We start from the raw sequence: 55585 nt of genomic DNA, 5'->3' as shown, positions 1-55585 counted from the left end.
CCAGCACTTCCTTGAAGAACCTCAACCGCTGGGTTGATCCCTTCCTCGTTCGTTCCCCCACGATGACCACGAACACGTCCTTCGCCCGCTCAGGCAGCGCGGCGACGTGCGCGGCGTGGATGCTTCGCCACCGTTCGAGCAGCCGCTCCCGAGCGTCCTGCGACGGCGGGGTGCGGGACCAGATCGCGCAGGTGATGAGGACCTTCACCGGCGCAGCCAGCGCGCACAGGTTGTCCACCTCGTTCGACGCACCGGGCGCCATGTTTTCCGATTCGACGGCGATCAGCGGCACGATCCCGTCGTGCTTCGCACCCGGCAGCGGAATCGTCTTGCCGAGCACGAAGTCGATCCGGCAATGCTCCTTCTTCACCACCCATTCCGGGCCCAGCGCCGTGGCGACCTGGCCGAGCAGGTTGGCGTAGAGCGCGGTGCGACGCCTGGTACCGCCCACGTGCCAGACGTCGGCGAGGTCGGTGGGCGAGACCTTCGAAAGGGCGGACGAGAACGCGTCCAGGAAATCGTCGAGGAGCCGGTCGGGCATCGTGCGGAAGGAGGGTGGAAAGGCGCCATCATCGCATGGGGAACGCCAGGGTGAAAGGCACCCACACCGGTGACCCGTCCGGAGGTCATCGACCCACGGCGTAGATCGGATCGTTCGCCAAGTCCCGCTCACGAATGTAAGCGCGCTTGCGGTCCGCCGACGAGCGGGTGTCCGACGGGTCAACGTTGCGATCCCAGACGGGCAGGTCGCCGTCGCCGTCGCTGCTCGACGCCGGCGCCCTGCGCGATCGAACGGGTTGCTTGGCGGGCGGGACGGGCTTGGCCACCGCGGCGCGAGCAGGTGGAAGAGCGGGCGTGGTCGGCGCGGGCAGCGACGCCGGAACGGGCTCGGTACGTTTCACCGGCAGGATCCGGGAGTTCGTCGCTTTCACCACGAACAAGGCGTACTCCCCGTTTTGCTTCTTCTCGACGCGCGTTTCCGGGGCAAAGAGGGGCGGGGTGCAGGACTTCAGTTCATCGACGGCTTTCAGGACACGGACGCGGAACATGCGCAGTTCAACATCGGTGCTGGTTCCGCTCAAGTCACGCAGGGTGGAAAGGTTGTGCGGGTGCGGGGTACTGCTCGTGGAGAAGAAATCGTGCATCCACTTCGCGAGGCTCGATTTGAGGCGCACCTTCCGGCGTAAATGAAGCTCGGTGCAGTCATCCTTCAACATCCCGGCGACATGGCGACTGAGCGTGACGAACCCTTTGCCGGTCGTTTTGTCTCGGCCGGCGTCGTTGATGAGGTGGCAGAACCCTTCCACGCTCGGCGAATCCCAGGTCAGGGTGACGCTCGCCAGGCGTTCGAGCGATTTCATGATCCCGTCATTGACCGGACCACTGCTCTCCGACCGTTCCAGCACACGGCACCAATCGTTGAAGTTGAACTCGATCGTGGAGCCCGCTGGCTTTCCCGACGCGCGACACCAAGCAAGCGCGAGTTGCCAGACTTCGCTGTCGTTCTGGTCCAGATCCGGTCCGGTGTATTTGATGACGTAGGCGCCTTGCGCAGCAAGGATCCGTTCCGGATACCCCATTCCCACCATGATCTTTCGGCGCGAACATCCGAACATCGAGCTTCGAGAAAACGCGTTCGGCTCCATGTCGAGGTTGCCCCTTGGCCAGTCCGCGCTTTGCTCTTGGTGCAGCGTCGCCAGCGCCTGGAGCGCCATTGGACGAAGGTGCAGGTCCTCCACCGGCGTGATGTTGTCACGCGTCGGGGCTTTCATCCCGAGCTTGCTTGGACGCTCCGAGCCTCTGTCGTTGGGACGCGGGAACATCGATTTTCGGGGAGCTTTTGTCATACGCGCTCCGTCAGGTCGAAACCGCGGCGGGCGGCCTGGACGCGGATCTTCTCGATCTGGCGATCGGCGACCGCTTGGCTGCGTAAAGCTTCGGCGATCAGCAGGTTGGAGAAGCGGGCAAGACCGCGGGCGCATCCCACCGTGACGACCGCGCGAGCGACCTCGGTTGCCCGGGCGCCGGTGGACGCCATCAAGTCGGCGAAGACCATCGACGTCGTGTAGTCCATCCAGACGATGACGGTGGAGGTGTTACCGTTCAGACGGTTCCCGCGCTGCTTCCCGATCTCGGCGACGATCGCGTCCCGGGCGCCGGCATCGGCTAGGGTCGTTGCCACGATGACCCGGGCGACACGGTTGCGCGAAAGACGGAACGAATCCGCCATCACGTCCAACATTTGAACCAGTCCGTTGGGGATCTTCGGCTGCACGAAGTCCGGGGCGACGGTGGTGTACGGCATGGCGGTCTCCTGGTAGGTATCTACCCAGAAAACCAGATCTACGGGCGGTGTCAAACAACAGCGTCATATACAACACGATTTCCAACATCCCGTTGTCATGGGAAGAGCGGACCGGATAACGCGAAGTTCTGTACACGCTGGACCGCCCGACCGCGAAGTTCTGTACACGTTTGACCCCCGGACCGCGAAGTTCTGTACACGCACGCGTCTGGCAAAAGCCTTACGCGACGGGGGTTTGCGGGCGATTTCCCACCCCGTACAGTACTAAAGACTACAGGTGGGTGCGCCCCGGCAGGGGGCGCGCACCCCACCTGTACGTACATAAGCAAAACTCTAGAGGAAAATCGGAGGGGTTCCTGGGTGAACCCGCCTTTGGGGCGGTTCACCCGAACCCACCGAACGGAAAACCCTAAGCCTTGCTCCTACCTCCGGTGCAGGGCTCTACAGATGCCCTGCGGGCAAAACCTCCGCCGGAGGCGAGGGCACTCAACCCGGGAAGCACCTGCGGTGGTGAAGCCGGGCAAGACCGCAGGACCCCGACACTGCCGCCTCCGGCACGGCGCGGGGCACCACCAGGTGCGTTCCACCCTAGCCGCAGGCAACGGCGCGTAAGCGTTGGACCAGGAGCCTCCGGCTCCAAAAGGTTTGGTGTTCCCGAAGGGCTCCTCGACCTGCTCCGACACCGCCCGGCGTTAGACTGTTCCGGGCCGCGTGCGGGACCGCGCGACGCGGCAGCATGTTCAGTTTTTCCGGCAACCTGCCGTAAAACACGCAGGCAACGTGCAGGCCGCGCGATGCTCTGGAACCACAAGTACGAGGAAGACCACGAATGAGCGCAGCACCGAACGGGGAGAACCCCCAAGCCGCCGCAGCGATGCAAATGATCGTCCAAGCCGTGATCAGCGGTGACGCGTCCATCGTCCCACAAGCGGTCAACGCAGGCTTGAACATCAGCGGGATTCGCGGCCCGCACGGGATGAACCTGTTGCACATGGCGGCGGGAAGCGGTCACGGCGACGTCGTTGAAGCGCTCCTGTCGGCGGGGCTGGATCCGCAAGAACCCATGGACCATGGATTCCTCCCGATCGACCTGGCACGGGAGGAGGGCCACGCCGATGTCGTGCGCCTGCTCGAACGCCGTCCTGAGCAGGCCGAGCCCGCTCCGGCCAGCGGGCAAAAGACCGCCGAAAACGCAACACAAATGGCCGCGCAACGCGCGAGCAAGGCGGCGGAAGCATGCGAAAACGGGGATCTCGCCGCCTTGCGCAGCCTGGTGGCCGGTCCGGGCGATCCGGTCCTGACAATGACCACCCCGGAGGGGGCGTCCCTGCTGCACGCAGCGGTGGCCGGCGAAAGCGCGGACGTCGTGACGTTCCTGGTCGAACAGGGCATCGACCTGCAAGCCCGCATGAAGGACCACGTCCCCGGGATGGACACCGACGGTCCCTACACCGCTTTAGACTTTGCGCGCATCCTGCGCAACAAGGCGGCGGTGCCGATCCTTGAAGAGGCGTGCGACGCAGCGGACGGCGGAAAGGGCATCGACGGTGAGACCTTCATGGTCAAAGCGATGCGCAAACCGGACGGCGGGCTTTACGTCGGGGTGTTCAACAAATACACCGGCGACCGGGCGCACCGGACCTTGGCGGAGCGCGCGGAAAAACAGGTGAAGGAGCAGCAGGAGGAGCGGGAGCAGCAGGAGGAGCAGGGCGGCGCTTCGGCGAACAAAGGTGCATCAGCGAACACGGGTGCTTCGGCAACCCCGCCGGCGCCGGCCGAACCTCGCGCAACACCGACCGCACCGGTCGAGCAACGCGTCCTGCTGGGTTCGGAAAAGCACCTGTACGGAACGCCGGTCGATGACCTGGTCGACCACTGGAAACCCGGGCAGTCCCGCGTCATGGCACGGTTGCGCAAATCGTGGGCGGACGCGAAACGCCGGGTCGCGGACGAGCAGGCCGCGAAGGACGCGATGAACGGAAAACCACCGGCGCCGGTCCCCAGCAGCCCGCCCGAGGCTTCCCTCGCCCCTGAGGCACCCCAACCGGCCGATGCGACCGTTCAAGTCCTGGACGCCATCTCCAGCGGTGACCACACCACGCTCGAACGATTGCTGCGCGACGACCCTGCACTGGCGCAGTTCCACGAGGACGGCTTGACCCTGCTGCACCTCGCGGCGGACAAACGAAACCCGCAGGTCGTGCGCGTCCTGCTCGACGCAGGGCTGGACCCGCAGGCGGCATCGCACGACGGCATCACCGCGCTGGACCTCGCACACGCGGCGGGGCACCGCGACGTCATTGCGTTGCTCGACCCGACCATGAACGCTTCCGTTCCGGCAGCGCAGGAAGACCCGGTCGACGAACAACCCGCCAGCGCCAGCGAAGGGGAGCGCTTCGAGCGCCTGGCCGAAGCGTGCGCGGCCGGCGACCTGGCGACGGTTCAAACGCTCGTCAACGAGGACGACACCTCCCTGCTCGACGTGAAGGAAAGCTCCGGGGCGGTGGCGCTCCACTTCGCGGTGTTGAGCGACGATCCCCGCACCGTCGGCTACCTCATCGCATTGCGTCCGGACGGCGACGGGTTGAACAACCTGATGACCATGCCCTTGCGGCACCGCCCGGAGGACCAGGGCGGTCCGTACAGCCCGCTCGACCTCGCGCGGGTTCTGCAAAAGGACGCCGCGGGGGCGGTGCTGGAGATGGCGTGCGAGTCGTTGGGCATCGACGGCGAGACGAACCACGTGATCGCGATGTACGGCCCGGACGGCACACCGCACGTAAAGGTGCTGAACCGGTTCACGAAGACCCCGGTGCACCCTGGGATGGCCGAGCGGATCGCGAAGGCGGTCGTCCAGAAGATGATGGAAGAACGCGGGGGCTAACGGTCCTGTACGTGCTTTGACGACGAAGACCCGGGCGACCGGGTCTTTTCACATGGGCGACGCGGCGACCGCCAAGCGGAAAACCTCGCCGGAGGCGTGGGCACCCACCCGCGCGCGCACCTGCGGTGGAACAGGCGGGCTCCTTCCGCCCTGGGTGCATCCCACCCCAGCGGAGCAATGGGCGCGAAGCGGCGTGCCCAAGGACGCGCAAGCGTCCCAAGTTTTGGGGTTTCGACACGCCTCGGGGCATCACGTCGCGACAGCACCCGTAATCCCTCAAAAAAACTTGGGAATCGAGCGCTCGAACGCTTGTGTACCGCTGCGCGTTCGCTACGTTGAAAGCAGACCCTGAATCACGCGCAGGGACGTCAATCAACCTCAAGGGGGACCACCATGCTCTTCAAACTTTACGACCGATGGGCAGCGCAGGGCGAGCGACACCTGGACCGCAAGATCAATCGAATCGTGCAGGTGCTGACCGTTTTGACGCTGATCGCGTCTGCCGCCGTCATCGTGCACGCCGGGCTGGTGCTCAGCGACCCGCACGCCAGCGATACGATGCAGCACCTTTTTGCGGCGGTGATCCCGTCGCTGGCCATGCTCGCCGGCGTGATCGCAGCGGCGTTCGTGACAGCCGGCATCTTCGCGACCACGATGTACCGGTGGGAACGGGTCTCCCCCGTTGCGCGCACGATGAAGCGGATCGAAGACGACCCGCGTTTCGCAGTCTGACCCGTATCCCCACAGCACCACCGCCAAGGCCCGGGCAACCGGGCCTTTCCATGTCCGGATCCCCCAAAAGCAAAGCCCACCCTGCGACGGATGGGCCTTGGTCCGGATCGGACGGCGCTACTTTCGGAGCGCGACTTATGGGCACCTGTCCACGAACATAGTGGACGCATAACGGGGAGTCAACCCCCGAGGCAGGGTGGAACGCATCACCAGGTGCTTCGGCACCTCATGCGCCCCGCGCCGGTCTTACTGCAACGGATCCCCGGGCGAATCGAGCGACGCTTTCATCTCGTCGCGGACGAAGTCGTCCTTGTCCTCCCCATCCACCTGCTTTTCTACAAGAGCGCTTTCGATGCCGCACATGAAGTCGCGCAGGGCCAGGATCGCAGCCTTCGACGAAGCGTCGAACGTCGGATCGTCAAACGCCACAGTGTTCGGAAACTGCACCTCGTACCGGTAATCCGCCCCGCTCATGCCGAAGTCGAACTCCCCGAGGATCATCACCAGGCTCGACCACCCCGTCGAAGTCTCCGGCCGGTACGCCACAACGTAATCGAAAATCTCCGACGAAAAGTGGTGAAGCGGCTTGGGCCTCCAGTACGCCGACGTGGCGATCCGCCGGCCGTCCAGGAACAGCGACGCGCCGTAAAGCATCTGAACCTCCGACGTGTGCCACACGTAAAAGCCGTCGATCCTCAGGAAGTCGCTCCCGGTAGCGGACGCGCGGGAGACGTAATGCTTCGGGTTGTACCGCGAATCTTTGCGCACGAAGCCTTCCATCCCCTTGACCTGCTCTCGGTACGCGTTCACCGCTGCCCGTCGGACATGCGGTTCGGCGTCCGCCGGCACGTACTCCAGGAACGGGCACTCCCGGTCAGCGAACAACCCGTGAAGGATCTGCCCGCTTTTCCGGTCCAGGATCATGAAAGTGTGCCGGAACCGGTTCATCAGGACGACGGCATCCGGGTAGATGAACGAATACTTCTTGAACGCGTTCCGCCTGAACCCGTCCAGCATCGCCCGACGGTGCTCGTGGCACTCGCGATACTCCTCGAGCGTCGGGTCCCCACCACCGGCGCTGGCTTGTCCTTTGCCAAACAATCCCATCTTCATCCTCGCGGAAATCCGCTGATCGTTGTTGTCCAAAAAACTGTATCACACGGTTTCGTCGATCAAGCATCGGAGCAGCGGCATCGGCCCGGGTTCCATCACCGCAGGTGCCGTCCGGGTCGGGGGAAAGGGCGCCCCGCCCCCAAAAAAGGTGTGGGGGTGCAACGCACCCCATGACGCAAGTATTTTTGCATCTCAACGGTCGCGATACCCGATTTGCCGTTGACTTAAAAATCCCTGGAGTTACTGTTGTTGAGGCGATGCGTGATCCCAGTGCTGCGGACCGGCAAGCCTCTCATCCCCCAGGAGACCGCCATGCAAGCTCACGCATTCACCGCTCAGGACCGCGCCCTCGAAATCGCCCTGCAATCCGCGCACGTCGTCGCGATCGACGCGTCCGTCTCGACGGATCCGGCGGACTACATCGCCATCGAAGACCGCGGCATGGTCCGCATGATCGCGCGCAGGCCCCAGCCTGTCAGCGTGGAAATCGCCCTGACCGTCAACGGCCGGACCGTCCGCGTGCATTGCACGCAAGACGAGCAACGGGTCGGCCACCACGCCGGCGTCGAAGCCTCGGGCATCGCTCTCGTCTGGCTGGCAGCGCTGGACCTCTATGGGCTCCGCTTCGCCTACACCCGAGCACGGGACGCAGCGCAGGAGATCCACGCCTGGCTCGAAGGGGACGGCAAAAAGACCGACGTGGGCGTGTTCATCACCGTCATCGAAATGCACATCGTGGGGCTCGCAGCGAGCGCGGCGCACGACTTCGAAGAGCGGCGCAACCCGTTCCCGGATTACGCGCTCGCGGCCTGACCCTACCGCGTCGATCCTCCCGCAGTGCCAGTCCCAAAAGGGCTGGTTTTCCGGTACGAACGCCACCCCGGCGGTCGCAACCGGAGAACTGGCATGAACGATCAAGACCCGTCGTGGACCTCGCGGGACCAGCAAAGCGAGCAGCGTAAAGGCGGGCACGCCATCGCCGCTGGCTTGTCCGTGTTGCTGCTCCTGGTCGTAGCGCTGCTGGTGACCCTGGTGGTCACGGTGCTCTCGCACGAGTCCGAAGCGCAGCACATGAGCGTCGGGCAGGTGGCGTCGAACGAGCGAAACGCCGCGGCACCGGAGAACGACGCGACGTACGGGCTCGACCTGGACAAACAGACCATCGCGCGGGCGGTGGCGAAGAACGGTGCGGGGCAGCGATGACCGTGACCAACGAGCGGATGTTCGACCTCGACGACGTGCGCGCGCTCGGCGCTGCGTTCACCCCCGAGGAACTGCGATGGGTGACCCTCCCGCGGGCATGGAAAGACGCGGCACCGTTGGACGATCCCGAACACGCGGAGTTCTCCGGCTTGAGCTTCCGCGAGTTGACCCAGCATTCCTGGCGACCGGGCACCGAAACAACGGCAATGCAACTCGCGGAACAGGAAATGTATTTCAGCCGGACCTGGCACGCGACGCTGAAAGCGGCCGGCTTGCAAACGAAGGGCAGCGCGGCGTCGCGCAGCGTCCTGCAAGCGCTCGACCGTCGCTTCGACGCGCTGGTGGCGAAGCGGGCTCACAAAGGCTCAGGCAGACCGTTCACGGCGCTGGACGCGTGCTGGTTGAACGATCGCGACGAACACATCCTGCTGGTCATCCATACGATCGAACACCCTGGGGAAGAGATCGGGATCATTTGGTCGGAGCGCGTGAGCGAGGAGGAGATCATGCAGCGCAAGGCGATGTACGAGGAATCCCTTGCTCTCCGCGAGGCCACGGACCAGGCGATGGCAGAGCAGAAGGACCAACCCGTGCGCCGTGCGCGCGCTCGGCTTTGAAGGAGCGACGACGATGAACGAGCGCCTTTTCGACCTAGACGACGTGCGCGCGCTTGGCGCTGCGTTCACCCCCGAGGAACTTGCGTGGGTCACCCTGCCGGCAGGGTGGAAACACGCGCCGTCGGTGGACCGCGTCGACGGCGAGGGCTTCGCGGCGATGAGCTTCTTCGAGCAATCCCGGGCGCTCTGGCACCACGAAGAACGGCCCTGCGTGCTGCAAACGTACACGAACCGTGTGCTGCACCAGGTGCTCAACCCGGACCGGTGGGACCAGCGCTGCAACTTGAACAGCGACGCGTTGCGAGCGCTCGACCGGCGATTCGACGCCTTCGTGCAGGAACGCACCGGGAGCCGACCGGTGGATCCGGCGTTTCTCTTCACCGGGCTGGAAGCATCGTGGATCCACCGGTGCGGTGCCTTCGAAACGTTGAGCGACCCAACGTGGCGGGAGATCGTTGCGAACAACCGAGGGCGTGACGGGGAGGTCGTGGCACCGGACGGAAAGACGGTGGAGATGGACGATGACGCGGGCACGTCCGAACTCTTCGCGATCCGGCACATCAAGCGACCCGGTGAAGCGATCAAAAGCGAGGACATTGACCGCGACGCGATCGAGATCCTGGCCCGCGTCCTCGACGCGCAAGCGCAGGCGCTCCGCGAGGTGGCGGAGCAGGCGATGGCGCGGCAGGACGACCAACCGGTGCGCCGGCCGCGGGCACGGCTTTAGATATTGACGTGGGAGCAGGTTCGAGCGACAACGGTGTTTTGCATCCGAACCCGCGATCGCTGGGGCGATTGAGGCGGGCTCGGATGGTAGCAGGTGCGTTTCACCCTGCTCCGCAGGCAACAGCGCGTGAGCGTCGGACCCGGAGCCTCCGGCTCCAAAAATGGGTTTTGGCGTTCCGCGACAAGTATTTTTGCGGTCGCAAGGTCTCGATTACAGATTTACCCTTGACTTCAAAAGTCCTGGAGAGATGCTAAGGGCAGAGGCAGCACCCCATGATGTCCGGCCAGGAGACCACCCACCATGTTCATCAAACCTCGCCGGCTGTTCACCATCATCGCGCTGGGACTTGCGTTCGCAGCACCGAACGCTCATGCGGACACGTACGAAGACGACATGGTTGCCGTGAACGCGATGAACACGGGACTAGTGATCGGACTGGCTGCAGGAGAAGACACGGCCCCGAAGGCAGCGCCCGCAGGCCCAGCCTCGGACGCCAAGGCTTGCGTTCCCGCGGCGAAAGACGTGCAGGGAACGTCGAAGGATGACGGCAGCAAGGATCTGCTGCTCGTATGCTTACTGATCCTGGTCATGATCTGGTTCATTTCCTTCACGGCCGTCGCCCTCGTTTGACGTTTATCGATGGTTTTCATACGTTGGTCATAGCTCCACCACCGAGCATGTGACCATGACCACCCTCGACACCTCCCGAATCATCGACCTCACGCGGCCACGTGTCGTCACGGACGGGCACGTCAAGCTCGCGATCGACAACCGCACCGGCGATCCCATCCACGTTCGAGCGCTCGACCCGCGCACGCGCAACGGCATGGCCTGCGACTGCACGTGCATCGGGTGCGGAGAACCCCTTGTCGCCCGGCAGGGTGACGTGATGACCTGGCATTTCGCCCACCATGCTGTTACGGACTGCCCCGCGGCCGGCGAAAGCACGCTTCACCTGGCGGCGAAGACGGTCCTGCAACGCACCCGGCGGCTCGGGCTTCCCCACTACACCATCGGGCACCGCCACCAGGTGATGGTCGCGCCGCACGAGTTCATCTCGAGCAACATCCGCCAGACCCTCCCGGAGAAGCCGGCGTTCACCTTCGCCACCGTTGCGCTCGAGCAGGCGTTCGTCGCCGGCACGGCGGTTCTGGACGACCGGGGCACGTGGACGCCACGCCAAGAGTATCGGATCGTCGCGGATGCGGTCGGGACGACCAGCACCGGCAAGACCTGCCTCATCGAGTTCGCGGTCACCCACCGCATCGATCTCCGCAAAGAGCAAGTGCTTTTCGCGCTCGGGCACCCCACCGTCGAAGTGCACCTCGGCCACCTGCGCGACCAAGAGGAAAGCCCGGACCTCGTCGAACAGGTGCAGGGGCACCTGGAAGGGCTCACCCATCGGTATTGGGTCGTTCCGCCCATTGACCTGGTGAAGCGTGCGGAGATCGAAGCCCGGCTGTACGCGCAGAACGTGGAGGAGGTCGAGAGGCAGGTCGAAGCGTGGAGGAGGGAGCAGCGGGCGCGGTGAGGGGTTGTGCCGTCCGTACGGTTTGCTAAGTTGGTCCATCGCGATCGCACACCGACGATCGCTCACCCACCGGAGGAGACCATCATGACCACCACGCCCACGATCCACGTCCAGCCTATCACCGGCGAAGCGACCCACACCATCAACTGCCCGTGTTGCGGCAACCCGCGGCTGATCGTCCATGACGACCACATCGAAGACGCGATGAAGGTCACCGGCAAGGAGCACTTCATCGAAGACGGCGACACGGTGCAGGGCATCTGGAGCAGGCTGAGCAATGAACAGCAGAAACGCGAAATGTATTCGGCGTGCCTGGAAGTGGGCACCTGTCCCCGGTGCAAAGGGCGGCATTTCATCATCGAAATGGCGCTGGTCGATTCCTTCGCGCGCGATGGCACCACCGAATACGACGATTACTTTCAATGCCTGCTCGGCAACGTCGATCTCCGGCAAGGGGGCCATGCGGTATGCACCCTCGACCAACCGATCGACGGCGTTCCCGGGTCGTGGCTGATGTTCGAAAACTTCACCGACGACAACAAGCCGATCCAGCAGCATTGGTTCGGTCCGTTTCGCCTCGACCGCCCGGAAGACGTGGAGGGTAGCAACGGCGTGGCGTACCACGGTGGAGACGCCGAACCGTGGATCTTCGGGCGGGACCTCGTGGTGAAAGCGTGGGACGCGTTGTGGGCGCTGATCGTGGAGCGCACGCCGGAAGCCATGCGAGCCCAGCCGATGGAGCGCATGACCATCGAGACGATGTTGGGGCTGATCGGCGACGGGATCGAACGGGAAAGCGACGAAATGATCGTTGGGCTGCTCGACAAAGCGTTCCGCGACCTGCGGGAGGCGGACGACAAACGGGAAGAGCGGATGTTAACGCAGGCGCGGGGCGCGGCGATCACCGTGCTCGGCCCCCCGACGACCAGTCCGCAAGTGACGAACACCGGAGCGATCGACGCCGCGCGGGACACCGATTCCACGCCGATCTCCACGGGCCAAAATGAGATCACCCCCGACTTCGGCGACCTGTTCGATAGCCTCTGATCGGGGCCCCACCACCTAACCCAAGGGGCGCACGCGCGCCCCGTTCTTCGTCTGATCACTGCTCCCTCAGGTGCCTTTGTAACCGGCACAGGGTTATCCACCGGCACTTGTGGACAACACCCCTGGCAACGTCCCGTAAACGCTGTGGAATCGGTGTGCGCGTAAACGGGACAACCCGGCCCGGTGGAAAAACCGGGCAAAGTTGTTCGGACTTCCTGGACCCATTCCGACACGGCGTGCACGCGGTTGTTCGTTCTGGAACCCCTTGAGGCAAAACGGTAAACGGAGGTTGTCCACAGTTTTTCCAGGGGCTTGTTAACTGCTACTACGTGTATACATGCTCATCCACAAACCGTAAACCAGAGCCCAGGCTGGATCGCCCTCCGGCTGCTTTGCTCCTGCTCAAACGGTCCAGCAGCGACGCGACGCTCGCGTCCACGTTCGTTGGCAACACGTTGCCGAGCGTCCTCATCCACGTCGTTCCCCCGTTGCACCCGTCCCCGGTCCGTCTCTTCATCGACGCGTAGCGCTGCACGTCCATGCGGTTCAAGGGTCCGCTGCGCCACGCCCATGGCGTGCCCTTGACCGCCCGTCCCGTTGTGCATCGCTGAATCCGCGCCGAGACGGCTCCGCGGACAGACGCAACAACGACAGGAAAGGCAGATCATGCGCACGGCAACCACCAACGATCGCAACACCAACACCGCGGCGTTCCCCCGCACCCCCGAGAACGGGCAACCACGGACAGCGATGGACGGCGACCGACGCGAGGTGGTCCTCAACGGCTGCAGGATCTCGATGCTGTTCGTCGCAGCCGCAGGCGGCTGGGTCAACGTCAAGGTGACCAACGCTTAAAACCAGGACGGGGCGCAGAGCGCCCTTTGGTCACTTCGCCCGGAGACACCTCCGGCGGGGAAGGCGGGCACCGTCCACAAGTCCCCCAACACCGCACCCGTTCCGGTAGGCAGAGGGTCATTCCCGATCGGCGTGGTCGCACCGTTGCCGCTAGCGTGAAAGCGCGAAGCGCAGTGCCCGGAGCCGAAGGCTCCCAAAGGGGTTGGGGTGAGTTCAGAGGCTGGGGTGTCATGCACCCAGGCAACGCCTTGTAAGGCTTTAGTTAGTGGTGAAAGTATATAAGTCGCGGTCCCCGATTAGTTATTGCTTTCCTGAAAGTAGTACGCGAGATTGAAGGCACGGCGACGGATGACCCGGAGCCTTCAACCTCCAACCACGGGAAGCACCGCCATGTCTCTTGAAGCAACGCTCGACGACTTCGTCCTCACTCAACTGATCAAAGGCTGGCCCGACACCATCACGTTCGAAGTGATCTTGTACACGGACAACGTTGATCGTCTGTTCGCGTGCTACCTGGCCCTGCTCGACGAATACGAATCGGACGACATCCCCGAGGACCGCAACGACGAGGACGCGATGCACGCCCTGCGCGAGGCGCTGCGCGACCGGCTCGAGGAACTGGTGGAGGAAGGCAACGGCGCGGCGCACGATGCGCTGAGCGCGTGACCGGCGACAGGAGATCCCCATGACCATCGTCAACCTGATCGACATCGACATCAAAGAGACCGTCGGACTTGTCCGCCGATCCCTGAAAGAAGCCTTCCCGACGACACGATTCAGCGTCCGGCGCGGAACCGGCTCGTGCTGGAACTACATCGACGTTCGCTGGACCAACGGTCCGACCAGGGAGCAGGTCGGCGAGATCACCAGCAACTTCGTGGACCACGCGCGGATCGGCTACGACGAGTTGTACGTCCCGCCAAATGTCGTGTTCCGCATGGAGAACGGACGACCGGTCCCCCTGCGGTTTGCAGCAGCGTTGATCACCCACTCCGACACGTTCGAACCTCTAGGCGGGGCGGAAAGCGTTGACGTGGCACCGCAACCGAGCCCCACGGCCGACGCCATCCAATGGCTCAGCAACGATGCGTACAAGGCGCTGGTCCATCGGATCGTGATGCAAGAGCAGCAAGACACCCTGCGCGCCGTTGCGGATGCGGCAGTGCTGCACGCAGGCGTTGTCCCCGAAGCACCCGCACGCCGACGCCTGTGATCATCCCCGGAGACCAACCCATGCCCCTCTTCCCCAACGATCCACCTACTGGCTGGTGCCACGGCGACCTGGACGCGGTCCTGCATTTCGACAGTACCAAGACCGGGGTTCTGATCCGGCGCGCGCTCCGCGAAGCGTTTCCGGGTACTAGGTTCAGCGTCCGCAAATCGCAGTACCCGTACAAATGGGAAACCATCATGACGGTGCGATGGACCGACGGGCCGTCGCGGCAGCAGGTTGAACGGATCACAGAGCGATTCGTGAGCACGCGCAGGTGGCGAGCCAAAGTACCCAGTCCCAGCCCCTTCGATCCAGAGGGCATGATCGACGGGCCTGAATGCTGGTCACGGATCTATCGCACATTCGAAGGCTTCCCGATGCTGCTCGGCACGGACATCGTCGACGTGCATCCGGTGGTCTTCGGACCAGAGCAGATCAGAACAGAGCGGTCGTTCACCGCGGGGCTTCTCACAGCAATCGTGAGTGACCACCCAAGCTTCAAGAAACAGTGGTGGTACGTCGCGAAGGGAATCGAGGGCAGGACGGGGGATGAGGTGATCGACGATGCAGCGCTCCCGGTAGACGTGGACGAGCGGTACGGCGTGACGGTGGTGCGCAGTCCGACGGCGGAGGCGATCGCGGACATCGACCGGGAAACGTTTGAAGCGATGGTCGCGAAGATCCGGAAGGTGCGGGCAGGACGGCGGATGGGAGCAGGGCACGAGCGCGTGAACGTCAAAACCGGAACCGACGCCTAAAAGCAGATGGGTCACTTCGTTCCCCGGGCACTGAACCCGCAGACGCCAGAGGCGAGGAAGGCGGGCTCTGATCCGTAGGAAACGGCGCGTGAGCGTGTCGTCCGGAGCCGCAGGCGCCCAAGAGGTTTGAAGGGGTGATGTGTATCCAGGTGCATCGCACTCCATGATCCGAGATTTTTTTTCATTTTTACGGTCGAACTACCCGATCTGCCCTTGACTTAAAAAATCCTAGAGCGACTATAAAGACACGGGCAACGCGCGACACCACCACAACACTTCGGAGTTCATCATGACCACCACCGCTTACTTCATCATCAACGAAAGGATTTTCAACGATCTGCTCTTCACCGCCTGGCCGCGCATGATCGACAACGCCGAAGTCGCCATGAACTTTGACCGGTTTCTCGAAGCCTACATCGCCGCGTGCGACGAAGACGGCGCAGAACGTCCCGTGGACGACAGTTCGGCATGGGAGGACGTGAGCAGCAACATCAGGGAGCGCCTCCAGAACATGATCGAGGAAGGCGGCGGGTTTGCGCAGGACGCACCGCGGCACCGCTGATACGACCGATCGACGTTCTCCCCAGTGCCAGCGGGAACGCTGGTCGGGGCGGTACAGGAACCTGCGTCGTGCGGGTCCGCGAAACGGAGCATCACCATGCAACTCATCATCACGAAGGACTTCAACGACCTGAAATCTTGCGACGGAAAAGTGGTTGGCGTCACCGTCACCGATGAACCGATCAAGATTTCCCTGCGCAGCGTCGTTCCACTCGCCTCCTACAAAGCTCTGGCAGCGCTTGGACGTCAACCGGGGTGCTCGTTCGATGCGAAGACGAAGACAACCACCATTCCGCTGATCAGCAAAAACGTGTTCACGCCGACGGTTGTGTACATCGGCATGGACGTCTACGAGAAGAAGAACCCCATTCAAGTGATGAGCTACACGCCCAATCCGACACACTCAAGCGCCAGAGCGATCAACGTCGATGCCGCGGGCTGGGACGATGTAGCGATGATCGTGAAGCTCAACGAAAAAGGAACGCGTGATCTTTTCGCCCTGGTTCAACGGCTGGGACGTGAGGACGCGAAGACCTTCGCGACGGTGAAAGACGCGATGGCGGCGCAATCGAGCAAGCGGGTCAGCCGCTCGGCGCAGAAGAGCGAGGACGACGAAGACTACGCAATCGCCGAGGTGGGTCCGTTCGAAGACGCGGACCACGACCACGAGTGAGCCCCGCCGATCATTCTCCCATTCTCCACGTGCCCATCCTTGGCGGGATGGGTTTGGAGGTACTAGACGATGGAACGTCGAAACCTGAACAGAGGCTGAAAAGCAGATGGGTCACTTCGTTCCCCGGGCACTGAACCCGCGCACGCCGGAGGCGATGGAGGCGGGCTGCATCTTTCGGATCAGAGGCGTCAGCGGGTGCCCGAGCGCGAAAGCGCTCCAAATGGTTTTGGGTTTTCCTCGCGTCAGGTGCATCGCACTCCATGATGCAAGTATTTTTGCATTTTTAAGGTCGAACTACGCGATCTGCTCTTGACTTAAAAATAGCTAGAGCGACTATGAAGGCACGGGCAACGCGATCGCAACGCCACCAACATCCCGGAGCAACACCATGACCACCATCGCAACATTTGATGAGTTCCAAAAACTCCTGTGGAACAAACAGAGGTTGCTCGTGCTGAACACCGCGCTGCAAGCGAAAGACAAATCGCTAGCGATCGCCGAGCAGCGAGGCATCATGTCGGGCCGAGGCGCTTTTGTGTTGCTCAAATATGGCCGTCGGGCGCAGTTCTTTAAGAACTGGCGTGAGGTGTTCGATCACGTTTTTCCTCAAGAGGCACTTCGCGAGGCAGCGGACGAGGCGATGCAAGGCCGCAAGGAAGAGAGGGTCGCGCGTAAGAGGCTCTGAACCGGCGAGCATCCACGTTCCGCGTCGTGCCCGCCTCATGCGCGGGTCTGGGCGGTACAAGGCCGGGTGTTCCGGACCAGCCTCAAGGAGACCACCATGATGACCACTCCCACGCTCAAACCCATCGCATCCGCGGTCCACGGGTGCGCCCCATCTCCGATCACCATCGCCTGGCGTGCACCGATCACCGAGGGCGTCGCGCTGGCGCACTGGGTGGAAGTCCTTCAAGGGATCCTCGACGTGCAGAACGCGGAGCAGCAACGGTCCGCCGCGACCGTGTGGGCGACGATGAGCGCCACGATCTCTGGCGTTGTCCTGGCCTGGTGCGCGAACGAATGGCTGCACATCCCGGAATCGAAACGGCATCGCCTGACGGAGCAGGAGCGGTGCGAACAAGCGGATCACCAGATTGTGCGCTCGAGGGGCTTGGGCATCGCACGGATGCTCTCGAACGGGCATCGCACACCGGACCAGCGCATGTTCGATGCGCTCGAACGGCACGATCACCCGGCGTTGCGCCGTGCGCTCGCGGCCGGGGCGAGCATCCGGGCACGGTTCGTCCCGGATCGATACGACGATGGGCGACGGCACGGCTGCAAGCAGGGATTCCGTGATCCGGTGGATTGCAACGGAAAGCGTCCCATCGTGTTCGCGGTGCTGGAGGACGACACGGAGGCGGTCCGGCTGCTGCTCGACGCAGGGGTGGAGCGGAGCGATGCGTTGAGGGCGCTGGACGTGGTGGCGAAGCGCGGTATCGAGTGGTCGGGCGTCAGGGCCATGCTCGAAACGCTGGAACTGCAGGACGTTCTGGCGGGAACGGAACGGCGAGGCGTGAGGGCGCGGGTGAGAGCAAGGCTGTGAGGGTGCGGGAACTTCAAAAGCGGAATCAAGGCTAAAAGCGGATGGAGCCTCCGGCTCTCACACTCCACCCGGGACGCACCTGCGGTGAGGAAGCCGGGCGCCGGCGTGAGGTGCGTTTCACCCTGTCCAAGAGAAAAGCCCCCCGTTTGACAGGAGGCTTTAACTCACTATGATGGGGTTGCGGTTCCGAGTGTTACCAGCACCGGGAACTGGATTGTGTAGGCTGCTACGACGACCCAACCTTCGGCCCCTCGGGAATCATCCTAATGGGCGATTGGAAAAGGTCAAGTACCCCCCATTCCGTCCAGATTCCGGTGCTCCGCCTGGAACCGCTGGCGACCCGAACAAGTACGCCCCCGTAACCACCCGTGGGGATCGACCGGTCAGCGAAAGCGGCCCGAGGTCGATGGTCTCAAAACGCGCGCTCAGCGTGCGAGCCAGTCCAGCAGCGTTTCGTCCCACAGAAAAGGCGCGGGGAGTGCTCAACCTGGCCCCGCTCGTGTGCCCTGACGGCTCGACGTTGCACCATGGACTAGAAACGATGAGCGGGGAAGTGCCCGGTGACGGCTGGGCCACGGTGCAAAGTTTCGACAGAGAGGCGCCGCGTCATGCGGTGGACAGACCTGGCACCGGCGGTGTAACGACCGTGAACTGTCCGTAGATGGGTATCGTTCCTATCCCATCCCCGGCGATGTGGCGCCGTTCCCAGAACGGTTTGGCCCAAGCGGGAAAGCCATCCTTGCCCAGTCGCTCTTGCGGCACGGCAGGGATGAGGCTTTCTGGCTTGGGCCGGGGCGAAGCACCGGGCCTTGCCAGAACCAGGGGAAGGAGTACGTCTCCAGTACCGAGTACGGGCCACCTTGGCCGGGCACAGGCCGGAGGCTTCCGAAGGATCACAGGCGGTAGCACCCGAAGGGATCCAGAAACGCCCACCCTCCGTAGTTCGCAGGGCTTGGCGGGTGGGGAGGAAAAGCGGGCGCGCGCCGCGATTCTTCCGTTCGACTGTGATTCGAAAGTTGAGCCGACAACCTGACGCCCTTACCCAGCAAGGCTGGACTGTCGAGGTGCTTCGCACCCTCGCCAGACCTCTTGCCTCCGGCGTCGGGCAGGTTGCGCATCCACAGCCCGGCTTTCTCCCGCAGGGCAAGGGGCAAGGCTCCATCCGCAGGGTACGGCGCGAAGCGGGTCGCCCGGATGCGCAAGCATCCCAAAAGGGTTGGGGTTGGCGGTGGTTTCAGGTGCATCGCACCCTATGAAGAAAATATTTTTGCGGTTTACCGGTCTAAATACCCGATCTGATATTGACTTAGAAATCCCTGGAGCGATGATCAAGATGTAGGGCGAACGCATCACAGCGCCACCATCCGGAGACCACCATGTACACATCTTTGACGCAAAGCGAACTCGACGAACTGCTCGCCGCATCCAGCAAAGCGGGATCGTCCGTCCGCGTGTCCGTCGATTCCAGGCACCTGACCATCAAGCTCGCCGCGGTGGTGGCGATCTCGAACTACAAAGCTCTGGCAAGCCTGGACCGGTGCGGTGGCGCCCGGTTCGATGCGCGATCAAAGTCCACATACATTCCGCTGCTGGACCCGACGTTGTACAAAGATCGATCGGACTGCCCGGATGACGCCGTGCTCGTGCTGAACATCGGCATTGGCTACAAACCCGAGATCTTCAAGTTGGTGCGACGTCTGGCCGGCGGCAAAGCGAAGACTTACGCGTCGGTGGGCGCAGCGAAAGCGGCTCGCAAACCGCGCGCATCGAAGCCATCGGCACCCAGCAACGCACGAAGCTACGATCGCGAAGTCTGGTCCGACGCCGAGGGGGACTTCGTGCAAGCCGGGGAGGGTTGGCGCCGCTGATCGACCCAACCGTCCGTTCTCCTGTCGCCCATCCCCCCCGGATGGGTTTGGGGGTACCTAGCCGAGGTGCTTCACCACCCGGCTTCAACCCCAACACGGAGAACCCCCCCATGCCTTCGCGCGCACCTCGCACCACCGTTCCGCCCGGCTGGCTCCGCACAGCGGACGTCGCCCGGCGCTTCAACGTTCAACCCACCACCGTCCTGCGCTGGCAGCGCATGGGGCACCTCGCCAGCACGGTCGATCAAACCGGCAAGCGGCGGTTCGACCCATCGCACGTCGAGGCGTTCGACCCCGTCGCACACCACAAGCCGGCCGGACGTGTCGGCGAGCGCAACGGTTTGCTGACCACCCCCGAGGTGGCGGCCGTGATCGCACGTTCTACGTTCTACGTGCGCACCCACGCGAACGCGGGGGAGATTCCCTTCACCCGGACGGCATCCGGCGTCCGGCTCTACAACCCGGACGACGTCCAGGCGTTCCGCACGAAGCGCGAGCGCGCAGCGGCGAGCATGGTCTCGTTCAGTGACGCGGCGCGCCGGCTGGGTTTCAAAGGGCCCGCGTACGTCACGCGAATGGTCGCGCGTGGCGACGTCCGTGTAGCGCTTGACGGGAACGGGGCGCGTCGGATTCCGGTGACGGAGGTCGAGCGGGTGATTCGGGAGCGCAAGGGGAAGCCCGTTCGGAGCGGGAAGCGTTCGAGCAAGGGAGGCTGAGCCATGGAGAAGATGGAAAATCGGCGGGCGAAACAACGCGCTCGCGTTGATGCGGCGCAGAAGCTCCAGAACTGGCTTGCGCAAGGCTGGTTGACCTCGAGGGACTTGTCCGAGCGGTTGGGTCTGACGCGACAACGTATTCAGCAACTCCGCGTGAAAGGACGTTTGCCGGGCGCTATCCGAATCGGCAAGCTTTGGGTGTTCCCAAACGACGCGGTGGCGATCCTGGGAGCCACGAAGGGTCAGAAAAAGCCGAAGGCACCCGGTTTGCGTGCTCAGATGCGGGCAGAACGCTGGCTCACAACGAGAGACGTGGCGGAACGCACGGGTCTAGCGCAGTGCCGTGTCTTAAAGCTCACGAAGTCGGGGAAACTGGCGGGGACGCAACGCGGTTCTCAATGGTTCTACCAACCGGACGACGTGGGGCTTTTCCGGGCACAACAGCAAGAGCAACATAGGGCAATGGCGCAGATGCGCGCAGAGGGCGGGCTCAACGCGAAAGACGTGGCGGAACGCCTCGGCGTGTCATACCCTCTCGTCTTGCACTACAGAAAGTCGGGCAAACTGGCTGGGACGAGAATCGGCGCGCAATGGTTCTTCCGGCCGGACGACGTTGAAACGTTGCGCGCGCAGCGGGAGCAACGGGAGCAGCGACCACGAGGGGGGATGGTCGAAACCATAGAACGCATGCGTGCAGAAGGTTGGCTCAACACGAAAGACGTGGCGGAACGCCTCGGCGTGTCATACCAATCTGCTCTCAAGATCGCAAGGTCCGGACAACTGGCGGCGACCCGGACGGGCTCACATCTGTTCTACCGACCCGACGACGTAGAGACGTTGCGCGCGCAGCGGGAGCACGACGATATCGTGGCTCGGCAACAACGGGAGGACGTTCCGGGCGCGACGCAAGTCGGTGGGCGGTGGATCTTCCAGCGCTACGCGGTGCACCGGAGCACGACCGGACCCGGGGGCTCAAACCCCTGACGGTCGCATCCGCGCCCTGGACACTTCACCCGGGAAGCACCTGCGGTGACGAAGGCGGGCCTGGTGGAATGTCCCCGAACACCACGGAGAAGGAGCGGGGCTTTATGCATGGCGTCGCATCCACCGGACGAGAGGGCGCGCAGCGGGTCGCCGAGCGCGCAAGCGCTCCAAGGATTTGAGGTTTCATTGTGTCAGGTGCAACGCACTCTATTACGCAAGTATTTTTGCGTTTTAGCGGTCGCAATCCCTGATTTACTCTTGACCTGAAAAATCCTAGAGCTACCTTGACTGTATAGGCCGCGCACACGCAACGCCCAACCCATCGCCCCGGAGTTCATCATGACCGCATTCACCGTCCCCACCTTCACCTGCCGTAAGACGTCGCGCATGGAAGCGATCTTCCTGGAGTGCGTCGAACGCGACGACCCGGACTGGGTACATCCCGACGCGAAGGACGGCGAGTATTTCGAGCACAACTTCATCGTGATGGACGCGGACGAAGTGGAGTTCGCGACGTTCCGCGACGAGGTGAAGGCAGCGTCCTGCATGGACATGATCGAGGTGGCTCGGGCGCACGTCGGCGAGAACGAACGCCGGAGCCGGATGGAGGACGTCCGGAAGATCTACGGCTTCCGTAGCGTCGATACCGTCGCCGATTTCTGAACCATCCCGAACGACCCGAAGACCCGCCAACGCAGCGGGTCTTTTCACAACAGGAGGAAACACCGTGGCAAAGCACCACCTGGCGGCCGGCTTCACCATTGCGCTGCTCGCAGCGCTCAGCACCCAAGCGTCCGCAGGGACGAAAACGGCGAGCATGTCCGTCGGCGTCACGATCGTCGATTCATGCACCGTCACCGCATCGACCCCCACGAGCGCACCCGGTGTTGCGTGCTCATCGAACACGGTCCAGCCGCAAGTGGTGCAACGCACCGTCGAAGCCCCGGATCAGCAGGAGCAGCAATCCACCCTCACCGTCGTCACGTATTGACGCACAGGGTGAACTGCACCTGGCGAACACGCAATGCACCTAGCCGAAATATTTCGCCTGCCCCTCTTGCGCAACGTCCGATCTAGAGCAACACTGAGTGAGTAGGGGATCAACACCCACATCACGTTCGACGAGGGCCAGCGGGAACGCTGGTTCTGCAGTACAAGGACCGACGTCTCGGTCCACCCTCGGAGGAAACGAACGTGAGCACCCTGACCCTCGAAGCACCGGACGCAACCCTCGACTTCGACGCACCGGACGAGCAAGCACCCATCGTTCTGACCCCGGACCAGGAACTTCGCTTTGCCATCGCGTACGCAGACCTTCCCATGATTCAGCGGCTCGTCGCCGACATGGGCATCGACCTGCGCAATCCAGCCACCCGGCCGGCAGGCATCCCGTTCACGGTGATCAAGCATGTGGGGCCGCGCAAGACCAGCGCGCAGCACGAAGCGCTGACCTGGTTCTGCGAAAACGGGCTCTACGACGACAACTACAAGCTCAAAGCGGTCGTGCAACGCATGATCGCCGACGGCGTGGCCGCGTAAGGGAGAGCCACCATGACGACCACGACGATGTCACGTTGGATGAACGACGACGAAGTGACGCTCGCGCAAGCGGTGCGAATCCTCGGTCTGAGCAGCGCTCAAGAGGCAGCACGCTACATCAACAGCAAACGCATCGATCGTCGCAAGGCGTTGCCCGATCGACTGCCCGGAGCGACTCCTGAGCAGGTCTACCTGCGGACGGACATCGAACGGTTGGCCCAGCATGTCGAAGCGGACATGGCGGCGAAACTTGCGGACCAGGCGGCGCGACGACTGGCCAACCTCCAGGCGGCGCACGTCGCAAAGAAGATCAAGGCGGAGCAGGATGCGCTGGCGCCGTACGTCAAAATCGACGAAGCGGCAACGATCACCGCGCGGTCCCCGGACGACTCGCTGTTCGACGACGAAGACCGGCTGGCGTTCTACACCGACCCTGAAGGCGTGCGCTGGTTCGCGCGGGACGACCTGGCAGCGTTCACGTTCACGGAGCAACAACGTTCAGCGGAGGAGCGGGCAGAGCGCGACATGCGTTCGGTGATTCAGGCGTTCACCCGTCAGGCGGAGGAAGCTCGCGCGGCGCAAGCTCGAGTGGAAATGCTCGGGATGCGGGAAGCGGAACGCGGGGAGGAGGAGAGCGTCGAGAGCATCAACGTGCAAAAACCGGAATCAAAGCTCACAACCAAAACGGACGGGTCACTTCGTTCCCGGGCACTCAACCCGCGATCGCAGGGCGACAAAGGCGGGCTCAGCAACGATCAACCCCCACACGCTCGCGGTCCAATCGTGGACCGCTCGCGGGGCTGCGCCCCGCACCCCGCGCTGCGCGTGCTGGCGGCGCCGTTCCCGCTGCGCGAGCGGGGCAAGACGCTGATCGGCATCACCAGCATCATGCTGGACCGACAACAGGGAGCGCCGCCCCTTCGCGTTTGACAGCACCCGGGGAGGACCGGAGTGTTTTGCACCCCGTGAACTGGACAAGCACGATCGGTTCGTTAAGGTGGGTTTCCGGCGATGCGTCGCGTTGCCAAAACACGAGGAGACCATGAGATGAGCACCGACTTCGATTTCAACAGCCTGAGCGACCACAGCGACCACAGCGACCACAGCAACGACGCACTGCACGAGGCACACGTGCAGGCTCGCGCGGACGTTGCACCGCTCGACGAGCACGGCACGGGCAACGACTTGGCCGACACCACCATCGTGACGGAGGATTCGCCCGTCGCTTCGACCGGCAAAGGCAAGCACGACAAACACGGCAAGAAGCACCACGACGAACCGGCTCCCGCTCCGGTGGCGGACGTCGAAGAGGTGGACGTCCTGGTCCCGCTGGCGCCGACGCACGACGAAAACAAGGGCTTCATGCGATTCATGCCGCCGCTCGTGAAAGAGATGAACCGGCGGGGCGTTCCGTTCAAGCTCGACGGAGCGACCGGCGACATCACGATCGCGGGGTTCTACCGCTCCAGCGGTGTGTCCCTCGAGATCGGGGACGGCGATGCGATCACCGCCGTGGACCGTCGCAACGCGCGCACCACCGTCACGTCGTTCGACGACCTGGTGCGCCTGAACTACGAATGGTGGATCCGCACGAACGGGAAGACGGGTGAGAACCACCAAAACCCGGACCGGCCATGGCTCGATGAGTTTCTGACGCGCGGCATGGTGAAGCGCCAGGTGATCTTCGTCCCGCGCGACGACGCACCGGGCAGCGAAGACTGATCGAGCAGGGCGGTCAGCAGGGCATTAGGCAAGACGGTCGCGCAAGCGGCCGTTTTCCTTTTTGGGAGACGGAAAACCCGGAACCGTCGAAACCCCAAACCCATCCGGGGCGCTTCGCTTCCCCGGCACTCAACCCGGGCAGCACCTGCGGTGACGGGCGCCGGGCTCCATCGGAAGGCGTGGGACCACCGTTGCCGTGGACGGACGATCGCCAGGCCGCAGGTGCAGGAACGACCATGGCCGGGGCCACCATGCGAAGGCCGGAAGGCCGGCAGCACGCAACACCCGCCGGCCGACGGGACAGCCGGGGCCGAAGGCGAGGGCGCGTGAGCGGGGTGCCCAGCGGCGCAAGCCGCCCGGTTTGAGATGTTCCGGTTCCGGGTGCATCACCACCTGGGGATGGAACCACCGGTGCTTCTGGCAATCCAATCTGTAATGCAGTAGCGTACAGACATCACCCCACCGCCCCGCAGGAGGCGACCATGCGCTTCACCACCGATCACCACCACCGCTTCACCAGGTCTGGACGCTCGACCGGGATCTCCGTCGTCTTCGCAGCAATGGTCCTGCTCACCGCACCGCTGACGCACGCGTCACCCGCCACGGGCGACACGGGCGCCCCGGTGGCGACGCAACAGATCGACGGGGTGACCTTCCCGGCTGACTTCCCGCGCGCATCGCTCAACACGCTCAAGGTCTCCACCCCATCGTCCTTCCCGATCGGGGACGACCAGGCGCTGCAACGGGCGACGCCGCGCAACACGACGAACATCACAACCGACTTGTACGTTCCGGGGAAGATCCAGGGCGTCAACGGGGCGCCACCGCTCGCGCATTGTCGGAACCTGGCGAACGGGCAACGGCAGTGCGTCACCCCTGCTCCCGCAGGCGGCTGGTGAGACCGGCGGGTGATTGACGATCGGACGATCGGTGGGTGGGGAAACGAAGGAACGAGAGCCGGGCATGTCCCGGCTTTTTTGCGCCCGGTGAATCCGTCAGCACGGCGCGCAGGCGCAGGGTCGCTCCGACGAGGTGTGCGGTGGACACCTCGCGTTGAACGGACTCGTCACAGTCGATTTATGTCGCAAAGGGCTTGCTATTCTCCTCCGGTACGAGAAGATGGTTCATGGGCAGCGCGGAACGCTCGCAACGCCAACACCATCCGGAGTTCATCATGACCACCACCGTTGCACCGCTGACCTGGCTGACCATCACCGACGTCGCCGAACGTCTCAAGCTCGACCGGGGCATCGTCAAACGCTGGACGGTCAAGAACGTGCTTCCCAGCGCGCTGGACCGGAACGGATTACGCCGGATCGACCCAAAGGTCCTCGCGTCGTTTGTCCCACCTGCGCGTCGCGGGCGTGGACGTCCCGTCATCGACGTGGGCGAACGGATCAAAGTCATGGACGCGGCGGTACTGCTGGACCGCTCGCCGGACGTCCTGTGGAAGGCGATCCAGGCGGGGACGTTGAGGGCGAGTACGACGAACGGTGTTCTCGCGATCGAACCGCAGGATCTGAACGCGTACAGCGCGGCACGTGCGGAAAAGGCCGCAGGCTTCCCCGGCGCGGCGTTGGTGACGTTCGCAGAAGCGGCACGGATGATGGGCTACGCTCAGCAGACCCAGGCGCATCGTCTGGCTGACGCGGGGCGCCTGACCGTGGTGCTCGACGAGAACGAGAATCGCCGGCTGATCCGCAAGGAGGTCGAGGCGCTGGCGAAGGCGCGAGCAGCGAAGAAGAAGACCCGTTGAACAACGGGCACTGGAGAAAGTCGGGAACCCGTGAACAACCCGGCACCGGCGCAAACACCAAAACCTCTGGGACGCTTGCGCGTCCTTGGCACACAACCCGCGCTGACACCTCCGGTGATGAAGGCGGGCTCCCCGGATCAGGTGGTGATGCACCTGTCACCCAACGACACTGAACCAGCGCATCTAAAGCGAAAGGCTGGAACCGGCGCAAACACCCAAACCCTTTGGGACGCTGCGCGTCTTGGGCACCCACCCGCGCTTGCACCTCCGGTGATGGAGGCGGGCAGGATGCGACGGAACGGAGCGCGTGAGACCCGACGACTGAGGTGGTGAAGCACCCGGGACGCACCTATCGAACCGAGTTAGTGGCGGAAATTTTTTTACTGGCGGTGGTTCATTTAGGTCGCTAAACGCTTGCTTTAGTTTGTACTCGAGCTATCTTGAATGTGTAGGCAGCGCGACACGCAACGCCACAACCACCCAACCACTCAGGAGTTCATCATGCGTCAAACCATCAAGGACATCACCATCGGTCTGATCTTCGCAGTTGCAACGCTGACGCTCATGGCGCTCGTCATGGACGGCTTGCACATCCCCGCAGCGTTGCGCCATGACCTCGCATGGTTCGTGATGTTCAGCGTCGGGTCCATCGTCTTCGTCAGTTTGGCGATTCCCCTGTTCCGTCCGCGCGCACGTCGCACGGTCTAACGGACAACCCAGGTTTCTCGAATACCACCGGCGGCGACGCTGGTGGTGTTTTTCCCAGGCACCTTCGGGGTAATGGCAGGGCAGGCGGGCGAGCACGAGCAGGAACCGGCGCAAACACCAAACCATTGGGACGCTGCGCGTCCTGGGCACCCACCCGCACTAGCACCTCCGGTGATGAAGGCGGGCTCCTTCTGTCAGGTGGTGATGCACCCAATCTCGTTCTCCCGGAATGACTTAGTGGTAAATATTTTTTTACTTTCGGCGGTTCATTTAGGTCGCTAAACGCTTGCTTTTTTGCACAGGTACGAGAGACTGAATGTGTAGGCAGCGCGACACGCAACGCCTCAACCACCCAACCACCTAGGAGTTCATCATGCGTCAAACCATCAAGGACATCACCATCGGTCTGATCTTCGCAGTTGCAGCGCTGACGCTCATGGCGCTCGTCATGGACGGCTTGCACATCCCCGCATCGGTCCGTCACGATCTCGCGTGGTTCGTGATGTTCAGCGTCGGGTCCATCGTCTTCATCGGTTTGGCGATCCCCTTGTTCCGTCCGCGCGCACGTCGCACGGTCTAACGGACAACCCAGGTTCTCGAACACCGCTGGCGGCGACGCCGGCGGTGTTTTTTCAAGGCACCACGCGGGGGACAGGGACAAGCAAGTAGGCAGGCAGGAGGGTCTTCATCCGGGCGGCGACGCAGGGAGACCCACCACGACGAAGCAGGACACGAGCGGGGATGGGAAGGACATGCTTCGCAGGAAAGGGCGCGAAGCGGGTCTCCCCCGTCTCCGGTTGATGGGGGTGATGGGGTTGGTGGTGGCGACGAGGGAGGAGCGCAGAAGCGGAGGAGGAACGGGATCCAGGGTGCGATGCACCTCACCAACTTTATTTTCAGTTTGGCGGTCTGGATACCCGATCTGCTATTGACTTATAAATCCCTGGAGCAATGATTAAGTAAGGGGGAAGCAACGCAGACCCCGCAGCAGATCACCAGGAGCACCATCATGACGACCACCACCCTTCGCACAAACGCTTTCCCGTCGAACCCTTTGTTCGCGGCGCTGATGAGCAGCACGGACTTCGACACAATCACCGGCTTGCTCCGTCTGACGCACGGCGCGGAACGCACCGCTCTGCTCGCGGACACGGACAACGACGGCGACACCCCGCTGATCAAAGCGGCAAAGCGTGCACCGTGGAAAGTGGCGAACGGCTTGCTCGCGGTCGGGGCGGACGTGAACGCGTCCAACCGGGAGGGTCGCACAGCGCTGCACTACGCGGTGGAACGGGCGGACGACGTGAACCGGGACTGGCTGGTCGGTCTGCTGATCGCTTACAAGGCTTCGGTGAGCATCGCGGACAACAAGGGCACCACGGCTTACGACCTGCTCGAAGCGGCAGGCTACAAGAAGCTCGAAGCGCTCACGATGGCAGCGTAAGAACATCCGGCAGGGGAGGACGAACGGCAGCGGAGGAGGAGAACCCGCACAGACGGGCTCGCAACCGGCAAAGACCGGAAAGCGGAGGAGGACCACAAAACACCCGGCGAACGATCGGGTGGAACGGAGGACGTGAAGCACTGCGCAGACGGTGCGACAAGGAGGAAGACACCGCGCAGACGGTGACAGGAAGAGCGGGACCGAGCGTCCCGCTTTTCCTTTTGTACGACCGACACCGACAGGCAGATGGGTTAGGCGGGAGCGGTGGAGCATACCGAAGGACCGAGCACCGCGGAGGGCGCGGTGGCTCACCCTGTCGCGGGTGCTCGCGGGGCTGCGCCCCGCACCCCGCTGTACCCACACGGCTCTGGTTCTGACGGAACAACGGGATCGTTCTGGTTTGCTTGATCTCATGACCCCACCCCACACCCACCGCTGGGTCGCATCCGCTCCCTGGGCAACCACCCGCAAACGCTCCGACGCTCGAAGGCGGGCAGGTCCGGTTGATGGTGTGGGGATCACCGGACCGTTGAGCATTTCCGGGTTCAACGGTGGACGAACAACCGACGCTCAAGGGACTGCTTTGACCAGGGGCATGGCGTCAACGTCTGGACGTGCACCATCGGCACGCGGTAGCGCTCGTCGTCGTGGGGGAACTCCACATCGCGCCACGAGAACGCAGGAAGGATCGGCACCACGGTGTACCCCATTTCTTCGAACAACCCCGCAAGCTCCTCGACTCCAGCAGGGTGCGAGCGGTACACCCGAAACTTCCCCCACGCTTCCCGGACGCTCGAGTCGTCCCGGAACGCCTGGCGTTGGGCAAGCAGTTCACCGTCGGGCACCAGACCACGGCGGACATGGCGATTCAACGTGCGAAAAGCGATGGCGGCGCTGTGCTTCGCTTCTTTCGTCGTTGCACGCTCCGATTGGCGTTCGAGCATCGCAACACGTCGGTCCCGATCCTCGGCGGTCATCGAAGACCCGCGCAGGCACAACACCGACCAGCGCTCCGATGGCACGGTGAAATACGCAGCGACCTTCGGCTCGCTTAGGGTCTTCTCGGTCACCCCCACGGGCACGAACACGTCGGCATGACCGAGATGGTTGTGCAGCAGCGGGCGCAACCACCGAACGATGTGATGATTCTCAGGGAGGAACGGCTGTTCAATCTCAACGACGGGCATGTCGATCATGGCGTGACCTCTTCGAAAAGTGCGGCGATGGACGCACGGGCTTGCACGAAACCGTCGTGCACGGGGCGGAGCAACGCGCTCCGCTGCTCGTCGCTTTTCAGTTCGCGCTGCAGGACCTGCGCTTGACCTGACCACCGCGCAACCCGACGGGCTTCCTGTTCCCAGCGGCTACCCGGCAACACCACCGACCAGCGTTCCTGATGTTCCGCGTCCAGGGTCGGGCGGAAGGGCAGGTAGACCCCAGCGGCGAGACCCGGAAGCTCGACCGCGTGGAGCAGCACGTTCTGCTCGATCAGCATCCAGGCTGCAGCGTGGAAGGCATCGTGCGGCACCTCGACCACCAGCATGTCATCACCGTCGTTCGAGACCTTTCCACCAAACCCCATGCGCAGCGAGAGGACGACCTCACCCCGACGCTGCGGGGCAAGCGTGAGAGGGTTCCAGGCGAAAAACCCGGAGGTGGCGTAGCACCCAGCGAAGGCGCGAAAGCGCGGGTTCTCCCACCGAGCGTCGAACACACGTTCCGCAGCACGGGTTCCCTTAACGGACAGGGGCAGCACGTGGTTCCCGGCGTAGCGCAGCGCCTTGCGGCGGTTGCGGTTGAGGAACGCGGGGCGCACGGCACGACCGAAGGTGATCCAGTCCCGATCACCCTTCTCGGCATAGCAGGTCGTACAGGCGAGCACAAGGTTTGGAAGGGTGGTCGAACCTCCGGCGCTCAACGGGAGCAGCGTGTCCATGACCGCTCGACCACCTGCGGCACCGTCGAGCGACAGGGCGCGACCGCAGTACATGCACCCACCGACTGCGTGGCTCTTCACATACGTGCGGACCCACCGTTTGTCCTCGATGCGCTCGACGCGCTGCATCGCGAGGCGCACACCCGCGAGGAACGCTTCGCGCAGCGTCGGGATCACCGGCTCATCGTTGGGATGGTCCTGCTCGAACGCGCTGGCGTCGTGCTGGTCGTCGTCATGCTCATCGAACACGGGAAGGCGGTGGGTCGTCCTCCGGTTGAACACACTGCTCATCGTCGTCCTCCTGGTTTGCGTTGGGTGCTGGTGCACCTCGTGGATTCACATTAGCAGCGCGGGCGGATCGCACAAGAGCACGAATGCACCTGTCATACGGTCAAACGATCGGGGAAGCGCGGGGCTGGCACAGGCGGATCGGCGAGGGCTGATCAACAGGCATGGGATTGTCATACGGTCAAACAACCCGGGAAGCGTTGCTGCGTTCGCGCTGGCGCGCGGAGGGTCGTACACCGACCATGCTGGCGTCATACGGTCAAAGGACCCGTGAAGCTTGGCGTGGGGCGCTGACGCGCGTGGCGTTTCGAAAGCAACCGGAGGGCACGGCGCTGCACCGGGAAAGGGGAAAGGCTGACCCGCAACGCGCGAGCGCGCGGTGAACGTCGAACCACGGCAGAAGCGGACCCACCACCCAGGAAGGAGGGAAGGCGGGGCGCGGTGAACCGCGTGCGTCGCTGTACCTGTACAGGCGACGGGAGGTCGGAGCGCTGCGCGCTGGGGTGTCGCACCAGGCGCTGACGCGCGAAGGGCGGTGCACCACGTAACGGCAAGGGCTGGACCGGACCGCTGCGCGGTGAAGCGTTGCTCCATCGCTCGCGCGATCCGGCAGGTCAACGGCACAGCGACGCACGCATCACCGGCTGCGCGGGGGCGATGGGCGTTGCGCTGCGAAGGCGAGAGGCTGGACCCCGGAAGGGCGGAGAGGCTGGACCCAACGGCGCAGGGGCGGTGACGGTCTGGCGAACGCTGGCGTTGCGGATACCGTCAGTCCTGTCATTCGGGGAGAAGCGATCCGCTCATGAAACGGACAGGGTGATCCTCCGGGTGGAGGGGGAGAACGGGGTGATCCGAAGGTCAAAGGAGGGGGTGTGATTGGTATCGAACGCTTCACGGATGTCATCGGAAAAACGGTGATGTCATCGAAAAACGTGAGCTATCGATTCCCAATCACTACAGACCTGTCCCACCTCCGGTGGTTATACGCGAACCCTGAAAAGCACGCCGCAAGCCTTGCCCTGCGCGGGCGGCGGCGTAAAACGCGGCGTAAGACGGAAACGCACCCAAAAGCCTGCGCGCCCTTGCTGGGCTTGCGAAATAACGTCATACAGCGTTGACAGGCGGGCGGCGTTTGCTATTGGTACGTAGGTGCAACGCCACCAGGAGGAGACCATGACGACCGACACGAAGATGACCGACATGCACACGTTCCGCTCGACGAAGCGCGGAACGGTGCTCATGAAAAAGCAGGCGGAGGCGGAGGGCTACTCCAGCGTCGGCCTCTGGCAGCGCGACACCCTTCTGAAGGCAGCGGAAGGCGGCGACGTCGTGCGCGGAGCCCTGCAACCCGTGCTCGATGGCGCGCAGCAGGGCTACGTTGACTTGGCGAAGCAGATCAGTACGAACAACGCAAAGCAGGTCGAGCGCGGGCTGGACCAGTTCGCCAGCGCTTGCACCGCCCTCGTGACGCAGGTCGCTGCGAACACGGCCAAGCAGATCGAGCAGGGGAACGCACGGCTGAGCGCTTCGATGGACGGGCGGATCGACGAGGCGGTTCAGAACGCCCTTCGCCTCGCGCTCGCCCCCTTGCTCCTCGGCATCAAGAACGAGATCGCGGCGCAGCGGAAAGAAACGCACGACTACCTGCAGAGCCTGCTGGGGGTCAGCGACATGGAGCCGCCGGCGGACGGGGCGGGCATCGGTTCGAACACTCCGGTCCCCAGCAGGGTCGCGTCCTCCACGTCGATCGTTGAGGCAGCACTCCGGGCGTCCAGCGCCGGTGGTTCATCCGGACGGCAGTGAGGCACACCATGGCGACCCCGATGCTCACCACCGACAGCGACAGCGGGTACGACGATCTGACGCCGTATCTGATGGACCTCGCCCGCACCATGGAAGCGGAGAAGGCCCGGACGGGGTCGCCCCACGTTGCCACGCAAACCACCGAAACGCGCGTGGTCGTCGAACCGACCGACGCTGCGCGCGTTCCCGCCAAGCCGGGCAAACCGGTTCTGCAAAACCCGGCCCGGGGCCAGGTGCGCTTCACCTTGGCGGTCAGCGGGTCGGTGGATCCCGTTTCGCTCGGCGCGCTCCTGATTCTGATCGGAATGCTGGTCGCGATGATCGCGGTCTGACCGAATCCCTCCGGGCAAACCCCGCCGGAGGCGAGGGCACTCAACCCGGACCACCGCAAGCGGGCGGCGCCGGGCTCCATCCGTGCGGTCACAGGCGTCAGCGAGTGCCCGAAGCCGAAGGCTTCCAGTGGTTTGTGGCCGGTTCCGGGGTTGGCACCCGGGTCCCGGCGTCGCCCATGCCTTCCCATCCCCGGTTTTTCAGGTGCAAGGCACCCTGGTAACACCCCGAACCGCTTGTGTAACGCGGTGGGCGCGCTATACCTGGTTACCCATACGCCAGGAGACCGACATGGCCTACACCCTCAAACCGGTGCGCTACTTTCTCGCATCGCCCCCGAAGAGCCTCGACAACGACCAGCCGTACGTATTGTTCGGCACGCCCCTGCTCGCCGGCTTCGTCGCAGGAACCGCCGTGTTCGCCGGCTCGATGGGCGGGCTCTGGTACCTCGCCGGGCACACCGGCTGGCTCGGGGGCGTGGACAACATGACGCTGGGCGACCACCTGTCGTGCTGGGGCAAGGCGGCGGTGGACCTGCTGCTCCGGCACAAGCGCCCGTACGAAGCGCTCGTGACGGAATACATGAACGGGCTCGACCTGATGTCCTGGTGGCTCATCAAGGGCAAGGCGCTGCTCTCCGCGATTCCGGCCACGGGCGTCGCATGGTGGCTCTTTCGCAAGATGTGCAAGCGGCACGTTCACGAGGAGCAGATCGGCGGTCTGGAGTTCATCACCGGGCCGAACGCGAACGGCGAGGCGGCGAAGGCGGTCGAAAAGCTCAACGGGCGGACCGAGTCCGACCGTCGACGCTGGTGGCGTGAACGCGGCTTCCCTCTGAAACCCGTGGGCCTCGGTCGTCCGGGGTGGATGCGCATCCACCCGGACCTCCCCGCAGTGAGCGAGCGTGCGCTCTCCCGGTCGTTGCTGGTGCTCGGGTCCGCCGGTTCGGGCAAGACCGCCATGCTCTCGCACATGTTCTACGAAGCGATGGCGGGCAAGCACTTCCTGGTGGTGCTCGACGTGAAGGGCGACCTGACCTACGTCTTTCAGAAAATGGCGAAGCGCCTGAAGCATGGGAAGAACCGGGTCGCGGTCATCTCGATGTTCAGCGACGAGAACCAGGGCTGGGCGATCGGGGAGGACCATCGGTTCGCGGCGGACGCGGACCAGCACGCCGAGCGTTGGGTGCTGGCGGGCGACGGGAACCCGATCTGGCACACGGGCGGACGCTTGGGTTTCTCGGTGCTCGAACAATCCTTGATCAACGAATACACCTTGGCCCGCGCACTCCATCAGCAGGCAATGGTGGCATGGGAGAGCCGGCGTGACCACGCGGCACTGGTCGGCCGCACCTTCGAGGAAAAACCTCCTCGCGCTCCCGTGGCATGGCACGCGGGGCACCTCGCCTTTCGTCTGTCCACGTACGGGTTGGACAAGATCGTGGAGATCGCGACGGTGCTCGACCCGATCGCAGCGCAGGTCTACAAGAACTACGAGACCAACACGGCGGTGCAGAGTTTTGAGACGACGTTCCGAGCGTTCGCGAAGCCATTGGTGAGCATCGGCAACGCCTGGGGCGACGCGGCCCCGGGCAAGAAGCAGCGCGACCGCATCTCGCTGCTGGATTTTGTGAACGGGATGGACAACCCGAACTACAAGGGTCCGCGTGTCCTGATCCTGCGGTCGAACGAGCGGTACGAGGAGATGTCCCGCGGCTACATCTGCGCGATGCACGCGTTCCTGACGGAGGCGGTGCTCGCGCTTCCGAACAACCCCGCCGGCAAGCCGGGGCGAAACCTGCTGGTTTTCCTGGACGAGTTCGCCGCGTTGGGCAAGGGCATCAAGCCCAGCATCGAGGCAGCGCTCGCCCGTGGTCGGTCCAAGGGATTGAAGCACATCATCGCTACCCAGACCGAGGCTGCGATGATCGAAATGTTCGGGGAAAACGGTTTGAAGGCCATCAAGGACAACCTCGGGCTGAAGGTCTACGCGATGGCTGGGAGCAACGAAAGCGCGGCGGACATCGCAGCAACCTTCGGGGTGAAGAAGATGAAGGTGAAGCGTCCCGGCGACGACGAAGCCACGTTTCGCGACGATCCGGTGGTGGAGTCGACCTTCCTTGGCTCGTCGGACAAAATGGGCCCCCAGGAGAAGGGGGTGAAAGCGATCGTGCAGATCGGCGACAAACTCCTGCACCTCGAATGGCCTTTCGCCGACGAAGCGAAGGTTCCCCAGGCACCGTCCGATCTTCCTCCCGAAAAACCGGCGGCATGGATGACCGGCGGTCCGACCGCACCGCTCAGGGACTACAACCCGTGGCCCGACGGTGCTCCGGTGATTCACCGTCCGATCGACCTGTCCAAACCCATCGACACGGTGTCCGCAGCGGACGACGGCGTGGGCGGCGGTCCGTCGATCACCGTGGTCACGGTGGGCAATCCGGAGAAGAAGGGCCTGAGCATCGACCCCCAGAGGGCGCAACGCCTGGCGGAAGCGCTCGCGCGCAATCCGCTGGCGCGTTCCCGCAGCGACACCCAGACGATCGACGAGGAGGCGCAGAAGGGCTCGCCCGAATACGAAGCGGCGGTCCGGCAGGCGATCGAGGACCAGCGCGCGGCGGAGCAGAACGGCGACTGGCAGGAGCAGCCCGAACAGAGCGAGGGCAACGCGATGCTGTTGGAGGTGGCCACCGACGCGGCGCTGGACGCGGTCTTGCCCGGCGCCAAGTTTGCGCTCGACGCTTTGAAGATCGCGGAAGGGCTTCAGGGCCCAACGCAGAACGTCGAGACCCGGATCGACAGCGTAGGGGACGTGCGCACCGTCACGGTCACGGCCCCGGTGGTGACGCAGGAGGTCGAAGTGACGGATAAGAGCCCGCGACAACTTCAGGAGGAGCAGGACCGCGAGCGCGACCGGATTCTCCGGATGCGCGTGGGCCTGACGGTCCGGCCAGGCCTTGAGCGTTGACCGGCGCCCCCGGTTTGGTAACGTTGAAGCACAGATCGGCGCACCGTCATCCGGCTTTGCGCTTTCACAAATCAGGGTGACTTGCACCCGTTACGGCAGGAGACCACGACCATGTTGACCGTCCAACCGCTGAACCCGAAAGGGGAAAACAAGAACGGCATGTCCGCGCGCCAGTATTTCGAAGCGGTGGAATACCACCGTAACGCGTTGACAGGCGAGATGTACGCACCGACCACCTGGCACGGACGTGCTGCGAAAGAACTGGGCCTGACCGGCAAGGTGAACTTCGACGACTTCGAGACGTTGTTCGACGGGATCGATCCGACAACGGGAAACAAGCTCACGCAAAACGCTGGGCGCGACGATCGTCGTCCCGGTTGGGACCTGACGTTCTCGATGGAGAAGTCCCTGTCGATCGTCTACGAAGATCCGACCACGTCGCCCGAGGAGAAAGAGAAAATCCTGAGCATTCACCGGGCGGCGGTGGAGATGGCACTCAACCACCTCGAAACGCTGGCGGAGGTGAAGACCGGGAAAGCCGGGCTGGACCGTCGTGGCAACGTTGGGTTGGTCTTCTCGTTGATCGACCATTTCACCTCGCGAGCGGGCGATATGGACGGGCACACGCACGCCGTGCTGCACAACGTAGGCTTCACGACGGACGAGGACGGCACGCTCCGCTGGAACGGCATCGACGCAGCGTTTTTGAAGGAGAACGAGCGTGGGATCGGCGCGTTCTACCGGGCGGCAGCGCAGTGGGGCTTGAAAGAGCACACGGACCTGAAAATCGACCGCGTTCGTGAACTCGACGCAGAAGGCTTCGAGACGGGGGAGGTGTACTACCGGGTGGCGGGCGTCGGCGACACGGTGCGTGATCATTTCAGCAAGCGTACGGAAATGATCGAGGACTACATGGAGAAAAACGCGGGCGTCGGGCGCCAGGCGGCGAACCTTGCGACGCGGCAGGCGAAGGACGAACTCCCGTACGACGAGCAGCAACTGAAGTGGGCGAAGGAGTTTGAAGACCTGCGCGCTCAGAACCCCCACCTCGTGTACCAGAACCGTTCGGACCTGAGCAAGGCGACATCAAACTTGACCTCGCCGGAAAACCAGCCACGCACGGACGAGCAGATCCTGGACGCCTGCCTCGAGAAGAACTCGTTCTTCACCCGCGGCGAACTGCTCCGTCAGGTGTCGCAGGAGTACGGCGGGCACATGTCGCCGAAGGAAATCTTGCAGTACACGAACCGGATGCTGGCGAACAACGACCTGGTGGAATACTACGCCCGCGACAAGCACCAGCAGCACCAGTTTTCCACGCCCAAGATGCGGCTCGCCGAAGAAGCGGTGAAGCAACGGGCGCTGGACCGCAAGGACGACGCGAGCGTTCGGATCGACCAGTCGTACCTCGACGCGGCGGTGGACCGCTTCGTCCAGAAGAACGGCTACCGCCCATCGGACGAGCAGTTGGAAGGTGCACGGCACCTCGCGGTCACCAGCGGCGGCACCGCGGTGCTGAGCGGCTACGCAGGCGCCGGTAAGACCTCGGGCATGTTGCTCACGAAGATGGCGTATGAAGACGCAGGAAAGACCCTGCTCGGGGTCAGTACGGCGTGGGCGGCGGCCAACAAACTGGCGCAGGACGTCGGGATCGACACGATGTCGTCCATGGCCATGCTCCGCGACCTGGAAAACGGAAAACTTTCGCTCACGAAAGACCACGTCATTGTCTTCGACGAAGGCGGGATGGCAGGTATGCACCTCGCGCACATCCAGAAATACGTGGACGAGGCCCAAGCGAAGCTCATCGTCCTCGGGGACTGCCGGCAGTTGCCCCCGGTCACCGCGTCGAATCCGATGCGCCTGATGACCGACGTGATCGGCGACGCGAAGCTCACCGAGATCATGCGTCAGAAGTCGCAAAAGAACCGCGACATCGCCGCGACGTGGTACGGCATGAAGAACGAGGACGGCAAGCCGGACGGCCAGCAGATCATGCGGGAACTGATGGTCAACGATCACATCAGGACGGCTCGGAACGACCGGGAGGCGATGAAAGCCCTCGTGACGGCCTACTTCGACGACCAGCGCGCGATCGAGCAGAAGATCGTGCTGGGTGGCACGCGGGCGGAGGTCGCGGGGTTGAACGAATCGATCCGGGCAGGCTACCGCGAGAACGGGACGCTGGAAGGTGATGATCACGCGATCCGTGCGATCGTGGACGGGCAATACCGGGATCTGAAGTTGGCGGTGAACGATCGCATCCGGTTCAGCCGGCGGAGCGACGATCTGAACGTCGTGAACGGTGACGGTGGCGTGGTGACCGGCATCACGGCCAAGGAAGACGGCAGCGGGCACGTGCTGAACATTCGGCTGGTGTCGGAAATCGACGATCGGAACGGTCGCGAACTGACCGTGGACACGAACGACTTCCGCTCGCTCACGTACAACTACGCGATGACCACGCACAAATCCCAGGGCCAAGGGGTGGACAGCGTCTACGCGTTCATCGGTGAGCGCGGCGCCACCATGATGGACAACAACATGGGGCTCGTGTCGTACACGCGGCACAAGGTGGACTACAAAGTCTTCGCCTCCGACGCCACGATCAACGGCTACGTGGACGAGCACGGGGCTCGGCGTGGTGGCCTGGCCCAGCAGTTCAGCGAAATCACCGTCAAGCTCACGACGCAAGACGTGGCGATCTGTGCGAACAAGCCGGCGTTCTCGGACGTCATCGAAACAGAGGGCGGGTCGATCACGCAGCGGATGGAAGCGATCCGCGTCCAGGCGATCGAACAGGCCCGTCGCGTCGAGGAGCAGTCCCTTGCAGCGCGCGCCGAAGCCATCGCGGCGATGGACCGGGCCATGCGCCTGGAAATCGGTGAGCGGGAGTCGACGCAGGCTCAGGCCAGCGCGTTCGTCCAGAACCTGCCGGCGATCGCCGAACGGCAGGCGCAGCGTCCGGAAGCAGGTCCGGTCGTGCAGTTGGTCAAGGCCGTGGACGCGTTCTACGACGGTCGCGACGAGCGCGATCGTGAACGCGGCGAACTGGAACTGGTGGAAGCGGCGGGCCAGGCGCGCGTGACGACGAAAATGCTCGTGCGCGTTCCGGACCCGGCCGAACCGCAGCACCCGGTCGTGTCGGGCGACGTGGAACAGCCGATCCTGGCGACCGGTGAATCGTCCGCGCCCGTTCCGACCGCAGCGGTTCCGCGTGAGCACAGCGCGCAACGCACGGCACCGGCACGGGGCGAGGAAGGCTACGTCTCGCAAGCGGTGCGCGCGGTGGATCAGTGGTTCGACGACATCGACGAGCACATCGAGCGCGAGCACGACGGGGTGCGGCCACTCGTGGACGCTCCGGTGCAGAAGCCGGGCGCCGGGCGGCTCCTGGTCCGTCAGCCGGACCCGACCGAACCGCCGTTCCCGTTGCCGCTGAACGGCGACTGGACTCCGCCGGCACCGAAGGTGGAGGCACCGGCGGTCGAAAGCGCTCCGGCAACGTCGATGGGACGGGCGAGCGGAAAGCTCGAACAGGCGCAGGACGCGGTGGCGATTTTCGACCGTCCGCAGGCGGGCAACGACAACGAGGTGGTGGTGCACCCTCCGCGCAAGCTCGCCATCCCGGAGCGTGCGAAGCCGCAACCGGCCCCGGCAACGCCCGTCCCGAACACACCGGTGGTGAAGCAGGAGCCGAAGCTCGAACCGACGCTCAAACCGAAGGACGACGGCCCGGACGACGGCGCGACCGGGTTGGCGATCAAGCGTCCACGTCAGCGCATGTAAGCAAAACGCCCGGGCAACCGGGCGTTTTCTCGACCACACTATATAGAAGGAGCGTCACTCTGCACGGCGGCTGACGTAGTGCCGGATCAGCGCACGCGTCACGTCCGACATCGCGGCGCCGACCTCGACGGCTTTCATTTTCTGCGCGTGCAGATCCGCAGGGCTCCGGTTCAGGATGATCCGGTCCAGCGGGCCGTCGGCGTCCGTCGGCGAAACCTTCGGGATCTCGACGGTCAGCCGGCCGGCGGTCCAGTCGTCCAGCAGGAGATTCATGACCGCCTGCTTCGTCGTATGCGCCATCGCACACGCGAGCGTGAACGCGGCTTTCTCCTCCACGGTCATCCAGACGTGGTGACGCTTTCGGGTCAACTGCGCGGGGGACGGCTTGCGGCGCGGCGCCGGACGTTCGACCGGGGCCACCGGTTCGACGGGAACCGGCGCACGGCGCACGGGGCGGGAAAACTTCAACGTCGCCATGGTGGCTCACCCCTCAAGCGTGCAGCGCCGACACGCTCGTCGGGACGAAGGACGGGATCGTGAGCGAATCCGCGGCCGACGCTCCCAGGGAGCCCCGCCGTTCCACCATGGCAGCGGTACCGACCGTCGGCTGCGGTTGCGCAGCGACCGGGTGGAGCAGCGCGCGGACCTCGCGGGTCAGGCTTGCGATCTCCTCCCGCGCGGCGGTGTCCCGCAACTGGAAGACCGTGCGACCACGGGCGGCGGCTTCGGCGTAAGCCTTCCGGCGACCGATCACCGTGCCAAGGATCGGCAGACCGACGACCTCGGCAAGCTCCTCCCGAGCCGCAGCGACGAGTTGCGATCGCGGTGCGGCTTGCGTGATCAGCAGGGCGGCTTGCAGCGCTCCACCGGTGACCGTCTGGCGGTGGCGGATCATCGCTGCGAACTGCTCCAACGCCCACGTGTCCAGTGCGCTCGCTTGTACCGGGATGATCACGAGGTCCGCGAGGAGCACGGCGGACGTCATCGCCGGGTTCTTTTCCGCGGCCATCCCGGCGGTGTCGATCACCAGGTGATCGGTCGGGGCGTTCATCGCAGCGACGACCTTGTCGACGTTCGGGCGGGGCGAAGCGAGAACGGGAAAACCCAGCAGTCCGTCGGCGCAGGCGTCCGACCAGACGGCGGCGCTCATCTGCGGATCGGTGTCCAGCAGCGCGGTCATTGGAGCGTGGTCTGGCGAGACCGGGACGGTGCGCGCTTGCGCATCGAGCAGACCGGCGGGGATGTCCACGGCGTGATGCAGACCGTACGCGAGGTGGAGGGACGTGGTGCTCTTGCCGGTACCGCCCTTCGGGCAAGCGATGACGATGGTCTTCATGGTGATGCTCCGTTTGTTGGTCGCTGCGTTTGTCGTTTGCCTGGCTGGGTGCTTCGTGCCCCAGCGAGGTGGTGCGGTACGGATGTAACCGTACTTCGGACAGCGTCGTCAACAGGTGTTTTTGCACCTGATGATCGACTTGATGGCAAAACGACAACAACCGGAGAGCCTTAAGGTGCTTGGGTTCCAGCGGTGCAGGACCCTGTCGGGAAGCACCCGCCGGAGGCGAAGGGCACGCACCCGGGCGCGCACCTGCGGTGGAGAAGCCGGGCCACCAGCGTCAGGTGCGGGTCACCCTGATCCGTAGGCAACGGCGCGTGAGCGGTCGGCCCGGGCGCTTGCGCCCCAAAGGTTTTGGGTTTCCAGCGTCCACGGTCCTTCCCATCCTTCGCAGGGGCTCAGCCTATGCCCTTCCCCTTCACGTACGTACACACGGGGGCGCGCCACGATGCACCGAACGATCGGCCGCGTGGTACGAATCCCGCGACGTCCCGCAAAAATATTGCGCTTGAGTTTTCCAACGCGTCTGCCAGTCTGTAGATCAGATCAACCACCCCAGGAGAACACCATGTCGCGCCTCAACCTCTCGCTCGTGTTCGAGCAACCGAGCGCTGTAAAGCTTCACCCCACGATGGAAGACCCGAACGGCTGGACCGTGCAGGACTGGTTCAGCGACGGCTTCATCGGCTGGGACCCGGAGACCTGCACCTACTTCCTGCACCTCGATCCGGAGGGCATGGACGGCCTGGCCTGGAACTTCGGTCAACGCCCCGGTGATCTCAAAACGCCGTTCGAGGTGCAGGCGATCCTGGGCGCGCTCTTCGGCGTGAACGGCTTCGAGACGTTCCCGCACAAGCCGGACGCGATGCTCCGGTTGCTCGCCGAGCGCGATCGGATGTTCGACGACAACCTGGCGGCGCGCAACGCCCTGCGGGCACGCGACGAGCAGTTCGTCGTGGCGCGCGGCACGAAGGAACCCTCGAAGGAATGGCTTCAGTGGTTGAACGCTCACGTCCGGATGGGCGTGAAGGCGAGCGAGCGCTCGGGGATCCCCGCATGAGTCGGTGCAGCGGGGCAAGGCAGGAACGGGAACATGGGTGCTACGGCACCCATGTTTCGCTTTAGGGGAAGGTCAAACGTAGTTCTTGTAGTGCTGGGTCCAATCCGCGACGAGCGCACCGAGAACCTGCGTGACGGTCAGGCCGCGTTCGGCGCATTCCGCTTTGAACTTGCGTTGCAGCACGGTGGGAATGTCCACGCTGATTCGCGCCAGGTCATCCCCGACCACGCCCGAGCGTCGGGGGCTTTCCGCGATCTTCGGCTGGATCTTTCCGCGCAACCACTGGTGGATGTGTTGCGTCAGGACGATCGCCTGGGTTGTGTACGCGGCTTTCACGCGTTGCTCGAACCTCGCTTTCACGCTGGCGAGGACGAACCCGTGGCAACGCGTTTCCGGTTCCCGCTGCGCAGCGGCCGGCAGGACCGGCGTGGTGAAGGGCTCGGGCTTGTACCCGCGCGAATACCAGCCTTCCTGCAACGCGACCGGCTTGTACGTTCCCTCACCGCCCGTGGATGCGGTTTTGGCGGGTGCGGCTTTTTTGGCGGGTGCCGCGGCTTTCTTCGCCGGCACTTTTTTCGCAGGAGCGGCTTTCTTCGCCGCCGGCTTCACCGCTTTCGCGGTGGTGGTCTTCTTCGTCGCGGCCATACGGCTCTCCTTGTTCGGAACCACGATAGCGTCTCAAGATTCCAGGCACCTGTAAAGGACTTTCAAACAACGTCAGGTGCAACGCCACCCCGAGGGTCGATGCTCCCGCGCGCGTCCGAGGTCCACCCCTTCGTCGGTTCGTGCCCATGGACCGCCTTTCCCGACGCATAGCTCCACCTGGAACGTCCTGGTCAAGGGTGCGTTGCACCCCGTCGTTCACCCGTTCCTGTCCCTACGGTCCACGCGTGCGGCTTCGTTCCGGTCCCTTGCCCCGTTTCAGGCGGCGCTGGTCATGCGTCAGGCGGCTCCACCGGACACTCTCAAACGACGAAGGACGAACACCATGACCTCGAACGCACAGCATCTTCCCCAAGCTTCAACGGCCTTGGCCCACCACCGGACACATGTTGTAGAGCAAACCCTCCGGCACAACCGCGTGGACGACGGCGACATCGAAGAACGCACGATCGACGGACGCACCTACCGCGTTCGCATCAACGTGCAGGACGACACGGACATGGGGGCACCGTGGGAGGAGCACGACGGGCACGGTCCCGTGAGCGACTGGACGACCCGCGACAAGCACCCGGGGGAATGGCTCCTCAACAGCGATCGGGGCAGCAAGCGCTACTACGACGTGGCGGAGGCGAATCGCATCGCCAAGCGTGACGGCTGGGGCCTGACCGAGGAGCACAAGGCCGCGCTGCTCGCCCGGCTGGCGAAGCCTCGCGTGGTGCGCCGCCCGGTGGGCAAGGCGACCGTGACGCACCGCTTCGGAGGCTTGAAGCAGGACCACCACCGTGCGACGGAGACCGTCAAGATCCCCGGCCGTGACCCGAACAAGCCGTTGACCTCGGGCGAGATCCGCGCGGAAGCGGTCCGCCGCGACTTTGAGCACTTGCGGGGCTGGGCGAACGACCAATGGCGCTGGCTGGGCGTGATCGTCACCCTGCTCGGCGACGACGAGGACATGGACGACCTGATCGCCATCGATTACACCCATGCACTTTGGGGCGTGGAGGACAGCGACCCGAGCTACGTCCGCGAGGTGGCGGACGACCTGATCGACAACGTGGTGCGCAGCGCCCACGAGGAGCACCTCGAGGCATCGCACTGGGCAGCGCGCGACGTCACCACCCACTGACCATCCCACAGCATCTCGGCGCCCCGCTCCAGCGGGGTGCATCGCCACCCACTAGGAGAACCAGCATGGCCAAGCAGGACGCACGCGCGAAGCGCACCCAATCCCTGATCGACGACTTCCGGGACAACAACCACGAGTTCCAGATGCTCAAGGGCATCTTGTGCATGGCGCAAACGTGGTCCTCGACGGACCGCACCCGACTCTACCGTCTGTTCGACGTGGTGCAGATCGCGAAGCGCATGGACGAGATCAACAACACGGCGCGCGAGCGGATGCGCGCTGAACCGGGCGCCATCCAGCAGAGCGCCGGCGGGCCGGCCACGTAACGAGCAAGCGCCCCGCTCCGGCGGGGTGCAGCGTCACCCAGCACGACCGGGCCACGTTGGTGCACGGCCGGCGGGAAAAACGGCGCGGGCAGGCGATTCGGTCATGGATCGCTATCGACGCCTCGTTGGGCTGCATACGCTCAACCACCGGAGCCCGCGAGCAAAGCTCCGATCCTCACGGACCGGTGAAAGCGTCGCTCGAATCCTCCGGGGCGCACGGTCGCTCCGAGCGAGGTGGCGGAGCACCCAGCGGGCGCTCCTGAACGGCCAGGTCAACGTCCGACTCCGCTCGACCGCGGGCGTGCGAGCCACGCGACGTCCGGACGTCGCAGCGGTGTTGCCAGGCGTGGTGACGGGGGTCGATCACCGTGGGCGGTTGAAAGCGGTGCACCTGCAAATCGGCCGCCTTTATCCGACGCATAGGGCTTCCTGTCCCTCTACGGGCAAGGGTGCTTCGCACGCTTCGCGTTCCCTGTTCACCCGGTTCCTCCGGACTGCGGCTTCGCATGTCTCCCTGGCCCGATGGTCCGGGCATCCCTCTCTATGCGCCAAGGCTCACCGACTAGCAGATGCACCCAACCGAACCAACCACGGAGAACACGACCATGAACCACGTCACCGACAACACCGCTACCACCTCGAAGACCAAGTCGCGCCGTTCCTCGCGCCCCAAGGCTTCCAACCAGCAGGAAGTTTCAACCGTCAACCCCACGTCCAAGGAGGACACCACCATGACGACCGCTACCGCAGCAGAAGCAACCTTCGCCGACGTCGGCGACGCAACCGGCAACACCGGCACGACCGAGGGCAACACCCCGGCGGGCAAGGCTCCCGAAGCGGACAAGCCGAAGGTCAACTACCTGCGCGTGTTCGTCCTGGCCACGACGGCAGCGGGCACGCACGAGTTCTTCACGACGATGGTCGGCGCGACCGACGAAGAGATCGCCGGCAAGAAGCACCTGACGAAGGCAACGCGCAAGGCGTCCATCGAAGGCTACAAGTGGCCCATGACCGCGTTCGACCAGACGAGCGCAGCGGCCCGGCAACTGGACGTGATGGCAGGTCGCCAACTCGACGCGATGAACCGCTCCTGATGGCGCACCGGCGGGGTGCAACGACACCCCGCTGGACCTTTCACCTTTCCCGACCGGAGATCGTCATGAACCACCCGACCCACCTCGTGAAACGCTACGCCCCGGCGGACAGCGTCGCTTACGTCATGGACCGCACCGGCTGCAGCGAGCAGGACGCCGTCGCGGAACTGATCGCGGAAGAAGGCGACATGTTCGACGCGGTGCTGCACATCAAGGGCGCGTCGAACGAGGACCAACGCCTGCTCCCGAACGCGAACTGGCAGACGCAAGCACGGGGAACGAACGACCAGGAATACCAGATCTACCTCGCGGGCGCGGAGGCACTGGGCTGGACGGTCAAGACGTACGAGGAATGGCTGGCGAGCTAACCAGCAGGGGCCGGCGGGCGCCGGTCCAACACCGCGTCCCCGCACGCTACGGTTTGACGGGACCGGGCCGCTCGACCATCCCGGTGCGGGAAGGCCGGTCGAGCGGGGACGCTGGGGGACGGTGCACCCAGCGCGATGGAACGTCAAAGGCATGGGCGGCATTCGCCGCGGGGCACTCAAACCCACCCGCGCAACACCCGGCGGTGATGGCAGGCGGGCACCTCGATCGAAGCTCGACGCGGTCCGCTTTTCCCCGAGGCAACGGGCGCAAGCGGGAGTGCCCGGACGCGCAAGCGTCCCAAGGGGGTTGGGGTTCGTTGCACCCAAGGCTCAACCCCATCGGCAGCGCGCCCAGCAAAACGACAACCCCGCACCGCTTTCCACCGGAACCGCGCAACGACGCACGACCAGGTCCACGGCATCGCGACGCGTTCCCGCGCTCGGTGCGGGTCCATCCCTTTCGCGTGACCGCTCCCTTTCGCCTCCCGACCGACGTGTAGCCCAACCCGGTCCCCCGATGGGTCTAGGCATCGCTGACGCTCGTTGTCTCACCCGTTCCCCGCCCTTCGGTCGGCGCGTGCGGCTTGCACCAACGTCCTTGCCCCGGTTCCCGGGCAGGGCTTTTCACACGTCACGGCGAAAACGGGAAGCAGAACCCACTTGAAAGGAGAGCAGACATGACCCGCACCGAGCAACGCATCACGACCCAAGCCGTCCTGTTCCAGGACGTCCCTTTTAGCATTCCGGCTCAACAAAAAGCAGATGTGGTGAAGCTCGACCGCGACACCTGCGACCGCTACGGCTTGACCGGCGGACCGGTCTACGTGACTCGTGACGTGCTGGAAAGCCCGTTCGTTCAGGAAGCCCTGGAGTGGTTCAACGACGCACCGGGCAGCATCGAGACGGGCATGACCGTCGTCATTGCCCCAGACATCGAATGCCTCTTCGGCTTCAACCCGCACGCGAGCAACCGCGACGCGTTTTTCCTCTACATCTGGAAGAACTGACGACATCCCTGGGTGCTGCGGCACCCAGCACCTTCGCACCGACAGGAGCAGCGCATGTACAGCATCACGGACATCCAGCAGGGCACGGCCCTCGACATCGCGGGCGCGACCGCAACCCTTCAACGCGACGGCATCGCGATCGGGACGATCGTCGATCACGGGGACGGCGAGGCGCTGGACCTGGACGGCGTCGCCGCCGACGAGCGTGCAGCGCTGGACGCGCACGCGCGGCTGACCCACGCAAGCACCGAAGCTTTCCTCGAAGACCTGATCCGCCGCACGGTGGACGGGCGCGACGCCTGATCCCGACGCTGGGTGCTCCGCCACCCGGCACCCCCAGCAGATCCATCCCCGGAGACCCACGATGCGAATCACCTTCCTCCCCACGATCATCGTCTCGCTCAGCGCCAACGAGTGGGAGCTTTACGACCGGCCCGGCCGGGACGACGCGGCGCACACGCTGAACCAGGCGGCGAGCGACGCCCTGACGCAGGCGTGGGCGCTGATGAACGGCCTCCATCCGGTGGCGCTCAACGAAGCGCACGCGTATGCGCTCAACGCCTGGGAGAAGCAGGCGGACGCGGTCGACGGCTTTGGCGCCACGGACACGGAGCCGCGCAGCGTGATGGCACGGCTGGCACGGGACTACCTGCTGGAAAGCCCGGCGGGCGCGCTCGACCGCCTCGCGAAGCGCACGGCGCAGGGCAACGCCTGATGACCCGGCTGGGTGCTCCACCACCCAGCACCACCCTCCCCAGGAGCAGGACGATGAAGAAGACCTCGATGAAGCAGCGCACCCTGTATTCGGTCCGCTACTACCAGCCGGACCACGTCATCGGCACCGCCGTCGGCTACAAATGCCGTTTGGTCCCGCGCCGCGTGGCGCAGCGGATCGCCCGCCGTTTGCGGCGCAACGGGCTGGACGTGCAGATCGCGCCGCTGGCGGTCCGGCTCACGCAGCAGCAGGCGGACCACCTTGAACGCCGCTACGCGTGAGGGGTCAGGCTTCGACCGGCTCGACGAACGTCGGGCTGTCGTTGCCGGCCCCGCTCTTGTTGACCTGCTGGGTGACTTTGTACCAATGGAAATCGTCGGAGGACTTCCCGGCGTTGTTCGCCAGGTGAATCGCCTCCTCGAACGTCGTCTCCGGGTCAAGCCAGACGCGCGCCTCCTCGAGCGTCAGTACGAGGGGGCGTCGGTCGTGCACATCAAGCATCCCGCTTTCCGACGGCGCGGTGACGATCACGAATCCGTAGACCGTTCCGGCTTCGGGCGGCGGCGCGTCAGCGGCCGGCGCTGGGTGCTTCGGCACCGGCTTTGCGCTGGTGAGGCCGGCGAAGTAGACCGGCGGTCCGTCGTTCGACTGAATGAAGTAGGGCTGCTTTTTGCCGCCCTCGGGGAGCCATTCGTACCAGCCGTCCGCCGGCACGAGCACGCGGGACTTGCTGAACATGCCCTTCCAGGCGCTGCTGGAGGACTTGTCCAGCCGGGCGTTGATGAGCATCGGCACCTTCCGGGCGACGGCCCAGCCCGGGCGGTAGCCCCACGGTTCGACGCGGGGGCCGTCCGGCGTGATGATGGGTTGCTTCGTCCCGGGCGACACGTTCCAACTGGGGCGGAACAGGTCGGGCTGGCCTTTCCAGCGCGGATCGTTCGCGTCGGACATCAGGGGCTCGACGTAGAACAGATCTTTTTGCCCTCGGGAGTATCGGCCACACATGTGCACCTCCAACGCTGTCGCAATAGCAGTAGCAACAGCGTAGCGCGAACGGCGGATCCGCGGTTAGGGATTGGTCGGCGGCGGTGCGGGCGGTGCGGGGGCAGCGCCCGGCGCAGCAGCGTTGGGGGCCGGGATACCTGCGGCTGGTGCTTGTGGCGCAGCCGGCGCCGGGGGGACGACGGGCGCTGGGGCGGGGGCGATCGGGCCGACAGCGGGTGCCGCTGCACCCACCACCGGGGCGGGAGCGGGCGGGGCCAGCGTGGCTTTGTACGTCGCGACCAGGTTGTTGATGATCTCGAGGCACAGGCACTCGTCGTGGCCTGTGCCCATGTGCGCGCCACGTTGCGCCATTCCGGCGACGCGGAACCGATCGTCCGTGAACGGTCCACCGCTGTTTCCTGGGCGGATGCTCCCAGCGCCCGTGATGGTGAAACTGAGCATCCCGGCGTTCGGCTCCGTCCGGTTGAGGACTTTCTGATCGTTGAAATCAGGCGGCGTCCATTGCTGCCAATCCGGAAAACCGATGAGCACCCCGTCCGCCCGCTTCTCGATCGGGTTGTCCATCGGCGAGAAATAGCGGTGCGGCGGCACGGGATCCTCGAACGCGAGGATCGCAAAATCCATCTGGGCATGGCGATACAGAATCTTCGCGGGCCATGCCTGCTGCGTGTCGGGCCTCACCAGTTGCAACGTCTTGTCCACCATTTCAGGCGCTTCGAAATCCGTGTTGAACGGGTGCCCGTTCACGTTCGCAACGGCCTCGAACACATGGTTGCACGTCACCAAAAGGTTCAGTTCCCGATGCACAAAGGCGGTCCCTTGCCCCATGGGAATGTCGTCCGACACACCGGGCGTGCTCTGGTACTCGCCCCACCATTCCACGACGAAACAGGCTTCCAGCGCGGTGTCATGGTCTCGGACGACCGGCTCCACTGGCAGTTTTGGGGCGGCGAACGACCCCGCAGCCTGCTCTTTGAGCACCGCCGCGTTGTAGCGCTCGGCGAGTCGGGTGTAGAGCAGATCGTCTTTCCCACGGACCATCCGCAGGTACAGCAACTTGCCCCACAGGACGTTTTTGAGTTGCGGCGGCGTGCCGGTGCGGGTTTGCCGCTTCCACGGCTTTTTTTCATACGGTCCGGTCAGGGTGTTGGCCACCCGGGCCTGCCACCCGGCTTCGGCTTTGTCGTAGCCGTTGCGCTCCCACGCGTTCAGCGCACCGCGAATGCGATCGATGTATTTGCGACGGACGTTCGGAAACTGGTTGATCGTGAGCCCAGTAACTTCCATCCGGCGCGCGCGGTCGCTCAACCGCGTCTTCGCCGGGTTGATCGCAAAGTGGTGCTTCGCGGTGATCAGGTCGTGCAGTTCCGCGCCGAGCGTCAGGTGCCCGTCGTCGTCCACGACGCAGATCGCTGCAGGCAGTCGAGAGGCGCTTCCCACGGAAAACGAGAACGTGATGTCGTCGGCGTAGCGGGTGTACGTTGCACGGTTCCTGCGCGCCAGGTCGGACAGGTCCCGATCCATCGTCCGGCACACAAGATTCGACAGGAAGGGGGACGTCGGCGCCCCCTGTGGCAACGACCCGTTGAGCGTGCACATGTGGGCGATGACGGTCGCCACCTCGTGCGAAAAGTTAAACGGGCGGTTCAGCAACACGCCGCGTACACGGTAAAACGTGATGGTTGGAAAGAAGTCTTGCAGGTCCAGATTCAGGACAAACTTCGTTTTACGCGAGCAATGGACACGGGCGTTCGTCACGATGCTGCGATCGCGAACGAACCCGTGCACGGCCGGTTTGATCGGGCTCATCCGATCTTCCAGGAACACAAGAGCCTTCTGTTGCAGCAACTTCAGACGCTTGCGGGGCTCTGCGATCAAACGCGGCGACCCGTTGCGCTTCATGATCTGGAAGTGCTTGTACGGCGGTGTCGGGTAAATGATGTCCTTCAACTGGTCATATTGCATGCCCAGTGCAGACCGCGAGAACGATGGGACGAACGTCCGCATCAGTTGTTCGAAGATAACGTCAAGGTCAGGGATCGCAACCTCCGGTCGGTGAGGGTGTCGCCCCCTTCCGTCTTTCTCCTGTATTCCAGCGGCGATGCGGAGATCCGGTCAAGCGCGCACCGGTCGGGGGTACCTCGTCGAAAACCCGCGTTAAACGCGGGTCTGGTTAAGCTCCGTACGGGGGCGACGGCCGATTGTAAGCGGTCGCCCCACACCGGTGCAACGTCACCCAGCGTCAGCGATCGATCGACCCTGCGTGCGCAGGAGGTCCGCCAGGTTGCGCGCGTTGGCCAGCACGACCTCCCGTTGCTCCGGGGAGAGGTCCGCGATCGATCGGACCAGAGCGTTCGCTTCGTCCGATGGGTGCACCGACACCTGCAGCAGGACGTCCTCAAGCGTCAGGTCCAGCAGGTCGCAAAACGAAATCAGACGTTCAATCGTCGGGGTGACGCGTCCGCTCTCCAGGCGGCTAAGACTCTCTTCGGCGATCCCCATGCGTTCCGCCATGACCGCCTGCGTCCAGCCCTTCTGTTTCCTGCGCTCGGCCAGGCGCGGGCCGATCTTGCTGATCAGCCGGCGCGAGCGATGAACGTTCTCCGATGCTTCCACGACCCACCCCACCTGCGACGTCATTAACCGACACGCAGTGTCATTCAGCCGGATTCGGATTAGAATGAGTTCACACGTCAAGTCTTGACGTATGGGATCAGTTTAGGTACGGCGACTGGAAATAAAAGCAGGGTTTGCGCGGTGCACAGCATCCGGCGCGTCCCCGCTCAACAACAAAGGACGCGTCATGAGCTTTCAACAACAGATCGATGAAGCGATCAAAAAGCAGGATTTGTACTTCATCGGGAACGCGCTACCCGCGGACTGGTACGCCGGATTCAAGGCGTGGCTCCCGCTCGCGGAGGGCGGCGACGCGAAGGCGGCGTTCAACGTGGGCACGTGCTACATGCGGGGCGACGGGGTCGACCGCAACACGACGACCGGGTTGGAATGGTATCGACGGGCGGCGGACGCGGGCGATGCGCGCGCACTCCGGACGTTGAACCAGCGACGGGCGGACGAGGAACGCAGCGCCGGCGAGGCACAGGCAAGGGAGCGTGCCCGCAACGAGGCGGCGCGTTCGGCCGTCGTGGTCGCAGAGATCAGGGCGTTGATCGAACGCAAGGACCTGGCGGGCGCACGGCGGCGCGCGGAGGCAGCGGTCCAGGAGGGCATGGGATGGGCAGGCGGGGTGATCGCGGCGCTGGCGCTGCGCGTCAACGTCAGGAAGAACGCGCGGAAGGAATACACGGTCTTGCAGGGCGCCTCGACGACGGTGCGGATCGCGGGGGTGTATCAGACGTCGCCCAAGACGATCGCCAGAACGTCGTACGAACTCGTTGGCGCGGCGAGCAACCCCTCGAGCTATCCGGTGACCGTCGCCTTCCAAAGTTCGTTCGGCCACCTCGCGGCAGGTGGCACGCTTCCCGTGAAGGCGAGCAGGGTATTGGACGTGAAGCAATGGGCGTCAAGCTTCGAAGTGAGCCTCGACGACCCGGCACGGACCGTGTTGAGGATACCTGCGGCGGCGGGGCAGATCGCAACGGGCGGCGTTTCGGCGTTGTCGCCGACGACGCGGCGCGTGCTCATGGGGGGTGGAGCACTCGTCGCGTTCTGGTTCGTCCACAAAGTTTGGTGGCTGTATCAGATGTGGCAGATCTACGAGAGGACCCACTGAACCGTTCACGTCCGACACCCAAAACGACAAAGGCCCAGCGATGGGCCTTTTGTTCGTCCGGCGACCTTCGTCAGGTCAGAGGCGCCCACCGTTCGGCTTCACGTCGTTCAGGCTGGGCAGTGGCTCGGTGATTTCCGCGTCGGCGAAGGCACGGACCTCCGCAGCCTCCCGGGCGGCTTCATGCGCCCAGGCGGCGTCGCGGCGCTTGGTGAGGTAGTCGTCGAGCGTCAGGATCGCGGCGGTGTCCTCGTCCGACAGGGCCTCCGGGGGCAAGTCGAGCGATTTGAAGAAGTCGATGGGCACCCCGTTGTGAACGATGAACGGCCATTGGTCCTTTGGACCGGCACCGACAAGGAAGTCGTCGAAGCGCAGGAGCGTCGCAAGGTCTGAATCGGCGAGGACCGCCTCCGCCGTGTTGTTCCGGGGCTTGAACGTCGCACTTGCTTTCCGCACCTCGCCGACGAAGTAGCGGATCTCCCCCTTGGGCCCGTAAGGATGACCCTTTGGACCGACGCCCCGCCTACGGTCCTCCTCCTGCTGCTTAGGCTTTCTCCCCGTGATCAGTTCGAGTTGAGCCGGGGTGATCTGAACCATGTCCGACAGCATCGCCGGATCCCCGATGTGCGCCACGATCAGTCGGTCCATGTCGGACAGCGTGAGCGGTTGGTACGACGTTCTGGTGTGGGTCTTAACGATCGGCATAGCAGTGCAGCGAAAGGGTTTCGTCTGGACGAATGGTACGACGGTCCGCCGTGCCCCGGGAAGCATGAAGCGTCCGAGCGTGGAGCGGCCCTCCGGGATTGCGAGGCTTTGCCCCTGTGAGCCGGTATCCTGGGAGTATCCTCAGCCGTTTAGCAAGACTTGCAGTGCAGATGGATGCAAGGCTGATGGACCTTTCAGGGCTATTCGATCCCCGCCCATAAGATGATCATGAATCCGTTGTCGGGCGGCGGTATCGCGAATCTGTTTTCCACGCACCCGGCTACCGAGGAGCGCGTCGCGCGGTTGATGGAAATGGCGCGCACGGGGCGCTTCGAATAACGCCGCGCGGCGCTTGGGCGCAATAAAGAAAGGCGAGTCTGCGGGCTCGCCTTTTTTGTTCCAATGGCAGGTTTGCGGAGCAGGGGCAGCCTGTGGCCGCTGGTCGATAAAGCGCCCATCAATCGCCTTCGCGGCCGTAGACGGTCCGCACGCCTCTTCACCGCACCGCACCTCACCTCACCGCAGACCCCGCGCCGCAGGTCCGTCTATTCCAGCAAGCCGTGCATGTGCAAACCCCAATCCATCCACTGTCGGCCGGCCGCGGCGGCCCGCGCTTCGCGCCACGCTACAATGTGTGTTGATTGCGTCGCGCGTTCCGCGCGGCCCGCCTTAGCCTTCTTCATGACCACAAAGCCTTCTTCGCGTACTGCTTCCTCACCGGCGCGTCCGCGCGAATCCCGATTGTCGATGCTGCATCTCGCGCCCGAATCGCTCGGTTTTGCGCTCGACTGCGCGGGCCAGGCCGTCGGCGCCGTGCGTCTCGGCTCAGCGTTGCCGGCCGCGCTGCAGTCGGTCTTCGTGTCCGCGCCTGAGGGCAGCACCGCCGCCGCGCGCGGAGCGGTGCAGGACATCGCGTACCGCACCATGCGGCGTCTCGCGACCGTCGAGTGGCTGATCGCGAAGCTGGTGAAAAAGGCGCCGCCGCCGCACGTCGGCCATGTGCTCGAGTGCGCGCTGGCCTTGCTCGTCGACGACGAAGCGAGCGCTGCCTATACGCCGTTCACGGTGGTCGATCAGGCGGTGAGCGCGATCGGCGCGCGTCGTGAGTTCGCCTTTGCCAAGGGGCTTGTCAACGCCGTACTGCGTAATTTTCTGCGCGAGCGCGAAGCGCTGTTGAGCGCCGCGCAAGCCGATGAAGTGGCGCGCTGGAACTACCCGGCCTGGTGGATCGATGCGGTGAAGCGCGCATGGCCCGACGCATGGCAGTCGGCGCTGGCCGCCGGCAACACGCAAGGCCCGCTGACGCTGCGCGTGAACGCGCGTCGTTCAACGGTCGACGCCTACCTGCAAGTGCTGCAAAACCATCACATTGTCGCGAGCAAGGCTGGAGACTACGCGGTCAAACTCGCCACGGCGATGCCGGTCGACCGCATTCCCGGTTTTAACGACGGTGTGGTCTCGGTGCAGGATGCCGGCGCGCAACTCGCCGCGCAACTGCTCGGCGTGCGTGACGGCATGCGCGTGCTCGACGCCTGCGCGGCTCCCGGCGGCAAGACCGGACATCTGCTCGAACTCGCCAATCTTCAGCTCGTCGCGCTCGAAAGCGACGCGTCGCGCGCGCGCCGTATCGGCGAAAACCTGCAGCGTCTGAAGCTCGAAGCGGAAGTGCGGATCGGCGACGCCGGCGCGCCCGCCAAGTGGCACGACGACATCGACCAGCCGTTCGACCGCATTCTCGCGGACGTGCCGTGCTCGGCGTCGGGTATCGTGCGGCGTCATCCGGACATTCGCTGGCTGCGTCGCGCGTCCGACATTCCTGCGCTCGTCGCCGAGCAACGCCGCATTCTCGATGCACTTTGGCCGCTCGTGAAACCCGGCGGCGAGTTGCTCTACGTTACGTGTTCGATCTTTCCGGAAGAAGGCGAGTTGCAGGCGCAGTGGTTTGGAAACAAGTATCAGGATGCGGTACGATTGGACGCGCCGGGGCAACTGTTGCCTTCAGTCGCTCGCGCGCCCGCCGACACATCGGCCGGTTCCGATGCCGGACAACCCGCTGAAGACAGCGCCGGCGCGAACTCAGACCACGACGGATTTTTCTACGCGCGCTTCCAGAAACGGTGACCATCAAACGCTTCTTTCCGCTTCGGCTCGCAGCCGTGCTCTGGATCGCGCTGGCCTTATGGCTCGCGGCGCCGGGCGCGGCGCACGCTGACTCGATCGCGGTGCAGCGTGCGTCGCTGCAAGCCGACAACACCGGCTGGAACCTCGACGCCCGTTTCGACTTCGACCTGAACAGCAACCTCGAAGACGCGGTCAATAAAGGCATCCCGCTCTATTTCACGACCGACTTCGAATTGAGCCGCCCGCGTTGGTACTGGTTCGACGAGCAGCCGGTCAGCGTGTCGCAAAGCATTCGCCTGTCGTTCCAGCCGCTCACGCGCGAATACCGCGTGTCGAGCGTTTCCTCCGGCGGTTTGCAGCTCGGCTTCACCACGCTCAAGGATGCGCTCGCGGTCATCAAGCACGTCACCTCGTGGCACGTCATCGAGCGCAATGAAGTGCGCGCCGGCGAGACGTATAACGCATCGGTGCGCATGCAACTCGACATCGCGCTGATGCCCAAGCCGTTCCAGATCGACGCGGTGAACAACCGCGACTGGAACCTCGCGTCCGAATGGAAGCGTTTTACCTTCACGGTGACCGAACGTGCTAAATAAAGTGCGCTCCGCCACCAGTGTCAGCAGCATCGTCGTGCGCGTGCTGGTGTCGACGGTCGCGGTCACGGCCGTGTTGCTGCTCGTGCTGCTGGCGGCCGCCAGCGCGAACACCGAATTC

Annotated in this window: 61 protein-coding genes and 1 pseudogene (2 of these 62 cut by a window edge); 49 read left to right on the top strand and 13 right to left on the bottom strand. The window is 64.3% G+C overall.

The window, feature by feature from the left end; genetic code table 11:
• From AC57B1_RS03860 to AC57B1_RS03850, 3 genes are all read right to left on the bottom strand, one after another.
• A protein-coding gene (locus AC57B1_RS03860; protein ID WP_496416634.1) for a hypothetical protein crosses the window boundary here: on the bottom strand, nt 1-541 show its 5' portion. It extends 62 nt beyond the left edge of the window; only the first 541 of its 603 coding nucleotides appear in the window; its start codon is at nt 539-541; its stop codon lies off the left edge, out of view.
• Nucleotides 542-626: 85 nt separating this feature from the next.
• The gene (gene trfA, locus AC57B1_RS03855) at nt 627-1847 is read right to left on the bottom strand and encodes a plasmid replication initiator TrfA (RefSeq protein ID WP_496416633.1); all 1221 of its coding nucleotides are present in this window, start codon (nt 1845-1847) and stop codon (nt 627-629) included.
• Nucleotides 1844-2305 carry a hypothetical protein gene (locus AC57B1_RS03850; protein WP_496416632.1) on the bottom strand — a complete coding sequence of 154 codons (462 nt, stop codon included), beginning with the start codon at nt 2303-2305 and terminating at the stop codon, nt 1844-1846. Before AC57B1_RS03850 ends, trfA begins: the two co-directional genes overlap by 4 nt.
• Nucleotides 2306-3134: 829 nt before the next feature.
• Here AC57B1_RS03850 and AC57B1_RS03845 point away from each other — a divergent pair.
• Together AC57B1_RS03845 and AC57B1_RS03840 are read left to right on the top strand one after the other, a co-directional pair.
• Nucleotides 3135-5189 (top strand): ankyrin repeat domain-containing protein, encoded by a 2055-nt coding sequence (locus tag AC57B1_RS03845; protein WP_496416631.1) that lies wholly within the window; start codon nt 3135-3137, stop codon nt 5187-5189.
• A 393-nt stretch (nt 5190-5582) separates the two neighbouring features.
• A complete protein-coding gene (locus AC57B1_RS03840) occupies nt 5583-5921 on the top strand; it encodes a hypothetical protein (protein WP_496416630.1) in 339 nt (112 codons plus the stop codon).
• A 246-nt stretch (nt 5922-6167) separates the two neighbouring features.
• Here AC57B1_RS03840 and AC57B1_RS03835 read toward each other — a convergent pair whose 3' ends face one another.
• Nucleotides 6168-7067 carry a hypothetical protein gene (locus AC57B1_RS03835; protein WP_496416629.1) on the bottom strand — a complete coding sequence of 300 codons (900 nt, stop codon included), beginning with the start codon at nt 7065-7067 and terminating at the stop codon, nt 6168-6170.
• A 279-nt stretch (nt 7068-7346) separates the two neighbouring features.
• Between AC57B1_RS03835 and AC57B1_RS03830 the strand changes: the two genes are divergently transcribed.
• From AC57B1_RS03830 to AC57B1_RS03695, 28 genes are all read left to right on the top strand, one after another.
• Nucleotides 7347-7847 carry a hypothetical protein gene (locus tag AC57B1_RS03830; protein ID WP_496416628.1) on the top strand — a complete coding sequence of 167 codons (501 nt, stop codon included), beginning with the start codon at nt 7347-7349 and terminating at the stop codon, nt 7845-7847.
• Between the two features lie 93 nt (nt 7848-7940).
• Nucleotides 7941-8237: a hypothetical protein gene (locus AC57B1_RS03825; RefSeq protein ID WP_496416627.1), complete on the top strand. Its 297-nt coding sequence runs from the start codon at nt 7941-7943 to the stop codon at nt 8235-8237.
• On the top strand, nt 8234-8854 hold the full coding sequence (locus AC57B1_RS03820; RefSeq protein WP_496416626.1) for a hypothetical protein: 621 nt from the start codon (nt 8234-8236) through the stop codon (nt 8852-8854). The genes AC57B1_RS03825 and AC57B1_RS03820 overlap by 4 nt, the downstream gene beginning before the upstream one ends.
• Nucleotides 8855-8867: 13 nt before the next feature.
• Complete coding sequence (locus AC57B1_RS03815; protein ID WP_496416625.1) at nt 8868-9581, top strand: hypothetical protein; 714 nt, start codon at nt 8868-8870, stop codon at nt 9579-9581.
• A gap of 300 nt (nt 9582-9881) precedes the next feature.
• Entirely contained in the window at nt 9882-10211 is a 330-nt protein-coding gene (locus tag AC57B1_RS03810; RefSeq protein ID WP_496416624.1) for a hypothetical protein, read from the top strand.
• 55 nt (nt 10212-10266) lie between these two features.
• Nucleotides 10267-11112, top strand: a complete 846-nt coding sequence (locus AC57B1_RS03805; protein ID WP_496416623.1) for a competence protein CoiA family protein — start codon at nt 10267-10269, stop codon at nt 11110-11112.
• A gap of 84 nt (nt 11113-11196) precedes the next feature.
• Nucleotides 11197-12159, top strand: a complete 963-nt coding sequence (locus AC57B1_RS03800) for a hypothetical protein (RefSeq protein ID WP_496416622.1) — start codon at nt 11197-11199, stop codon at nt 12157-12159.
• A 666-nt stretch (nt 12160-12825) separates the two neighbouring features.
• Nucleotides 12826-13014 (top strand): hypothetical protein, encoded by a 189-nt coding sequence (locus AC57B1_RS03795; protein WP_496416621.1) that lies wholly within the window; start codon nt 12826-12828, stop codon nt 13012-13014.
• A 390-nt stretch (nt 13015-13404) separates the two neighbouring features.
• Nucleotides 13405-13680 carry a hypothetical protein gene (locus AC57B1_RS03790; protein ID WP_496416620.1) on the top strand — a complete coding sequence of 92 codons (276 nt, stop codon included), beginning with the start codon at nt 13405-13407 and terminating at the stop codon, nt 13678-13680.
• A 19-nt stretch (nt 13681-13699) separates the two neighbouring features.
• The gene (locus AC57B1_RS03785) at nt 13700-14227 is read left to right on the top strand and encodes an LPD29 domain-containing protein (RefSeq protein WP_496416619.1); all 528 of its coding nucleotides are present in this window, start codon (nt 13700-13702) and stop codon (nt 14225-14227) included.
• Nucleotides 14228-14247: 20 nt separating this feature from the next.
• On the top strand, nt 14248-14985 hold the full coding sequence (locus AC57B1_RS03780) for an LPD29 domain-containing protein (RefSeq protein WP_496416618.1): 738 nt from the start codon (nt 14248-14250) through the stop codon (nt 14983-14985).
• A gap of 289 nt (nt 14986-15274) precedes the next feature.
• A complete protein-coding gene (locus AC57B1_RS03775; RefSeq protein WP_496416617.1) occupies nt 15275-15547 on the top strand; it encodes a hypothetical protein in 273 nt (90 codons plus the stop codon).
• Nucleotides 15548-15643: 96 nt separating this feature from the next.
• Nucleotides 15644-16219 (top strand): hypothetical protein, encoded by a 576-nt coding sequence (locus tag AC57B1_RS03770; protein WP_496416616.1) that lies wholly within the window; start codon nt 15644-15646, stop codon nt 16217-16219.
• A gap of 388 nt (nt 16220-16607) precedes the next feature.
• A complete protein-coding gene (locus tag AC57B1_RS03765) occupies nt 16608-16904 on the top strand; it encodes a hypothetical protein (protein ID WP_496416615.1) in 297 nt (98 codons plus the stop codon).
• 96 nt (nt 16905-17000) lie between these two features.
• Nucleotides 17001-17765, top strand: a complete 765-nt coding sequence (locus AC57B1_RS03760) for a hypothetical protein (protein WP_496416614.1) — start codon at nt 17001-17003, stop codon at nt 17763-17765.
• A 1376-nt stretch (nt 17766-19141) separates the two neighbouring features.
• Nucleotides 19142-19633, top strand: a complete 492-nt coding sequence (locus AC57B1_RS03755) for a hypothetical protein (RefSeq protein WP_496416613.1) — start codon at nt 19142-19144, stop codon at nt 19631-19633.
• Nucleotides 19634-19743: 110 nt separating this feature from the next.
• Entirely contained in the window at nt 19744-20349 is a 606-nt protein-coding gene (locus tag AC57B1_RS03750) for a MerR family transcriptional regulator (protein WP_496416612.1), read from the top strand.
• Nucleotides 20350-20352: 3 nt separating this feature from the next.
• Nucleotides 20353-21333, top strand: a complete 981-nt coding sequence (locus AC57B1_RS03745; RefSeq protein ID WP_496416611.1) for a helix-turn-helix domain-containing protein — start codon at nt 20353-20355, stop codon at nt 21331-21333.
• 339 nt (nt 21334-21672) lie between these two features.
• Entirely contained in the window at nt 21673-21996 is a 324-nt protein-coding gene (locus AC57B1_RS03740; protein ID WP_496416610.1) for a hypothetical protein, read from the top strand.
• Nucleotides 21997-22060: 64 nt separating this feature from the next.
• Entirely contained in the window at nt 22061-22324 is a 264-nt protein-coding gene (locus tag AC57B1_RS03735) for a hypothetical protein (RefSeq protein ID WP_496416609.1), read from the top strand.
• A gap of 203 nt (nt 22325-22527) precedes the next feature.
• Nucleotides 22528-22872: a hypothetical protein gene (locus tag AC57B1_RS03730; RefSeq protein WP_496416608.1), complete on the top strand. Its 345-nt coding sequence runs from the start codon at nt 22528-22530 to the stop codon at nt 22870-22872.
• Between the two features lie 12 nt (nt 22873-22884).
• Nucleotides 22885-23802: a hypothetical protein gene (locus tag AC57B1_RS03725; protein WP_496416607.1), complete on the top strand. Its 918-nt coding sequence runs from the start codon at nt 22885-22887 to the stop codon at nt 23800-23802.
• 117 nt (nt 23803-23919) lie between these two features.
• Complete coding sequence (locus AC57B1_RS03720) at nt 23920-24594, top strand: hypothetical protein (protein ID WP_496416606.1); 675 nt, start codon at nt 23920-23922, stop codon at nt 24592-24594.
• 482 nt (nt 24595-25076) lie between these two features.
• Nucleotides 25077-25493 (top strand): hypothetical protein, encoded by a 417-nt coding sequence (locus tag AC57B1_RS03715; protein WP_496416605.1) that lies wholly within the window; start codon nt 25077-25079, stop codon nt 25491-25493.
• Between the two features lie 275 nt (nt 25494-25768).
• Nucleotides 25769-26350 (top strand): hypothetical protein, encoded by a 582-nt coding sequence (locus tag AC57B1_RS03710; protein WP_496416604.1) that lies wholly within the window; start codon nt 25769-25771, stop codon nt 26348-26350.
• 501 nt (nt 26351-26851) lie between these two features.
• Complete coding sequence (locus AC57B1_RS03705; protein ID WP_496416603.1) at nt 26852-27058, top strand: hypothetical protein; 207 nt, start codon at nt 26852-26854, stop codon at nt 27056-27058.
• A gap of 373 nt (nt 27059-27431) precedes the next feature.
• Nucleotides 27432-27638 carry a hypothetical protein gene (locus AC57B1_RS03700; protein ID WP_496416602.1) on the top strand — a complete coding sequence of 69 codons (207 nt, stop codon included), beginning with the start codon at nt 27432-27434 and terminating at the stop codon, nt 27636-27638.
• 429 nt (nt 27639-28067) lie between these two features.
• Nucleotides 28068-28502: a hypothetical protein gene (locus AC57B1_RS03695; RefSeq protein WP_496416601.1), complete on the top strand. Its 435-nt coding sequence runs from the start codon at nt 28068-28070 to the stop codon at nt 28500-28502.
• Nucleotides 28503-29047: 545 nt separating this feature from the next.
• Here AC57B1_RS03695 and AC57B1_RS03690 read toward each other — a convergent pair.
• Nucleotides 29048-29698 (bottom strand): hypothetical protein, encoded by a 651-nt coding sequence (locus AC57B1_RS03690; RefSeq protein ID WP_496416600.1) that lies wholly within the window; start codon nt 29696-29698, stop codon nt 29048-29050.
• A complete protein-coding gene (locus AC57B1_RS03685) occupies nt 29695-30729 on the bottom strand; it encodes an HNH endonuclease (protein WP_496416599.1) in 1035 nt (344 codons plus the stop codon). The genes AC57B1_RS03690 and AC57B1_RS03685 overlap by 4 nt, the downstream gene beginning before the upstream one ends.
• Before the next feature lie 869 nt (nt 30730-31598).
• On the opposite strand from AC57B1_RS03685, the gene AC57B1_RS03680 reads away from it, so the two are divergent.
• The 5 genes from AC57B1_RS03680 to mobF all read left to right on the top strand — a co-directional run bounded on the left by AC57B1_RS03680 (nt 31599) and on the right by mobF (nt 39615).
• Nucleotides 31599-31844: a hypothetical protein gene (locus AC57B1_RS03680; RefSeq protein WP_496416598.1), complete on the top strand. Its 246-nt coding sequence runs from the start codon at nt 31599-31601 to the stop codon at nt 31842-31844.
• Nucleotides 31845-31899: 55 nt separating this feature from the next.
• Complete coding sequence (locus tag AC57B1_RS03675) at nt 31900-32529, top strand: hypothetical protein (protein WP_496416597.1); 630 nt, start codon at nt 31900-31902, stop codon at nt 32527-32529.
• Between the two features lie 20 nt (nt 32530-32549).
• Nucleotides 32550-32861 (top strand): hypothetical protein, encoded by a 312-nt coding sequence (locus AC57B1_RS03670; protein ID WP_496416596.1) that lies wholly within the window; start codon nt 32550-32552, stop codon nt 32859-32861.
• 289 nt (nt 32862-33150) lie between these two features.
• Nucleotides 33151-35826 (top strand): type IV secretory system conjugative DNA transfer family protein, encoded by a 2676-nt coding sequence (locus AC57B1_RS03665; protein WP_496416595.1) that lies wholly within the window; start codon nt 33151-33153, stop codon nt 35824-35826.
• 159 nt (nt 35827-35985) lie between these two features.
• The gene (gene mobF, locus AC57B1_RS03660) at nt 35986-39615 is read left to right on the top strand and encodes a MobF family relaxase (protein ID WP_496416594.1); all 3630 of its coding nucleotides are present in this window, start codon (nt 35986-35988) and stop codon (nt 39613-39615) included.
• A 54-nt stretch (nt 39616-39669) separates the two neighbouring features.
• Here the strand turns inward: mobF and AC57B1_RS03655 are convergent, their stop codons facing one another.
• Nucleotides 39670-40092 carry a hypothetical protein gene (locus AC57B1_RS03655; protein WP_496416593.1) on the bottom strand — a complete coding sequence of 141 codons (423 nt, stop codon included), beginning with the start codon at nt 40090-40092 and terminating at the stop codon, nt 39670-39672.
• A gap of 13 nt (nt 40093-40105) precedes the next feature.
• The gene (locus AC57B1_RS03650; protein ID WP_496416592.1) at nt 40106-40951 is read right to left on the bottom strand and encodes a ParA family partition ATPase; all 846 of its coding nucleotides are present in this window, start codon (nt 40949-40951) and stop codon (nt 40106-40108) included.
• 568 nt (nt 40952-41519) lie between these two features.
• Here AC57B1_RS03650 and AC57B1_RS03645 point away from each other — a divergent pair.
• Entirely contained in the window at nt 41520-42011 is a 492-nt protein-coding gene (locus tag AC57B1_RS03645; protein WP_496416591.1) for a hypothetical protein, read from the top strand.
• Nucleotides 42012-42083: 72 nt separating this feature from the next.
• Here AC57B1_RS03645 and AC57B1_RS03640 read toward each other — a convergent pair whose 3' ends face one another.
• Nucleotides 42084-42656, bottom strand: a complete 573-nt coding sequence (locus tag AC57B1_RS03640; protein ID WP_496416590.1) for a hypothetical protein — start codon at nt 42654-42656, stop codon at nt 42084-42086.
• Nucleotides 42657-42999: 343 nt separating this feature from the next.
• On the opposite strand from AC57B1_RS03640, the gene AC57B1_RS03635 reads away from it, so the two are divergent.
• The 8 genes from AC57B1_RS03635 to AC57B1_RS03600 all read left to right on the top strand — a co-directional run bounded on the left by AC57B1_RS03635 (nt 43000) and on the right by AC57B1_RS03600 (nt 47591).
• Complete coding sequence (locus AC57B1_RS03635; protein ID WP_496416589.1) at nt 43000-43800, top strand: hypothetical protein; 801 nt, start codon at nt 43000-43002, stop codon at nt 43798-43800.
• A gap of 65 nt (nt 43801-43865) precedes the next feature.
• A complete protein-coding gene (locus AC57B1_RS03630) occupies nt 43866-44126 on the top strand; it encodes a hypothetical protein (RefSeq protein ID WP_496416588.1) in 261 nt (86 codons plus the stop codon).
• A gap of 605 nt (nt 44127-44731) precedes the next feature.
• Nucleotides 44732-45220, top strand: coding sequence for a hypothetical protein (locus tag AC57B1_RS03625; RefSeq protein WP_496416587.1), 489 nt, complete (start codon nt 44732-44734; stop codon nt 45218-45220).
• Between the two features lie 65 nt (nt 45221-45285).
• Nucleotides 45286-45588, top strand: coding sequence for a UBA domain-containing protein (locus tag AC57B1_RS03620; RefSeq protein ID WP_496416586.1), 303 nt, complete (start codon nt 45286-45288; stop codon nt 45586-45588).
• A 677-nt stretch (nt 45589-46265) separates the two neighbouring features.
• Nucleotides 46266-46595: a hypothetical protein gene (locus tag AC57B1_RS03615; protein ID WP_496416585.1), complete on the top strand. Its 330-nt coding sequence runs from the start codon at nt 46266-46268 to the stop codon at nt 46593-46595.
• A gap of 54 nt (nt 46596-46649) precedes the next feature.
• On the top strand, nt 46650-46898 hold the full coding sequence (locus AC57B1_RS03610) for a hypothetical protein (protein ID WP_496416584.1): 249 nt from the start codon (nt 46650-46652) through the stop codon (nt 46896-46898).
• 61 nt (nt 46899-46959) lie between these two features.
• Nucleotides 46960-47310: a hypothetical protein gene (locus AC57B1_RS03605; RefSeq protein ID WP_496416583.1), complete on the top strand. Its 351-nt coding sequence runs from the start codon at nt 46960-46962 to the stop codon at nt 47308-47310.
• A gap of 53 nt (nt 47311-47363) precedes the next feature.
• On the top strand, nt 47364-47591 hold the full coding sequence (locus AC57B1_RS03600) for a hypothetical protein (protein ID WP_496416582.1): 228 nt from the start codon (nt 47364-47366) through the stop codon (nt 47589-47591).
• A 4-nt stretch (nt 47592-47595) separates the two neighbouring features.
• Here the strand turns inward: AC57B1_RS03600 and AC57B1_RS03595 are convergent, their stop codons facing one another.
• The 3 genes from AC57B1_RS03595 to AC57B1_RS03585 all read right to left on the bottom strand — a co-directional run bounded on the left by AC57B1_RS03595 (nt 47596) and on the right by AC57B1_RS03585 (nt 50931).
• A complete protein-coding gene (locus AC57B1_RS03595) occupies nt 47596-48315 on the bottom strand; it encodes an SOS response-associated peptidase (RefSeq protein WP_496416581.1) in 720 nt (239 codons plus the stop codon).
• A 63-nt stretch (nt 48316-48378) separates the two neighbouring features.
• Nucleotides 48379-50280 (bottom strand): reverse transcriptase domain-containing protein, encoded by a 1902-nt coding sequence (locus tag AC57B1_RS03590; protein WP_496416580.1) that lies wholly within the window; start codon nt 50278-50280, stop codon nt 48379-48381.
• Between the two features lie 267 nt (nt 50281-50547).
• Nucleotides 50548-50931, bottom strand: coding sequence for a helix-turn-helix domain-containing protein (locus tag AC57B1_RS03585; RefSeq protein ID WP_496416579.1), 384 nt, complete (start codon nt 50929-50931; stop codon nt 50548-50550).
• Nucleotides 50932-51118: 187 nt separating this feature from the next.
• On the opposite strand from AC57B1_RS03585, the gene AC57B1_RS03580 reads away from it, so the two are divergent.
• Nucleotides 51119-52048, top strand: a complete 930-nt coding sequence (locus tag AC57B1_RS03580; protein ID WP_496416578.1) for a hypothetical protein — start codon at nt 51119-51121, stop codon at nt 52046-52048.
• Between the two features lie 75 nt (nt 52049-52123).
• On the opposite strand, the gene AC57B1_RS03575 is transcribed toward AC57B1_RS03580, so the two are convergent.
• Nucleotides 52124-52693, bottom strand: a complete 570-nt coding sequence (locus tag AC57B1_RS03575; protein WP_496416577.1) for a hypothetical protein — start codon at nt 52691-52693, stop codon at nt 52124-52126.
• Between the two features lie 270 nt (nt 52694-52963).
• Here AC57B1_RS03575 and AC57B1_RS03570 point away from each other — a divergent pair.
• The 4 genes and pseudogenes from AC57B1_RS03570 to AC57B1_RS03555 all read left to right on the top strand — a co-directional run.
• Nucleotides 52964-53089: pseudogene (locus AC57B1_RS03570) on the top strand (protease HtpX); the annotation flags it as partial.
• Between the two features lie 342 nt (nt 53090-53431).
• Nucleotides 53432-54871, top strand: a complete 1440-nt coding sequence (rsmB, locus tag AC57B1_RS03565) for a 16S rRNA (cytosine(967)-C(5))-methyltransferase RsmB (protein WP_496416576.1) — start codon at nt 53432-53434, stop codon at nt 54869-54871.
• The gene (locus AC57B1_RS03560; protein ID WP_091797298.1) at nt 54868-55467 is read left to right on the top strand and encodes a DUF4390 domain-containing protein; all 600 of its coding nucleotides are present in this window, start codon (nt 54868-54870) and stop codon (nt 55465-55467) included. The genes rsmB and AC57B1_RS03560 overlap by 4 nt, the downstream gene beginning before the upstream one ends.
• Nucleotides 55457-55585, top strand: partial view of a sensor histidine kinase gene (locus tag AC57B1_RS03555; protein WP_091797295.1) — the 5' end (the start) only. It continues 2286 nt past the right edge of the window; only the first 129 of its 2415 coding nucleotides appear in the window; its start codon is at nt 55457-55459; its stop codon lies off the right edge, out of view. Before AC57B1_RS03560 ends, AC57B1_RS03555 begins: the two co-directional genes overlap by 11 nt.

It is taken from the genome of Paraburkholderia sp. BGA-UO-ETr-F21, assembly GCF_059567925.1.
The sequence above is the reverse complement of the archived record's forward strand: the minus strand, read 5'-3'. Positions and strand labels throughout refer to the sequence as shown.

Bases quoted from the DNA above. Each gene is read 5' to 3' on its own strand.
- trfA (WP_496416633.1), bottom strand. From the start codon at position 1,847: ATGACAAAAGCTCCCCGAAAATCGATGTTCCCGCGTCCCAACGACAGA.
- AC57B1_RS03850 (WP_496416632.1), bottom strand. From the start codon at position 2,305: ATGCCGTACACCACCGTCGCCCCGGACTTCGTGCAGCCGAAGATCCCC.
- AC57B1_RS03845 (WP_496416631.1), top strand. From the start codon at position 3,135: ATGAGCGCAGCACCGAACGGGGAGAACCCCCAAGCCGCCGCAGCGATG.
- AC57B1_RS03840 (WP_496416630.1), top strand. From the start codon at position 5,583: ATGCTCTTCAAACTTTACGACCGATGGGCAGCGCAGGGCGAGCGACAC.
- AC57B1_RS03830 (WP_496416628.1), top strand. From the start codon at position 7,347: ATGCAAGCTCACGCATTCACCGCTCAGGACCGCGCCCTCGAAATCGCC.
- AC57B1_RS03825 (WP_496416627.1), top strand. From the start codon at position 7,941: ATGAACGATCAAGACCCGTCGTGGACCTCGCGGGACCAGCAAAGCGAG.
- AC57B1_RS03820 (WP_496416626.1), top strand. From the start codon at position 8,234: ATGACCGTGACCAACGAGCGGATGTTCGACCTCGACGACGTGCGCGCG.
- AC57B1_RS03815 (WP_496416625.1), top strand. From the start codon at position 8,868: ATGAACGAGCGCCTTTTCGACCTAGACGACGTGCGCGCGCTTGGCGCT.
- AC57B1_RS03810 (WP_496416624.1), top strand. From the start codon at position 9,882: ATGTTCATCAAACCTCGCCGGCTGTTCACCATCATCGCGCTGGGACTT.
- AC57B1_RS03805 (WP_496416623.1), top strand. From the start codon at position 10,267: ATGACCACCCTCGACACCTCCCGAATCATCGACCTCACGCGGCCACGT.
- AC57B1_RS03800 (WP_496416622.1), top strand. From the start codon at position 11,197: ATGACCACCACGCCCACGATCCACGTCCAGCCTATCACCGGCGAAGCG.
- AC57B1_RS03795 (WP_496416621.1), top strand. From the start codon at position 12,826: ATGCGCACGGCAACCACCAACGATCGCAACACCAACACCGCGGCGTTC.
- AC57B1_RS03790 (WP_496416620.1), top strand. From the start codon at position 13,405: ATGTCTCTTGAAGCAACGCTCGACGACTTCGTCCTCACTCAACTGATC.
- AC57B1_RS03785 (WP_496416619.1), top strand. From the start codon at position 13,700: ATGACCATCGTCAACCTGATCGACATCGACATCAAAGAGACCGTCGGA.
- AC57B1_RS03780 (WP_496416618.1), top strand. From the start codon at position 14,248: ATGCCCCTCTTCCCCAACGATCCACCTACTGGCTGGTGCCACGGCGAC.
- AC57B1_RS03775 (WP_496416617.1), top strand. From the start codon at position 15,275: ATGACCACCACCGCTTACTTCATCATCAACGAAAGGATTTTCAACGAT.
- AC57B1_RS03770 (WP_496416616.1), top strand. From the start codon at position 15,644: ATGCAACTCATCATCACGAAGGACTTCAACGACCTGAAATCTTGCGAC.
- AC57B1_RS03765 (WP_496416615.1), top strand. From the start codon at position 16,608: ATGACCACCATCGCAACATTTGATGAGTTCCAAAAACTCCTGTGGAAC.
- AC57B1_RS03760 (WP_496416614.1), top strand. From the start codon at position 17,001: ATGATGACCACTCCCACGCTCAAACCCATCGCATCCGCGGTCCACGGG.
- AC57B1_RS03755 (WP_496416613.1), top strand. From the start codon at position 19,142: ATGTACACATCTTTGACGCAAAGCGAACTCGACGAACTGCTCGCCGCA.
- AC57B1_RS03750 (WP_496416612.1), top strand. From the start codon at position 19,744: ATGCCTTCGCGCGCACCTCGCACCACCGTTCCGCCCGGCTGGCTCCGC.
- AC57B1_RS03745 (WP_496416611.1), top strand. From the start codon at position 20,353: ATGGAGAAGATGGAAAATCGGCGGGCGAAACAACGCGCTCGCGTTGAT.
- AC57B1_RS03740 (WP_496416610.1), top strand. From the start codon at position 21,673: ATGACCGCATTCACCGTCCCCACCTTCACCTGCCGTAAGACGTCGCGC.
- AC57B1_RS03725 (WP_496416607.1), top strand. From the start codon at position 22,885: ATGACGACCACGACGATGTCACGTTGGATGAACGACGACGAAGTGACG.
- AC57B1_RS03720 (WP_496416606.1), top strand. From the start codon at position 23,920: ATGAGCACCGACTTCGATTTCAACAGCCTGAGCGACCACAGCGACCAC.
- AC57B1_RS03715 (WP_496416605.1), top strand. From the start codon at position 25,077: ATGCGCTTCACCACCGATCACCACCACCGCTTCACCAGGTCTGGACGC.
- AC57B1_RS03710 (WP_496416604.1), top strand. From the start codon at position 25,769: ATGACCACCACCGTTGCACCGCTGACCTGGCTGACCATCACCGACGTC.
- AC57B1_RS03705 (WP_496416603.1), top strand. From the start codon at position 26,852: ATGCGTCAAACCATCAAGGACATCACCATCGGTCTGATCTTCGCAGTT.
- AC57B1_RS03700 (WP_496416602.1), top strand. From the start codon at position 27,432: ATGCGTCAAACCATCAAGGACATCACCATCGGTCTGATCTTCGCAGTT.
- AC57B1_RS03695 (WP_496416601.1), top strand. From the start codon at position 28,068: ATGACGACCACCACCCTTCGCACAAACGCTTTCCCGTCGAACCCTTTG.
- AC57B1_RS03690 (WP_496416600.1), bottom strand. From the start codon at position 29,698: ATGATCGACATGCCCGTCGTTGAGATTGAACAGCCGTTCCTCCCTGAG.
- AC57B1_RS03685 (WP_496416599.1), bottom strand. From the start codon at position 30,729: ATGAGCAGTGTGTTCAACCGGAGGACGACCCACCGCCTTCCCGTGTTC.
- AC57B1_RS03675 (WP_496416597.1), top strand. From the start codon at position 31,900: ATGACGACCGACACGAAGATGACCGACATGCACACGTTCCGCTCGACG.
- AC57B1_RS03670 (WP_496416596.1), top strand. From the start codon at position 32,550: ATGCTCACCACCGACAGCGACAGCGGGTACGACGATCTGACGCCGTAT.
- AC57B1_RS03665 (WP_496416595.1), top strand. From the start codon at position 33,151: ATGGCCTACACCCTCAAACCGGTGCGCTACTTTCTCGCATCGCCCCCG.
- mobF (WP_496416594.1), top strand. From the start codon at position 35,986: ATGTCCGCGCGCCAGTATTTCGAAGCGGTGGAATACCACCGTAACGCG.
- AC57B1_RS03655 (WP_496416593.1), bottom strand. From the start codon at position 40,092: ATGGCGACGTTGAAGTTTTCCCGCCCCGTGCGCCGTGCGCCGGTTCCC.
- AC57B1_RS03650 (WP_496416592.1), bottom strand. From the start codon at position 40,951: ATGAAGACCATCGTCATCGCTTGCCCGAAGGGCGGTACCGGCAAGAGC.
- AC57B1_RS03645 (WP_496416591.1), top strand. From the start codon at position 41,520: ATGTCGCGCCTCAACCTCTCGCTCGTGTTCGAGCAACCGAGCGCTGTA.
- AC57B1_RS03640 (WP_496416590.1), bottom strand. From the start codon at position 42,656: ATGGCCGCGACGAAGAAGACCACCACCGCGAAAGCGGTGAAGCCGGCG.
- AC57B1_RS03635 (WP_496416589.1), top strand. From the start codon at position 43,000: ATGACCTCGAACGCACAGCATCTTCCCCAAGCTTCAACGGCCTTGGCC.
- AC57B1_RS03630 (WP_496416588.1), top strand. From the start codon at position 43,866: ATGGCCAAGCAGGACGCACGCGCGAAGCGCACCCAATCCCTGATCGAC.
- AC57B1_RS03625 (WP_496416587.1), top strand. From the start codon at position 44,732: ATGAACCACGTCACCGACAACACCGCTACCACCTCGAAGACCAAGTCG.
- AC57B1_RS03620 (WP_496416586.1), top strand. From the start codon at position 45,286: ATGAACCACCCGACCCACCTCGTGAAACGCTACGCCCCGGCGGACAGC.
- AC57B1_RS03615 (WP_496416585.1), top strand. From the start codon at position 46,266: ATGACCCGCACCGAGCAACGCATCACGACCCAAGCCGTCCTGTTCCAG.
- AC57B1_RS03610 (WP_496416584.1), top strand. From the start codon at position 46,650: ATGTACAGCATCACGGACATCCAGCAGGGCACGGCCCTCGACATCGCG.
- AC57B1_RS03605 (WP_496416583.1), top strand. From the start codon at position 46,960: ATGCGAATCACCTTCCTCCCCACGATCATCGTCTCGCTCAGCGCCAAC.
- AC57B1_RS03600 (WP_496416582.1), top strand. From the start codon at position 47,364: ATGAAGAAGACCTCGATGAAGCAGCGCACCCTGTATTCGGTCCGCTAC.
- AC57B1_RS03595 (WP_496416581.1), bottom strand. From the start codon at position 48,315: ATGTGTGGCCGATACTCCCGAGGGCAAAAAGATCTGTTCTACGTCGAG.
- AC57B1_RS03590 (WP_496416580.1), bottom strand. From the start codon at position 50,280: ATGCAATATGACCAGTTGAAGGACATCATTTACCCGACACCGCCGTAC.
- AC57B1_RS03580 (WP_496416578.1), top strand. From the start codon at position 51,119: ATGAGCTTTCAACAACAGATCGATGAAGCGATCAAAAAGCAGGATTTG.
- AC57B1_RS03575 (WP_496416577.1), bottom strand. From the start codon at position 52,693: ATGGACCGACTGATCGTGGCGCACATCGGGGATCCGGCGATGCTGTCG.
- rsmB (WP_496416576.1), top strand. From the start codon at position 53,432: ATGACCACAAAGCCTTCTTCGCGTACTGCTTCCTCACCGGCGCGTCCG.